Source organism: Sphingomonas sp. PP-F2F-A104-K0414 (assembly GCF_004340945.1).
Taxonomy (GTDB): Bacteria; Pseudomonadota; Alphaproteobacteria; order Sphingomonadales; family Sphingomonadaceae; genus Sphingomonas.
In genome coordinates, this window is record NZ_SLYD01000003.1 from 56,513 (window position 1) to 114,183 (window position 57,671).

A 57,671-nucleotide genomic window follows, 5' to 3' on the forward strand; every position below is an offset into this window, starting at 1 on the left:
CTGGCTCCACGCGTCGCCGGCATAGGCGGTGTCGAGCATATCGGCGGCAGTGATCGCGGCCATGACGTGGGGGTGGATCGTGGCGGCGTTGTCGGAGAAGAAGCGCATGGTCAGGACATGCTGCGATGCGGTGGTGGCGTCAACGGGGGCTTTCGTCACGCCGGACTTGTTCCGGCATCCACCATGCCGCGCGATCTCCCGCGGGGGTATTCGGTTAGGGTAAGTCGCGACTGAAGCGGCACGCGAGCCCTCAACACAAGCACCTCCCCGGCGGAGGCCGGGGTCCAGTTGGGAAACGTTGCTGACGACGGCCGCGCGCCGTTACTGCGACCTCTCCAACTGGGCCCCGGCCTCCGCCGGGGAGGTGTACTTGTTCGACCGAATAGGCCCCAACCGAGTTCGCGATTATGGAGTCCTACTGCCCCTCGTAAGCTCCCGGGTCTTCCTCCGGCGGCCGGCGATCGTCGCGCGGTGGCGGGCCCTCATCGCGGTCGCGGCGGGAGGGGCCGACGGAGATGGTGCCGTCTTCACCCATCTTCAGGTTGAAGCCGAGGCCTTCGATCTCGCCGCCGAGCGGCAGCACCGAATTGTCCTGGTCGTCCGCAGGGAGCGCATCCGGGTCGACCTCTTCCACCGCCGGAGCAGGGGCGGCGATCGGTGCGATCCCCAGCGCGCTCTGCATGAAGTCGCGCCAGATCCGCGCGGGGATACCGCCGCCCGACAAACCGGGGTTCGACGAATTGTCGTCGTTGCCGACCCACACGCCGACCACCAGGTCGCGCGCGAAGCCGACGAACAGCGCGTCCTTGTTGTCTGACGTCGTGCCGGTCTTGCCAAACGCGTCCACGGTCAGGTTCGCGCCGCGCCCGGTGCCGGTGCGGATCGAGGCCGCCAGCAGGTCGAGCATCTCGTCGTGGATCTTGCTCGGCATCTCGGTCGCGCCACCGGTCAGCGACTGGTACCAGCCCTTCTCGCGCACATCGGCGAGGCCGCGCGGCTGGACCGGATATTGCTCGCGCGCGATCGCGGCATAGGCGGCGGTCAGTTCGAGCAGCGACACCGTCGAGGTGCCGAGGCCGATCGTCGCCTCGCTCGGGATCGGCGTCGAGATGCCGAGGTCGCGCGCCGCCTTGATCACCGCCTTGACGCCGACCTGTTGCGTAAGCCGGGCGGCGGCGACGTTGGACGAGCGCGCGAACGCCTGGCGCAGCGTGATCGTCCCCTGATAGCGGCCATCGCTGTTCTTCGGCGTCCAGTCGCCGATCGTCACCGGGCGGTCCTCGATCGTCGAATCGGGCGTCATCCCCTGGCGCATCGCGGCGAGATAGACGAACAGCTTGAACGTCGAGCCGGGCTGGCGTCGTGCCTGCGTCGCGCGGTTGAACGGGCTCTTCGCGTAGTTCTTGCCGCCGACCATCGCGACGACCCGGCCATCGGGGCGCATCGCGACCAGCGCTACCTGTGCTTCACGGAGGCCGGCGCGCGCGACGGTACGTTCGGCTGCGCGCTGGAGGCGGGGATCGAGCGTCGTCTGGACGGTCGCTTCGGTCTTGATCTCGCCCGCCTGGTCGCGCGCTTCGGGGAGGATCCAGTCGGCGAAATAGGTGCCGTTGGGGAGCTGCGACGGGCGGCTGCCGAGCACGCGCTGTGGCTGGACCGCATCGCCCTCCGCCTTGGTGAGGAAGCCGGCATCGACCATCGCGCCGACCACGACGGCTTCCCGCTTGCGCGCGCCTTCCAGGTTCGACGTGGGGGCGAGGCGGGACGGCGCCTTGACCAGGCCAGCGAGCATCGCCGCCTGGCCGACGTTGAGCTTGTCGGGGGTGCGGCCGAAATAATGCTTGGCGGCCGCGCTGATCCCGTAGGTGTTGTCGCCGAAATAGACGTTGGAGAGATAGCGCGAGAGGATCTCGTTCTTCGACAGCCAAGCCTCCAGCCAGAAGGCGATCATCGCCTCGCGAATTTTCCGCGTCGCGGTGCGGTCCGAATCGAGGAACGCGTTCTTGGCGAGCTGTTGGGTGATCGTCGAGCCGCCCTGGCGGACGCCGCCCGAGCCCATGTTGGCCCACGCCGCACGCGCGATCCCGCGGGGATCGACGCCCCAGTGCGAATAGAAGCGCCGGTCCTCGATCGCGAGGAACGCCTGCGTGACATGCGGCGGAAGCTTGGCCGCGTCGACCGGCTTGCCGATGATCGCACCGCGTCGCGCGATCGGCGTGCCATCGTCTGCGGTCAGCGTGATCGAAGGCGGGGTGGGCGGCTGGAGCGACTTCGACAAGGGGGCAGTGATCGCCAGCCAGATGATCGCGATCACGAGCAGGACGATGCCGATCCCCAGCCCGCGCAGGATCCAGCGACCGATCGGGCGCTTGCGTCGCGGGGCGCGGGGCGTCGCGTAGGGCGGCAGTGCATCGCGATCGTCGTAGGGCTCCTCGCCATCGCGCTCGCGATCGTATTTCTGGCGCAGGCGTTCGCGTTCGGTGATCAGACGCTCGCGCTCATAGGCATAGGGCTCGCGGTCGCCGCTTGAGCTGGAACGGTTGGTGTCGAAGGGATCGGGGCGCATCGGTCGTTCCAGCGGGTCGGCCAAGCGGCGGACATCAGGTGTATTATCGTCATACGACAGCTCGGGCAAGCCTGTGACCGGCGTATGCACATGCTTAACGTGTACGGGGGCTTAGCGACAGCGTTCGTGGTGGTCGGGGAGCGAGAACCGACCCAAGCCCTGTTGTCATCGCGCAACGAAACGGGGAAGAGCGGGTGCATGACATTCGAACAGGATGAAACCGTGACCGCTCCCGATACTCTTCCCTTGGTCGTTGGCATTGGCGGCACGATCGGCGGGGTGTCGTCGACCGAGCGCGCGCTGCGGATCGCGCTCGATGCGGTCGAGAAGCAGGGTTTCCGCACGCAGATGTTCGGCGGCGCGGACATGGCGCGGCTGCCGCTGTACGATCCGAAGGCGACGACGCGGACCGCGGACGAACGCGCGTTCGTCGAGGCTGTCCGCGGCGCATCCGCGGTAATCATCGCCAGCCCGGGCTATCATGGCAGCATCTCCGGCGTGGTGAAGAACGCGCTCGACCTGCTCGAGGAGACGTCGCGCGACGAACGGCCGTATCTGGCGGACATGCCGGTCGGACTGATCGCCACCGCCTATGGCTGGCAGGCGACCGGCAGCACGATCGCGGCGCTGCGCTCGATCGTCCATGCGCTGCGGGGGTGGCCGACACCGTTTGCGGCGGCAATCAATACGCAGGTGACGAAGTTCGACGACGAGGGCGGCGCGAACGATCCTGCGGTGATCGAGCAGCTGCGGCTGGTCGGGCGTCAGGTGGCGAGGTTTGCGCCGTTGTCGGAGCCTGCGAACTAACAGGTTGGCGCTATCGTCCGTTCGTCCTGAGCGAAGTCGAAGGATACGCCCCAAGCGAGGGTGCTTCGACTTCGCTCAGCACGAACGGGGTCGGGGCGTTCTGAGGTGTCGTACCCTTTACCGTACCGCCGCGCGGAGGGTGGCTCTGACGCCGGTGTGCGTCGGGTCGTACTCCACGATCGTCTGCAGGCTTTGCGCCATCGCACGGATCAGTTTCGTGCCTAGACCGGTGCCGCGTGGGACGGCGTCTTCGGGGATGCCGCAGCCATCGTCTTCGACCGCCAGCAGGAAGATGTCGTCGTCGATCCGGCGCAGCGCGACGCGAACTTCGCCGCCGCCGGTGGGGTAGGCGTATTTGCAGGCGTTGGTGACGAGTTCGGTGACGATCACGCCGAGCGATACCGCGCGGTCGGTCGGCAGGCGGATCGGTTCGGCAGCAAGGCTGAGCGCGCGCGGGAGGGCGTCAGTCGACCAGGTCTCGGCAAGTTCGTCGACCAGTGCGCCCAGATATTCCTGCATGTCGACACTCTCGACATCGTTGCTGGTGTAGAGTCGGCGGTGGACCTGCGCGATCGCCTGGATGCGGCGCTGCGTATCCTCCAGCGCCTCGCGCGCGGACGGGTCGGTGAGCGCGGTCGCCTGGAGGCGGACCATCGCCGAGACGAGTTGCAGCGAGTTGGCGACGCGGTGGTTCACCTCGCCGAGCAACGCCTCGAGCCGGGCGTTGCTGGCGCGGAGATCGGCTTCGGCGGACGCCTTCTCCTGTTCGAGCAGGGCGCGCGCGCGGACCTGTGCAAAGGACGCTGCGAGCAGGTCGAAGAAATCCTCCCCGACGGTCTTTACGACGTAATCCGACGCACCGGCCTTCAGCGCGGCGACCGCGATGCGGCCTTCCTCGGAGCCGGTGACGTACACGATCGGCGGATGATCGGGCAGGCGGCGGAGCGCTTCGAGCGTCTCCAAGCCGTCCATGCCAGGCATATAGTGATCGACCGCGATCAGGTCGAAACGCTCGGCCGCCGCCTTGACGACGCCCTCCGCGCCGGTCTCGGCAACCGTCATGCGGTAGCCGCGGCGTTCGAGCGCGCGCGCCGCCAGCCGCCGGATACCGGCGTCGTCGTCGATGTACAGGACGCTAGGGGACAAAGGCACGGTCGTCGGCATCAGCTCTCGACGTCTGGAACCTGGATCACCGACAGGAACAGCCCGAGCTGGCGGATCGCCTGCGCGAAACTCTCATAATTGACCGGCTTGGTGATGTAGACGTTGCAGCCCAGATCGTAGCAGCGCTCGATCTCGACCTTGTCGTCGGTGGTGGTCAGCACGACGACGGGCGTACGGCGCAGCGGGCTGCCCTCCGCCTTGATCCGCGTGAGGATGTCGGTGCCGCTCATGTCGGGCAGGTTGAGATCGAGCAGGATCATCGCCGGGCCGCTTTTCGCAGGCCCGTCGGCGGCGTTGAACAGGAAGTCGAGCGCGCTGGTGCCGTCGGTGAAGTGCTTGATGTCGTTCAGGATCCCGGCGCGACGGATGTTCTTCTCGATCAGCCGTGCGTGGCCCTCGTCGTCCTCGATCATGACGATGCCGACGGTCTGGTGCTGGTTCATGCCGTGATATCCTGGATCGTCAGTGCGCTGGGAAGATTAAGGCGGAAGGTCGCGCCGTCGCCGAGCGTCGACTGCACGTCGATCGTGCCGTCGAGACGATAGGCGAGTGCGCGGACATGCGCGAGTCCGATGCCTTCGCCCGGCTGGTCCTGTGGGCCGGACCGGCGGAACAGATCGAACACGCGCTGGTGATCGCGCGGATCGATGCCGCGGCCGTTGTCGACCACCGACAGGATGACGCGGTTGCGTTCCTTGTGACCGCGCACGACGATCTCGCCGGGGCGGCCGGGTTTCAGATACTTGGTGGCGTTCTCGATCAGGTTCGACAGGATCTGTTCGAGCGCAAGGCGATCGGTGACGACCGCGGGGATCGGCCGCTCGACGCGGACGACCGCGCCGCGATCGTCGATGACGTGCTGCATCGATCCGATGATCGTGTCGACCAGTTGCGCGGGGTCGATATGCTCGGGCGCGATCGTGCGGCGGCCTTCGCGCGACAGCTTGAGGATGGCGTTGATCAGCCGGTCCATCTTCTGCGTCGAGGTGCGGATGAAGCCGATCGCCTCGGGCAGATCCTCGCGCGCCGCCAGCCGGGCGTCGGCGGTGAGGATGTGTGGCGCTTCGGCTTCGGCGCGGTCGACGAGGTCGGCGAGCGGTCCGGCCGCAGTCGCGAGTTCGGCGGTGAAGCCCATCACGTTGACCAGGGGCGAGCGCAGATCGTGGCTGACGATATAGGCGAAGCGCTGGATCTCCTCGTTCGCGCGGCTGAGATCGGCGGTGCGCGTCGCGACCTGATCCTCGAGCGATTCGTTGAGTTCGCGTAGGCTGTCGCGCGAGGCGGCGAGATCGGCGGTGTAGCGGCGGATCACCAGGATCGCGAGGATCGCCACGACTAGCAGCAGCGCGGCGGCGAGGCCCGCGACCGAGAGGAAAAGCGCGCTGCTGCGTTGCTGGCGTTGGGTACGGATCGCGAGCAGGCGGACCTCGTCGGCGGCCATCGCCTGGAGGCGGTAGCGGATGCCGCGCATCAGCGGCACGCTGGCATCGACTGCGAACCGGCGCTGTGCCTCGGCGATCTGGCCCGACGCGACCAGTGCCATCGATTGGGTCCTGAGTGCGCGCAACCGGACGAAGCGCGGCTCGATCCGATCGAGTCGCGTGATCTGTGCGGGGTTGTCGTGGGTCAGGCGGCGCAGCGTGGCGATCGAGGGGACGATGTTGCCCGCGGTCCGGGTGTAGGCGGTTGCGAACAGCGGGGTGCCGGCGAGGACATAGCCGCGCCGCGCCGTCTCGGACTGCTCCATCTGGATCTGGAGCGTGGCGATCGCCTGGCGGACGTCCTGCGTGTGGAGGATCTCGGCGGTGTAGGTGCGATTGCGGATCGTGATCCAGCCGATCGCGATCGCCGCAGCGGCAAGCGCGATGAAGCCGAGCGTCATGAACGCGACCAGCCAGCGGGCGACCCGCCCCTCCGACGAGGGCAATTTCAGACGGACGCTTACCATTGGGGGCGATCTACGTCAGGGCCGGTCGTTACGCCAGCGATACTGGCTAGACGTGAAGCAAGGGGCGCGACCGCTTCACGATCCTCACCCGCAAGGGGTAGGTGGCGCCGAAGGCGACGGAGGGGGAGGATACGGAACATCGGTTTCCCTTACCTCCCCCTTCGTCTAACAAGCGCCAACCACCTTCCCCTGGCGGGGGAGAATCATAGGGGTGCTACAGCAGCAGATCCTGCGCGCTGGCTTTGCCGACGCGGCCGCCGCCGCTGCGCCGGTCCATTTCGTGGTTGGCGGTGAAGCGGATGTCGGGGTCGCGGTCGGTCATGAACGCCATCAAGGTCTCGTGATCGAGCTCGGACCATTCCTTGCCGCGATCGGGGCCATAACGGACGCGCGGGATTAGGCCGGGGTCGCGCGACCATTCGAGCAGCTGCGCGAGACTCGCCTCGTTGAGCATGTCGCGGAGGTGGAACGCGGTGACGTACGCGTCGGGGAAGGCGCGGTGCGCCGGCAAACCGCGCTCGTGCTCCATGCCGTGGGGTTTGCGCCAATAGCGCAGCACCTGATTCGAGAAGCTCGGGCTGTCGGGCCAGAGCCGGAGCGCGCATTTCCAGGTGCAGATCCACTCGGCATCGCGGGTCAGCGCAGACGTGCAGAATTTTTGCTCGAAATCGGCGCGGTGCGCGGCGAGCGCGAGGCGGCGCGGCCAGGGATCGAGCACTTGCCGCGCGCAATCGTGCCAATAGGGCGCGTCGGCGACCTGTTCGTCGAGGATGTGGTGAATCGCCTGCGTGACCGGTGGGATCGGGCGGCCTGGGTTGACGAGGATGCTGCCGCCCTCTCCGTAGATTTCCCAGCGGCCGTCCTCGCCGAGCGCGACGTCCTGCCAGCCAATCTCACAGACGCCGTGCGCGGGCGGGGCGGAACCGGTGGTCTCCAGGTCGACGACTCGGATCATCTGCGGTTGCTGTTTGGGCTTGGGGTAGGGGGGCGCCATGCCCGCCATGTGGGGACAAAAGCGCGCTTAATCCAGCGCGTATGCATCCTCATGGTCGATATCCATCTCGCGGACGCCGCGCCGTTGGCGCGCGCGGTCGACCAGCTTGCGCAGGCCTTCGCGGCGGTCGCGCGCCATCGGGATATCGCGGAGGATGAATTCGCCGCCGCTCGTCGTGCGGTCGCTCGAGGTGAGCGTAATCGTGCCGATGTCGGTCATCTGATTGAGCAGCGAATAGCCAAGGCGGACGTCCTTGATCCGGTAGAGCTCGATCTCGTCGATCGTCTTGAACAGGATTCCGCGCCTGATGATCAGGCGCTGGTCGGTGATCTCGTAGCTGGCGCTGCGGTTCTTGAGCCAGCGGATGCCGATGATGACGAAGCCGATGCCGGCGAGGCAGGTGAGTAGCGTGCCCCAACCGGCAAAGCTGCCGAGCAGCCAGCGGCGCGTGCTGGAGCGGAATTCGTCGACTGGGCGCTCCACTTGGGGACTCCTTGGGGTGGTGGCGGGACGGTAGACTGGGGCGGTCGCGTGTCAATCGTCCTGCCGTTCTCCCGCGGAGGCGGGAGTCCAGGGTTCTGGGCGCCGGCATTCGTGGCTTCTGGACCCCCGCCTTTGCGGGGGAACGGTTAGAATCTGGCTATGCCACGCATTTCGATCATAGCGCCGCGTATTGGACTGCTACGTTGCGAGCGTCCTCCAACTGCACCACCCCGGCGGAGGCCGGGGCCCAATTGGGTGACGTTGCTAACGTTGGGTAGCCCCCCGTTATGTCCACCTTTCCAATTGGGCCCCGGCCTTCGCCGGGGTGGTATTCTATTGAGCCGAGGTGGTGCGGGTCACGCCACTCGCTGCTAGGTGCGTGTCTACCTCCGCGAGCAGCGCATCGAGCGCGGCCTGGTCCTTCGCCTCCGCACGCACCGTCAGCATTGCCTGCGTGTTCGAAGCGCGGAGGAGCCACCAGCCTTCAGGTGTCGTCACCCTGGCCCCATCGGTGAGGTCCATCTCCGCGCCATCCTCTTTCAACCGCGCGATCACCTCGTCGACCACCGCGAATTTGCGCGCATCCTCGACCGGAAAGCGCAGGTCGGGCGTCGCCACCAGCGCCGGCATCCCGTCGCGCAGTTCGGTGAGCGAGCGACCGGACAGATGCACCGCACGGATCAGCCGCACCGCCGCATACAGCGCGTCGTCGAAACCGTAATATTCACCGGCGAAGAACAAATGCCCGCTCAACTCTCCGCCGAGTGGCGCGCCGGTACGCGTCATCGCCGTCTTCATCAGGCTGTGGCCGGTCGGGGCCATCACCGCTTCGCCGCCCAGCGCGGTGATTCGGTCGAACAGCGCTTGCGAAGACTTCACGTCCGCAACGATCGGCGCGCCCGGATGCTCGCGCAGCGCAGGTTCGACCAATATGGAGAGGATCTGGTCGCCCCAGATTACCCGTCCCGACCCGTCGACCGCACCGATCCGGTCGCCGTCGCCATCGAAGGCCAGTCCGAAATCGAGGTTCTTCTCCGCGACCAGGCGCTTGAGATCGGCGAGGTTCGCCTCTTCGGTAGGATCGGGATGATGGTTGGGAAAATTTCCGTCGACTTCGGCGAAGATCACATGATGCTCACCCGGCAAGAGCTTCACGAGCTTCTCGATCACCGGGCCGGCGGCGCCGTTGCCGGTGTCCCAGCCGATCCGGTACGCGCCGCCTGCGTAGCCGAGCATCAGCCGCCCGACATAGGCGTCGAGCACGTTGGCGGTCGTGACTTCGCCCGCGCCTTCGCTCCAGGCGCCCGATGCGGCGAGCGCGGCGAGGTCCTGGATGTCGTCGCCGAAAAATGGCGCGTGCGCATGCACCATCTTGAAGCCGTTATACTCGGGGGGATTGTGGCTGCCGGTTACCTGGATGCCGCCATCCACTTCTAGAATGGCCTCGGCGTAGTAGAGCATCGGCGAGGTACTGAGGCCGATCCGGACGACGTCGACGCCGCCGGCGGTGAGGCCGGCGACAAGCGCGGCTTCGAGTTCGGGGGAGGAATTGCGGCCGTCATAGCCGACCGTGACGCGGGTGCCGCCGGCGGCGCGGATGCGGGTGGCGAAGCCTCGGCCGATCGCCACGGCGTCAGAGGGGCCTAGCGCTTTGCCGACGATCCCGCGGATGTCGTATTCGCGGAGCGAGGTCGGGTCGAACTGGTGGGTCATGGGCCTCTCTCCGATCTCGGTTGCGTGTGGGATTACCCTACCACCGTCACCCCGGACTTGTTCCGGGGGCCACGGTGCCGCGCTCTCACAACTATCGAGAGTGCGGAACGGTGGATGCCGGAACGAGCCCGGCATAACGGGGGTTACCGGGTCCGCTTCAGCAGGAGGTCGCGCGCGGCGTTTACCCGGCGGGTCAGGTCGGTGGAGCCACCGCGATCGGGGTGAACCGACGCGATCAGGCGGCGGTGCGCACTGCGGATCGCATCGGCGTCCGCGGTGCGATCGATGCCCAGGATCGAGCGCGCTTCCGCTTCATCCGTCACCTCACGCCGTTCAGATTTGGGTTTCGGCTTCGGGCGCAGGTAATGCCACGCCGCCCAGATAAACAGCGCGGCGACGATCCACTTCACGCAGCCACGTCCGGGGCACGCTCGGCGACCACCTCGGGCAACTGCAAAGCCGCCATCATCTCGCGCAGTTCCTGGCGCGCAGCGACGTGGCCAAGGCCCATGCTGCCGAACGCCTTCGAGTCGATCATCGTCAGGCCGGCGGGGAACATCTCGCGGTAGATCACGCGCTCGCCGAGCCCCGGAATGATCCGGAAGCCGACGCGCTTGGCCAGCTGCGCGAGCGCGTCCGATACGCGGCGCATGTTGCGCGCCTCGATGTGCTGGAGGCGGTTGCGCAGGACGACCCAGTCGATCGTGGTGCCGTCGGCGCGTGCGCGCTGCTTCCGCGCATCCCAGATGAGTTCGGAATAGAAGCTCGGGCGAGTCACCTGATACGTTTCGGGATCGACCTGGCCAATCAGGTCGAAGTCGACGAAGCTGTCGTTCATCGGCGTGACCAAGGTGTTGGCGAGCGCCGCCGCGGTGCGCGCGAACGGATCGTCGCGGCCGGGCGTGTCGACGACCAGGAAATCCGAGCCTTCGCACAGCGAGTGCCACAGGTCCTCGAACTGGTCCTCGCTCTGGTCGGACAGCGTCGCGTGGCGCGGCATCGGCAGCACCGAGCCATTGCGCTTCATCGTTTCGGCGCGGTTGTCGAGATAGCGGCCGACGGTGCGCTGGCGGTGATCGAGATCGAGACACGCGACGCGCGCACCCTTGGCAGCAAGTGCGATCGCGACGTGCACCGCGGTCGTCGACTTGCCGGTGCCGCCCTTCTCGTTGGCGAACACGATGACGTGCGGCGAAGCGGGGGTCTGTTCGGGGCCCGTGGCCAACGCGCGTTTCCTTATTGATCGAGACTGTCACCCTTCATAGAAGCCGCGACCGCACTTATCGAGTAGGAGTTTCACGTGGACACCGTCCGGGACCTTAATGCGTTGCGCGAAAGCGTCGCCGCCTTCCGTGCGGCGGGGCAGCGCGTCGCGCTCGTCCCGACGATGGGCGCGCTCCACGCCGGCCACGTCGCGCTGATCGAGGCGGCAAAGCGGCCGGGCACGAAGGTCGTCGCGTCGATCTTCGTCAATCCGACGCAGTTCGGGCCGAACGAGGATTTGTCGCGCTATCCGCGGCGCGAGATGGCCGATATCCGGATGCTGACCGAAGCGGGATGCGACCTGCTCTGGCTGCCGTCGGTCGAGACGATGTATCCCGAGGGTTTCGCGACGTCGGTACGCGTGTCGGGCGTCAGTGAGGGCTTCGATGGCGCCTCGCGGCCCGGTCATTTCGACGGCGTCGCGACGGTCGTGTCGAAGCTGTTCAACCAGGTCGGCCCCGATGCGGCGTATTTCGGCGAGAAGGATTACCAGCAGCTCGCCGTCGTGCGGCGGTTCGTCGCAGATCTCGATTTCGCGATCGATATCGTCGGCGTGCCGACGCAGCGCGACGACGATGGTTTGGCGATGTCGTCGCGGAACATCTATCTCGATGACGAGCAGCGCAAGCAGGCGATCGCCTTGCCACGCGCTCTGGGTGTTGCGGCGCGGGCAATCGCGAAGGGCGAGGACGTGGAGTCGGTGCTGGACGATGCGCGGACGACGTTGGTCGGGGCGGGGTTCACGATCGATTACGTCGCGCTGGCGGATGCCGAGACGCTGGCGGAGAACCCGGCGATAGATCGTCCGCGGCGGTTGCTGGCGGCTGCGCGGATGGGCGCGACGCGGCTGATCGATAACATCGCGATAGAGTTGTAAAAAACGCGCGTTAACCCATTAACCATTTCGTAGCCTGAATCACGGCACTCTGCCCTCACGAACATTGGGGGCAAGACCATGGGCAGCAGTCTCAAGAACGCGAATATTACGATCGAACGCCGTCTGGCGGATGCCGCGCGCGGCGACGACCGGGCGTGCTACGAACTGGGGATGGTGTATTCGACGGGGACGTCGGGTGTCGTTCTCGATCTGATCGAGGCGCATAAGTGGTTTAACCTGGCGGCGGTGTCGGGGAACATCGCCGCGCAGGAATGCCGGGCTGAGATCGCCGAGGACATGACCGCTCGGGAGATCTCGGTGGCGCAGCGCGCCGCGCGGGATTGGATGCAGCTGACGCAACGCCGGGCTGCTTAATTCTAGGGCTCCCCTCCCGCTTGCGGGAGGGGTTGGGGGAGGGGATGACCGCGAGCGTTGCGTTCGTGAGATATTTCGGTCCCTCCCCTAGCCCCTCCCGCAAGCGGGAGGGGAATTAGGCTTCGGCTTTCTTCTTTGGGGCGGCTTTCTTGGCGGGGGCCTTTTTAGCCGCGGGCTTCTTCGCCGGTGCCTTTGCCTCGGTCGCGTCCTTGGCCACTGCCGTCTTGGCCGGCGCCTTCTTTGCCGCCGGCTTCTTGGCGGGCGCTTTCTTCTTCTTTGTCGCCGGTGCCGCGGCGGCGCGTGCGTCTATCAGTGACGCGGCTTCCTCGAGCGTCAGCTGGTCTTTCTCGATCGACTTGGGCAGCGTCGCGTTGGTGGTGCCGTCGGTGACGTACGCGCCGTAGCGGCCTTCCATCAGCTTGATCTCGGCCTCGGTGCGCGGATGGTTGCCGAGCACCTTGAGCGGGGCCTGAGCCCCGCGTGCCGTGCGACCGCCGCCCGCCGCCGCTTCGGCGAGCTTCACCACCGCCGCGTTCATCCCCGTCTCGAACACGTCCGCTGTCGTCTGGAGCCGCGCGTATTTGCCCGCGTGCTTCAGGTACGGGCCGAACTTGCCGATCGTCGAGATGATCGGTTCGCCGGTCTCGGGGTGGTTGCCGACGGTGCGTGGCAACGACAGCAGCTTGACCGCCCATTCGAGGTTGAGCTCGCCGATGTCCTTCGGGATCGACGCCATCTTGCGGTCTTCGCCTTCGCCGATCTGCAGATACGGGCCGAACCGACCCGACTTGCGCTCGATCGGCTGGCCGGTGTCGGGATGCGTGCCGAGCGTCGACGGGCCGGCATCCGCCTCGGCGTCGCCGCCAGGCTGTGCGAACCGCCGCGTGTATTTGCACTCGGGGTAGTTCGAGCACGCGATGAACGCGCCGAACTTGCCGCCGCGCAGTGCCAGCTGGCCCTCGCCGCAATTCGGACAGAGCCGCGGATCGCCGCCGTCAGCCTTGGCCGGGAACAGGTACGGCGCGAGGAAGGTGTCGAGCTCCGCGGTGATTGCAGACGGCTGCTGCTCCATCACCTCGTTGGTGCGCGGCTTGAAATCGCGCCAGAACGCGTCGAGCACCGACTGCCACTGCGCACGGCCACCGGAGACGTCGTCGAGCTCTTCCTCCAGCTCGGCGGTGTAGTCGTAGCCGACGTATTTCTCGAAGAAGCGCTCTAGGAACGCCGTCACCAGCCGGCCGGACTCCTCGGCGAAGAAGCGGTTCTTCTCGATCCGGACGTAGGCGCGGTCCTTCAGCGTCTTGATGATCGACGCGTAGGTGGACGGGCGGCCGATGCCGAGCTCCTCCATCCGCTTGACCAGCGAGGCTTCGGAGAAGCGCGGCGGCGGCTGGGTGAAGTGCTGCTCGGCGTCGACCTTCTTCTTGGCGGGCGCATCGCCTTCTCGCATCCGCGGCAGGCGGCGGGCGTCCTCGTCGGCGGAATCGTCCGACCCTTCCTCGTACAAGGCGAGGTAGCCGGGGAAGAGCACGACCTGGCCGGTGGCGCGGAGGATGTTGCGGCCGGTGCCGTCGGCCAACTCGACCGTCGTGCGCTCCATGCGGGCGGACGCCATCTGGCTGGCAAGCGCGCGCTTGAAGATCAGGTCGTAGAGGCGCGCGTGATCGCCACCGCCGGCCTTGTCCTTGCCGAAATCGGTCGGGCGGATCGCTTCGTGCGCTTCCTGTGCGTTCTTCGCCTTCGACTGGTATTGGCGCGGCTTGTCGGGGACATAGCTCGCGTCGAAGCGGTTCGCGACGGCCAGGCGCGCGGCGCTGATCGCGCTCGAATCCATCTGCACGCCGTCGGTACGCATGTAAGTTATCGTGCCGTCCTCGTAGAGGCCCTGCGCGATCCGCATCGTGTGATCCGCCGAGAAACCCAGCTTGCGCGACGCTTCCTGCTGCAAGGTCGAGGTCGTGAACGGCGGCGGAGGGTTGCGACCGGCGGGCTTGGTCTCGACCGACTGGACCGAGAAATTGCCGTCGAGCACGGCCTGCTTGGCGCGCAGGGCATCGCCTTCGTTGCCGATCGAGAGGCGGTCGAGCTTGTTGCCCTCGAACTGCGTCAGCCGCGACGTGAAGGCGGTGCCGTCATGCTCCATCTCGGCCGTGACCGACCAATATTCCTGTGGCTTGAAGACGTCGATCTCGCGCTCGCGCTGGACGATCAGGCGAAGCGAGACGGATTGCACGCGGCCGGCGGACTTGGCGCCGGGCAGCTTGCGCCACAGCACCGGCGACAGCGTGAAGCCGACCAGATAATCGAGCGCGCGGCGGGCGCGGTACGCGTCGATCAGATCGTCGTCGAGCTCGCGCGGGTTCTTCATCGCCTCGGTCACCGTCGCCTTGGTGATCGCGTTGAAGGTGACGCGCTCGACCTCCTTGGGCAGCGCTTTTCGGGCGCGCAGCACCTCGCGGACGTGCCACGAGATCGCCTCGCCCTCGCGATCCGGATCGGTCGCGAGGATTAGGCGGTCGGCGAGCTTGGCGAGATCGGTGATCGCTTTCAGCTGCTTGGACTTGTCGGCGTAATTCTCCCACGTCATCGCGAAGGCATCGTCGGGATCGACCGAGCCGTCCTTGGGCGGCAGGTCGCGGACATGGCCGTAGCTGGCCAGGACGCGGTAATCGCTGCCCAGATACTTCTCGATGGTTTTGGCCTTGGCAGGCGATTCGACGATGACAAGCTGCATGGGGAAACCGGGGTCCTTACGTGTACGCGTACGAGGGTGACGGCGTCGGGGTGGCCGCGTCAACCCGGGGACGATCCGGAATGACGTGCATCAAGTGCCGTCGAGGCAGCCGGTTTTCCAGAGGGGGCGGGTAATCTCCGAGGCAAATTGGTCTTGAGCGACAGGATTCTGAGTCGAAACCGAACGATCCTCCCCCGCAAGGAGGAAGTGTCGCCGTAGGTGACGGATGGGGAGGACAGGACGCAGACGTTATCGCTTTCCTCCCCCTCCGTCTGGCAAGCGCCAGCCACCTCCCCCTGGCGGGGGAGGATCGTGGTAAGAGCTAGAAGCGGTAGCCGATCGTTGCCTGGACGGTGCGGCGGTTGCCGTACCAGCACCAGTTATAGTTGGCGAAGCACGACGTCAGATACTTCTTGTCGAAGATGTTGGCGCCGTTGACCGCCAGGCTGAGACCGCGCAGCGACGGTGCGAACTTTTCCAGGTCGTAGCGGATCAGCGCATCGTACACGGTGTAGGACGGGCTGTTGCGGCCCTCGGTCTCGCCGGGCGTGACGCCTGCATAGACCTGATCGACATGGCGCATCGCCCCGCCGATCGTCAGCCCCGCGAGCGCACCCTCGGGCGGGGTCCAGTCGAGCCCGAGCGTCGTGCCGCCACGGCCGACCGTCTCCAGGCCGCGGCCGACGCGTGTCGGATCATTGGCGTCCTGCGTGACCTTCACGCGCTGGCGGCTGAACGCGACGCGTGCGTTGAAGCCGTAAGGCAGCGGCGCGGTGCCTTCGAGCTCGACGCCCTGCGACCGCACCTTGCCGGTCTGCGTCGATAGCGAGAAGGTCGGGGTCGAGGTCAGGACGTTGGTCTGATCGATCCGGAACCACGCGCCCGAGAGCAGGATCTGCGTGCCCGGAACCGTGAATTTCGCACCGGCCTCGAGCTGTTTGCCGAGCGACGGATCGGCGATCCCGAGTGTCCCGTCGGGGCGAAGGACGGTGCCGCCCTGCTGCTCGAACGAGGTCGAATAGCTGACATACGGCGCCAACCCGAACGGCAGCGTGTAGAGCGCGGCGGCACGATAGGTGAACTTCTCGTCGTGCTTGACGCCGAGGCCAACCTGCTCTGCACGCGCCCAATCCTGACGGCCACTCACCACGACGCGGAAATCGCCGAGCGCCATCTGATCCTGGGCGTAGACGCCCTGCTGGCGCTGGCGGATCACGGTGTAGCCCGCAAACGGATCGGGCACTGCCGCCGGGGTCCGCGGGACCGTCACGGTGCCATAGACCGGGGCGTAGCCGTTCAGCGACGGTGCCGATCCGAATGCGAAATCCTCGATCGAATGTGCGACCTGGCGATCCACACCGAACAACAGCGTGTGCTTGATCGGGCCGGTCTGGACGGTGCCGCTCAGCTGGTTGTCGAACGTCCAGTTGTTGAGCTTTTCGCGCGTCGCGTAGGAGGCGCGGAGGAACGTCTGCCCGGTCGGGTCGCGCGTATCGAGCCCGCCTGCGGTGTAGATCAGCCCGAGGTTCGCCTTCACATACTGATACCGGCCCGACGAACGGAACGCCCAGCCGCCACCGAAATCATGGCGGAAGATGTACGTCAGCGCCGCCTGTTCGCGGCTGAACCGGTTGCCCGCCTCGCCCCCGTCGAAGCTGGTCGGCAGCTTGCCGTTGGGGTTCGCGAGCAGCGTGCCGCTGGCCGGGAACACGCCGTAATCGCCGTTGTATGGGTCGTGCGAATAGGCGCCGAGCAGCGTGAAGCTGGTCGAGCTGCCCGCGCCCGCGGTTACTGCGGCGGAGACCGTCTGGCGTTCGCGCTTGCCGAACTTCTGCTGCGTGTCGGCGCCGTTCGCGCTGCCGTTGATCCGCCACAGCACGCCGTCGCCCGCGCGCCCGCCGATATCGGCATCGACGCGGTAGAGATCGTAATTGCCGTAGGTCCCGCCGATCGCGCCGTACAGCGACTGGTCGAGCGGGAGCTTGCTCGATTCGGCGACGAGGCCGCCTGGGCTCGACTGGCCGTAGAGCACGGAGGCCGGACCCTTGATGACCTCGATCCGGTCGAGCCGCGAGACATCGACCTGTGGCACGGCGTAGCCGGATGGGCTGCCGAATTGCTTGAGGCCGTCGAGATAGACCGGCGCGTCGAACCCGCGCAGCTTGAATTGGTCGTAGACTTCGGCGCTCGCGCCGCGCGTCTCGGGGGTCACGCCCGCAACGAAGCGGAGCGCCTGGTTGAGGTTCTGCAGGCTGCGGCCGGTAATGTCGTCGCTGGTGATGACGCTGATCGACTGCGGCGTTTCGGCGAGCGGCGTGTCGGTCTTGGTGCCCGACGAGGCTTGGTTGCGCGGATGCTGGCCGGTGACGACGACGATCCCGGTATCGACGCCGTTGGCATCGGGTGCGGTCTGTGCATAGCTCGGGGCGGCGGCTGCCGAGGCCAGCAGGACGGCCAGGCCGAAACGTCGTGTCATGAGTTCCCTTTCGTAATGACGGCGCGCTACCGCTGATGATAACTATTATCAATAGCGGAGAGCGTCCTTCCATCATGCGAGCGCAAATTGTGGCATTTGCGCACCAGTTCGTAGCGACGGGCGTCCGCGAAGACTTGCATCCGCTGCGCTCCCGCAGCACCGCCTACCGCGAATGGCAGGATCGAAGACGACATGAACGGACGGGATTTGGCGATCGAAATCGCGACCGCGGGCGACGCAGCATGGTTCGCCAAGGCGGCGGACCGGCGGTTGCGGATCCGCAACATGGTGCCGGGAGAGTTTGCCGACGTCACGGGTGCGCCGCCGGTCGGGATGGCGTGGCGGACGATCGTGCTGGAGGCGCAGCCGGGCGCACGCAGCCGCCAGATCATTGCGTTGCCGATCGGCACCGCGCTGGGGTCGTTCGACGACGAGGCACTTTTTGCGCTGTTCCTACAGGCCGCGCCGGCGGGCGCTCGCGACGTGATCGCCCGTCTGCGAAAGCTGAAGATCCCCGATCCGACGGCCCCGCAGACGATCGCGGGCGACTGAAGATCAGCCGTTAACAAGGTCTTGGCGGCCAAAACGCGCGCCAATGGCCATGATTTGGACACATATCGGACCAAGCGAGCCGGACGCGTGACGGGCTGTGCTTCCGCTGTGAGAATCTGATGCTAGCTTATGGCCAGCGATGCGCGCCTCAAAGCGCTGCGTCCTTGGCGCCCCGCCCGGATACGAGAGTGTCGCACGGACGGGCGGGGCGCCATCGTTCACCAAAAATTCACCAAGTCCTTGCAAAGCGGCCGCAGAGGATTCGCTGAGTAACGCGTACCTTCTGCGCTCCGCCGGTTTCAGTCACACGGGCAGGCGGAGCGCAAAATCCTGTTCTGCCCGTGTCCCTGCTCTACCTGTGCTTACGCAAGCCCCTGTCGCGACAGGCGCGCATCGATCAGGTCGAGCTCGCGGCCGAGTTGCTCCGCCAGTGTCACGCCGATTTCACGCCGCCTTGCCAGATCGAAGATCGCATTACGTTCCGCGCGGACGGCGGCGAGCCGCATGTCGCGCTCGATCGGCGCATCCGCCTGCCCGGTGCGATCCTCGGGCAACGTCGCCAGGCTGTCGATCCGCTCGCGATACTGATCCATCAGCCGAGCGGCGATGTCGGTGAACCGGTCGGGATCGTCGCGGCCTTCCGCCATCTGGTGCTGGACGCGGTCGAGTTCGGCGATCGCCGCCTTGGCCGACACCAGCCGCGCCCGATCGCGCGCCGCCGCCACGCCCTCGTCGGGCGGCAGGTTCAGATTGCGCAACAGCAGCGGCAGCGCGACTGCGGCGATCACCAGCGACGACAGGATGACCCCTGAGGCAAGGAAGATCACCAGATCGCGTGCGGGAAACGGCGTGCCGTCGTTCAGCGTGAGCGGCAGCGTCAGCGCGCCGGCCAGCGTGATCGCGCCGCGCGCGCCCGCCGCCGACATCGCCGCGATGATCCGTCGCGGCGGACTGACCGCTTCGTCGTTGCGGCGGCGCGCGCGCAACAGCGTGAACTGCATCGACACCCACACCCAGCCGAACCGCAGCAGCGCGAGCCCCGCGACCACCGCCAGCACGTACACCGCCAGCCACCACGGGCTGACATGCCCGGTCGTCGTGACCGTATCGCGCGCGCGGACGAACACCTCGGGCAATTGCTCGCCGAGCAGCACGAAGATCACGCCGTTGAGCGTGAACTGGAGCATGTCCCACACCGCACGACGACGGATGCGCGTGCCCGCCGCGACGCTGGTGGTGGCGCCGGTGAAGGTCATCGCGATCCCGGCGGCGGCGGCGGCGAGCACGCCCGAGGCATGGACATGCTCGGCGGCCAAATAGGCGGCGAACGGGATCAGTAGGCTGACGAGGATGTTCGAGCCGGTCTCGTCGCCGAACTTCCGCGCGAACGCGGCCTTGCTCGCGACGATCGCCCAGGTAATGCCGACGCCGATCGCGACGCCCGCGAGCGCCATCCACGCGAACGTCAGCGTCGCCTCGCCGAGCGAGAAGCCGCCGGTCAGCACCGCGGCGATCGCGAACCGGACGCAGACCAGCCCCGACGCGTCGTTGAGCAGTGCCTCACCCTCGAGGATGTGCATCATCCGCTTCGGGATCGGCGCCTTCTGCGCGACCGCGGAGACCGCGATCGGATCGGTCGGCGAGACCACTGCCGCGAGGGCGAACGCGACGCCGAGCGGCATCGTCGGGATCAGCCAGTGGATGAACACGCCCATGCCGAGCACGGTCAGGAAAACGAGCCCGAGCGCCAACCCAAGCACCGCGCCGCGATCGCGGAACAGCTCGTCCTTGGGGATGCGCCAGCCATCGAGGAACAGCAGAGGCGGCACCAGCAGCAGGAAGAAGAGTTCGGGATCGAGCTCGACGCGGACATGCGCGACCATCCCGATCAAGGCGCCGAGCGCGATCTGAACGAGCGGCCGCGGCAACGCCGACGGCAACATCCGCGACGCCATCCCGCTGATGACGACCGCGAGCAACAGGAACAGGCACAAGGTAACGATCTGCAAAACGGCGGGCCCTCGGGTGATGTGGAGGCGTCCCTATACACGGATCGATGGCGGTTTGGGGATCGCATGGTGAGCGCTCCCGTCTGTTCTCACCCGGGGTCGGACGTTCGCCGCAACGATCCCATTTGCCACTAGCGGGCGTTCTTGGTCGTATCGATGTCCTGCAATGATCGACGGGAGTGGGTATAGATATGCCCTATGCAGTCGAACGGGCTAATGCAAAAATGGGGGTGTGCGGTGTAACGCGAGCGACGGGTGCATGGTTCGGCGCGCACCGGGACTGATGAATATAGAATGTTCCGCTGATCGCGTCTGCGCTTATCGGCACCTTACGGTGCCGGATGACTGCGCGCCATTAAAGCGTCGATCTTGCTCTTGGGTATATTGATCAAAAGCCCGTTCTTGTTCTTTGCGAAGGACGGAAAGTCTACTTCGACGCTACCAATCGTGCTCGTCACGGTCGCAAAGCCTGTACCGACGGTTCCGACTTTGCCGATGACAAGACCTTTTGCGTCATGGACCTCCAGCCCCTGCACGATGTCCCCCGGCGATACCGGGACAGGCCGCATGGTCAATCGATTGGAGTCGACAACGCCTACTTGGAAATCTCGGAAATTCTGCTGACGGTTGAATTCCCCGGGGCCGCTGTTGTTCGGCCCAGTTCCCTGCCCCGCTTGCCGAGCCAGTGCGCCGGTTGAAAATGCGAAAACAGACGCGACAAAAATAAGGAAAAATCCGCGCATGTCTTCACCTCCCTAATATTTATACCGTCATTTTATATTGATTGTGAACTATCTACAATACCGAGAAGTAATGTTACAAAAAGCAAATAATGAAACTCTTCAATTATTGATACAAGTTAGCTGTTGACCATGCCACAAGTTGCCCGTTTGCCCGCTTAGCCCCTGCACGAAGACTTGAGGATGCGTTGGCGCAGGCAGATGCTAGACCTACCACCGGTAGCTATGCAGATCGCGGAGGCACTGGAGAAGCTCGGGCCACGTGAGGACGGCAAGGAGCGGCAGCACGGCCAGCGCAAGCGAAGGTAGTGCGAACGTTCAACGCAGATTGGGTAGGTCTTGAACGAACGGCTACCCTGACAGACTGTCGCTTCAAAGCCGCCTGTCCGCTTTCCTTCCCACTCCGGACAGCCTGTGGAAGACCGGCTGACCCTATTGCTTGCCCGCTTCCGCATGGCGGACGATGTCTTCGCAGAGACCGTGGGTCGCGAGGATGTCTTCGGCGGCGGTGGGATGGGCTTCGCGGACGCCGGCGAGGAAGTTGGCGCACATCGCGTCGAAGCCGCGCTGGCGGGTGACCGGGGTCCAGTCGCCGCGACGTGCGCGGCTGTCGGTGCCGTTCTGGTCGCGGGTCTCGGACAGGTTGAGGACCGAGCGGCGGCGGTCGCCACCGATGATATCGACCCGCTCCTCGTCGAGCCCGGATTCGCGCTGCATCGTGCCGATCGCATGATGGCCATCACCGGCGAGTGTCAACGTGACGCCGCTCAGCAGACCGTCGCGGACGATCGTCTCGATCTGCGTCCGCTCGATCGGGCCGGGGGCGAGGAAGCGGAGCGTGTCGACGACGTGGATAAAGTCGTCGAACACGACTCGGCGCGGGGTGTCGGGCTGCGCGTGGCGGTGCTTCTGCATCAGCATGAACGCGCGGGGTTCGCTGCGCAGCGCGGCATAATCGGGGGCGAAGCGGCGGTTGAACCCGATGGCTAGCAGGCGGCCCTGGCGGTGCGCGAGATCGACCAGCCGTGCGGCCGCGTCGAACGTATCCGCGAGCGGCTTGTCGACCAGCACCGCGGCACCGTGGGCAAGCAGCGTCTCAACCATCGCGGGGTGCGCGGGCGTCGCCGAATGGACGAACGCGGCATCGAAGCGCGTCGCGGACAGCGCCGAGTCGAGGCTGTCGTGGCGATTCGCGATCCGGTAGGTCGCGCCGAGTGCGGCGAGCACATCGCGGTTGCGCGTGGCGAGGTGGAGCTCGATCCCCGGCATCGCGGCCAGCACCGGGAGATAGGCTTTGCGCGCGATGTCGCCGAGCCCCGCCATCACGACCCGCATCGTCCGCGCGCTCAGGCGGCGACGTCGACGGCGTGCGTCTGGATGATCACCGGGCGCGCGGCGGCGAGATCACGCGCGGCGAGGCCGAACGCCTTGAAATGATCGGACGCCATGTGGTGCTGGACCGCGGTGTCGTCGGCGTAGAGTTCGTTGAAGACGTAGCGGCGTTCGCCATCCGCTTCGCGCCACAGGTCGTAGTGCAGCACGCCCGGCTCGGCGCGCGACGCGGCGACGCAAACGCGGGCGGCCTCGACGAACGCATCCTCGCTGCCGGGCTTCACGGTGACGAAGGCGATGATCTTCACGGACATGGCAGCATCCTCTTTGAGTTTGCCCGCGTTCTGGCGGGATCGGGAGAGCGCGGCAAGCGCCGTGATTCCGACAGGCCGACTTCACGTCTGGCGACCTCCCGATCCTCCCCGTGGCGGGGGACGATCAATGCCCGTTAGAACTGCCCGCCGACGTTGAAGGTGATCAGCTTGCTGTCGTCGCCGGGCGCCTTGAGGAGCGCTTTCGCCAGATCGATCCGCAGCGGGCCGAACGGCGAAGTCCAGTTGACGCCGACGCCGACCGACAGGCGCGGGCTGGCGGTGTTGCCCGAATAAGTCTCCTTATAGGTGCCGAGCGAATAGGTGTAGGGCGTGCCGGTGTTGGTCGTGGTGCTGGCGCCGGCCGAATCGAGATACAGAAGGTCGCCCGCCGTGTTGGTATATTGGCGCGTGCCGGCAACGCACGCGACCGACGTCGCGTTGGCGGTCGCGCAGGTGTCGGTGAGAGTCGGGGTCTTGCCGCCGAACACCGCGCCGACGTCCATATAGATCGACGGACGAAGCCCCAGCTCGCGTGCGCCGGCGCCGAGCGGCAGTTCGAGCTCGAGGCGGGCCTGGTAATAGGCGGTGCCGCCGAGCGCAGTCTGTGTGTTCGAGCTGTTGGTGCTCGACAGTGTCGCTGGCACCGTCGACGTATCGTAGTAGGTCCGCGTCACGCGCGGGCCGACACCGCGGATGTCGAAGCCGCGCATCTGCGGGTCGCCTAGGTAGAAGCGGTCGGTCAGCCGGACGTCCTGCCCCAGTCCCTTGATATACCCGCCCTCGGCATGCGCCGACAGGATGAAGCTCGACCCGAGGTTCATGTACTTGGTGTAGTTGGCGGTGCTGCGGATGTACTTGGTGTCGCCACCGAGCCCGGCGAAGTCCTGGCTGACGCTGAACTTGCTGCCCTTGGTCGGGCGCAGGCGGCTGTTGGTGTTGTCGAACACCAGCGAATAGCCGATCGACGAGGTCCAGCGATTGCCGACCGCGTCGCACAGATACGCGCCGGCGATCGCCGGATCGCACGCGCCGTTGGTGTAATAGGTGTCCTCGTCGAGCGTGACCTGGTCGTAGGACAGCCCATAGCGCGCAGTGGCCGACCAATATTCGGTGAGCGGCACCGCGGCGCGGATCTGGAAGCCGGTCGAGACCTGTTCGTAGGTGGTGTCGTTGCTATCGCCGGTGGTGCTGTACGAGCTGTAGTCGCGGCGGAAGATGTCGCCGCCGAGCGCCACGTTGGTGTCGAACATATACGGCTCGGTAAAGCCCAGGCTGACCGATTTCGAGTAGCTCGACAGGCTGGCGTTCGCGCGCAGTTCCTGGCCCATGCCGCGGAAGTTGCGCTGCGTGATGCTGGCCGAGGCGATGAAGCTTTCGAGGCTCGAATACCCGGCTGAGAGTTGCAGCTCGCCGCTGGATTTTTCCTCGAGGTTGGTTTCCAGGATCACGCGGTCGGGCGCGGAGCCCGGCAGCTGCTTGATCGTCATCTTGTCCTGGAAATAACCGAGCGAATTGATCCGGTCCTCCGAGCGCTTGACCTGAAAGCTGTTGAAGGCGTCGCCCTCGGCGAGGCGGATCTCGCGGCGGACGACCTTGTCCTTGGTCTGCGTGTTGCCGTTGATCTCGACGCGCTCAACGTATGTCCGCTTGGCTTCGACAATATTGAAGTTGATCCCCATCGTCAGCGTGTCGGCGTCCTTCTGGAACTCCGGATTCACTTCGGAAAACGCGTAGCCGAACAGGCCTGCGGTCTGGCTGAGGTTGTCGACCGAATCCTCGACGAGCTTGGCATTGTACCAGTCGCCCTTCTTGAGCGGCAGCGTGGCGGCCAGCTTCTTGCTGTCGAAGTCGCGGATCTGGCTGTCGACGCTGACATCGCCGAATTTGTAGCGTTTCCCCTCCTCGACCACATAGGTGATGATGAAGTCCTTCTTGTCCGGCGTCAGTTCGGCCACCGCGGAGGTCACGCGGAAATCGGCATAGCCTTGCGTCAGATAGAATTGGCGGAGCTTCTGCTGGTCGTAGCTCAGGCGATCCTGATCGTAGCTGGTCGCCGACGACAGCAGCCGGCTGAAACGCGCCTGCTTGGTCGCCATCTGTGCGCGGATCTGTGCCTCGGAGAACACCACGTTGCCGAGGATGTTGATCTGGCGGACCTTCGACTTCGGGCCTTCGCTGACCACGAACACGACGTCGACGCGGTTCTGGTCGAGATTGACCATCTTCGGATCGATCACCGCGGCAAAGCGACCCTGGCGACGGTATAGTTCGAGGATCCGCGCGATATCCTGTCGGACTGCGGTGCGGGTGAAGATCTGGCGCGGCGCCAGCTTGATCTCCTTGGTGATCTTGTCGCTCTTCAGCGCTTTGTTGCCCTCGATCAGGATGCGGTTGACGATCGGGTTCTCGCGCACGCGCAACACGATGTTGCCGTCGGCGACGCCGGCGATCGAGTAATCGGCGAACAGGTCGCTGGCCTGCAGGTCCTTCAGCGCCTGGTCGAGCGTCTCGGCGCTATAGGGCTTGCCGACGCGCAGCTTGGTATAGCTCAGGACGGTTTCCGGCTCGATCCGCTGCGATCCTTCGACGCGCAGGGTCTTGATGATGCGGCCGACGGGCGCAGGTGCGGGCGTCATCTGGTCCGGTACGGCAGTCGGTGCGACAGTCGGTACGGCGGTCTGCGGGGCAGACTGCGCGGGTGCGACCGGCGTCGTCATCGTTCCAGCCATGGCCAAAGCCAGGGAACCGGCGCCTAAATCGAACATCATGCCTGCGTCTCCGGGAGTGAACCGCGGCGCTATGGGGGGCATGTTTCCCCGGAATGTTCCGATATGTCGCAAGTTCGCAGCCGTGCAACATCTCGCCTGGGGTGGACCCGGGACCCGGGACGCTCGCCGGGCGCCTGGGGCGATATGTCTCAGTCGTGTCACGGATCGCTGGTGGGGACATTTCGAGGACATTCGTGATCGGTAGCGACCGCGGTGCAGGCCAATGCTGCGCCTGTCTGAAGAAAGGCCGATCATGCGCGTTGCCATCAAGGGTGTTTCGGCACCCGAACCCATCCGCCCCGCCGCCTCGCCCCCGCTTGTCGACAATCCCTTTGCGCCCGAGATCTTCGCGACCGGGTTCGCCGGGTTGGCGAACCTGAGCGGCGTGATCGTGCTGACGCTGGAAAGTGCGCGCTGCGACCATACGCGCCAGCCGCCGAGCGTCGACCGCGTCGTCGTCGGCCGGATCGCGCTGACCAGCAGCGCCGCGCAGGATCTGGTCGCTGGGCTCAACCAGTTTCTCGAACAGCAGGGGCTGAGCCCGTCCAAGGCGATCGCCGCCGGGGCGACGTTCCAGTGAGCGCGGTTGGGTATCCCTCGATCCGCCGGACTGTCCGGTTCGACGACATCGTGCGTTCCGGCAGGGCGGCTGCGAAGCGCGTCGTCTGGAGCGCGCCGACCATGCCGGGCGTCCGGATCCGGCGTATCGTGTTTGCCAAGAGTATTTCGGGACCCGCGCTGCGTTACCAGCCTGTAACAACCGTCACGGTATGACAGTTTTATGAAAGGCGATGAATAGAACCGTGTTCGCAAGACGACACCTTGCGGCGTAATGAGGAGAGTACCGGAACACCGCTTGTCGAGCGGGAAATCGCACCGCAAACCTGAGTGGCGGACCTTATCCGTACCCCACAACATCTGCCGCGGCGGTCAAGGATCGCGGTTCAGGGAGTATATTCATGCGTCTCGATTTCCGCGCACGCCTTTTGGCGTCCTCTCTCCTGTTGGGTATCGCCGGTCCAGCCTGGGCCCAGACTGCAGAGCCTCTGCCCGCCGATCCTGCCCCCGCTGCGACACCTGCCGCCGGTCAGGCCGAGCCAGCGGACGGCGACACGATCGTCGTGACCGGTTCGCGCCTCGGTGGCGACAGCCTGAAGCAGGCCTCGCCGATTTCCGTCGTCAGCGCCAAGGAGATCGCGCTGTCGGGCCAGATCAACGTCGAGAGCGTCCTCAAGGACCTGCCGCAGTTGATCCCCAGCACGACGGGTGCCTCGAACAACCCAGGCGGCGGCGTCGCGACCGCGGATCTGCGCGGGCTTGGTTCGACGCGTACGCTCGTGCTCGTCAACAATCGCCGGTACGTCGCGTATGATTCGAACCAGGTCGTCGATCTGAACACCATCCCGGCGGCGCTGATCGAGCGGGTCGACATCGTCACCGGCGGTCGCTCGGCGGTCTATGGGTCGGATGCGATCTCGGGCGTCGTCAACTTCGTGATGAAAAAGGACTTCAGCGGCGTTCAGGCCAATGCGAACTACCGCATCAACGAGGCGGGCGACGGCGGCACCTTCAACGGCAACCTGCTGCTCGGCGGCAATTTCGAAGATGGCCGCGGCAACGCGACGATCTATTTCGATTACACCAAGCGCAACGGCATCCTTCAGTCGGCGCGCGACTATTCGAAGCAGGCGCTGGTCGACGACGGCGACGGCAACCTGATCGCGGGCGGCTCGGGCTCGATCGAAGGCACGCGCTTCGCGCTCGGCGGCGTCAACCGCAAGTTCGAGACCGACGGCAGCTACACGCCGTACAACGCATCGACCGACGCGTATAACTATGCCCCCGCAAACTATCTCCAGGTCCCGCAGGAGCGGTTCCTGATGAGCGCGCAGACGCATTACGAGGTCAGCCCGGCGCTGAACGTGTATGCCGAGGGCCAGTTCATCAACAACCGCGTGAAGAACCAGCTCGCGCCGACGCCGTTCACCGGATCGGTCGCCCTCGACGTGGACTCGTCGTTCCTGTCGGCCGGCTCGCAGTCGCTCCTTCGCGGTCTCGACACCGACGGCGACGGCTATGTTACCTCGACGATCTACCGTCGTCTCACCGAAGTCGGTTCGCGTGTGTCGAACCTCGACAACACCGCCTATCGCGCGGTGCTCGGCGCCAATGGCGATATCGGTGGCGGCTGGAACTACGACGCCTATTACAGCTACTCGCGCACCAAATCGACCGAGACCCAGTCGGGCAACGTCTCGCGCAGCCGCGTGCTGCAGGCACTGCGCACGACCTATGATGCCAGCGGCAATCTGGTCTGCTCGGATACCAGCAACGGGTGTGTACCGCTCAATATCTTCGGCACGGGCAACATCAGTGCGGCCGCCGCCGATTTCATCACCATCCCGGCGCAGAACACCAGCACGATCAGCGAGCAGGTCGCCAGCGCGTCGATCTCGAACCGCAACCTGTTCGATCTGGGCGCAGGCCCCGTCGGTATCGTGTTCGGCACCGAATATCGCCGCGAGCACGGCAGCTACAATCCCGACTTCGCGCTGTCGTCGGGCGACGTCGTCGGCTTCAACGCAGGCGAAGGCCTGAGCGGCGGCTATGACGTCAAGGAAGCCTATACCGAAGTCGCGGTGCCGCTGCTGGCGAACATCCCGCTGATCAAGAAGCTCGAGGTGAACGGCGCGTACCGCTATTCCTATTATTCGACCGCGGCGAAGTCGGTGAACACCTATTCGGGTGGCGTGGTGTGGTCGCTGATCGACGACCTCTCGCTGCGCGGCCAATATTCGCGCGCCGTCCGGGCACCGACCGTGTCCGATCTCTACAGCGGGTCGTCGCAGGATTTCCCGGCGGCAACCGATCCGTGCACGACCGCGGTAGCGGTGACGAACACCAACCTCAACGCCAGCTGCCTCTCGACGGGCGTCCCGGCCTCGCTGATCGGTACCGCCTATGACGGCGGCAGCACGCAGATCCAGACGGTCAACGGCGGCAACCCCGCGCTGCGCGAGGAAACCTCCGATACCTATACGGGCGGCATCGTGCTGCAGCCGCGCTTCCTGCCGCGCTTCTCGCTCACGGTGGATTACTACAAGATCAAGATCGCCAACTACATCTCGACGGTCGGCACCACGAACCTGATCCGTGCCTGCTACGGCGATGCGGACAACGGGTATACGCCGTACAACGCCAGCTATTGTGCGTCGCTACCGCGCGATTCCAACAGCTATGCGATCACCGATGCGGTCAACACGCTCGCCAATACCGGCGGCGTGACCACCCGCGGCGTCGATTTCGAGGCACGCTACGGCCTGCCGCTCGGTTTCGGTGCGTTCGGGGCTGATACGAGCAAGCTCGACTTCCGGCTCAGCGGGACGCGGTTGATCGCGTTCAACTACAACCCGCTCGCCGCCATTCCCGATCTGACGATCAACTGCGCGGGCAAGTTCGGCCAGACCTGCGGCAATCCCTATGCAAAGTGGCGGCTGTCGGGGCGGACGACCTATTCGACCGGTCCGGTGACCGTGTCGGTGCTCTATCGCTATCTGTCGCCGGTGAAGGACGACGACAGCGGCACGATCTACGCGGTCGAGCGGATCAAGGCGTATCACTATTTCGACCTGACCGCGGCGTTCGACATCAAGCCGGGCTTCACCTGGTCGGTTGGCGTCAACAACATCTTCAACAAGCAGCCGCCGATCATGGGTGACAACCAGCAGCAGGCGAACACCTACCCGTCGACCTACGACCCGTACGGCCGGGCGTTCTTCGTCAGCACGAACGTCAAGTTCTAGGAGACCCTGTCCCTCTCCCCCCGCAAGGGGAGGGGGCAGCGCTGATAGACACGAAAAAGGGGCGGGGTGGTCACCACCCCGCCCTTTTTCGTGCGCCGCCTGTTCGGCGACCCGATGCGAAGGCCGCCCCGCCATCCCGCAGGAGTCAGCCAGCAGGACGATGGGGCGGTGTGGGTCAGAACTCGAAGTGGACCGAACCGATCACGGTGCGCGGCGCGCCGAAGGTGTAGCGCGTGGTGCTCGCCGACGAGGTGCCGGTGCTCAGATTGCCGAAATAGCGTTCGTTGAACAGGTTCGAGACGTTCAGCTGGAAGAACGTCTTGTCGAGCCCGGCAAACGCCAGATCGAACCGCGCGTCGAGGTCGACCGTGGTGTAGCCCGCGGCGATCAGGTCGTTGACGTCGGTGACGTAACGCTGGCCGACATGCTTGACCTGGGCGCCGATCGACACCGGGTCGAACGATGCCTGGACGCGGCCGCCATATTGCCACTTGGGCGTCTCGACGACGAACTTGCCCGCGGTCGCCGCGGTGATCGCGCCGGTGGTCGGGTCGACCGCATCGTCCTGCAGCTTGGCGTCGATGTACGAGGCGAACCCGTAGAGCGAGATGTTGCGGATCGGGGTGATGCCGAGGCTCGCGTCGACGCCCTTGCTCTTGACCGTGCCGACGTTGCGATCGGTGGTCAGCGTGCCCCCGCCCTCGAGCGTCGTCAGCGTCGAGATGATGCGGTTGTCGTAGTGGATGTACCAGCCCGCCAGCTGCGCCTGGATCAGCCGCGACGAATAGCGCAGCCCGAGATCGAACGAGTCGGTCTTTTCGGGCTTCACCTCGGCCACGGGCGAGATCTTGACGTCGTCGAACGCGTACAGATTGTCGGTGCGCGGGGCCGAGAAGCCCTTGGCATAGCTGGCGAAGATGCTCGCATTCGGGGTGAAGGCATAGGTCATGCCGACGTTCGGCAGCACCGCGTTGTACGACTTGATGCGGTTCTTGTAGGGCGCGCCGTACGTGGCCGTGGTCGCATTGGCGGCAACCTGCTCGGCGGTTTGCGAGGTGCAATAGCCGTCACTCGAATTGCCCGGGATCGTGTAGCAATAATTGGTGAGGTTGCGGCGGAAGAACGGTGCGCGCAGGCCCAGCGTCAGCTTCAGCGCATCGCCGAAATACGACCCGCGATACTCGCCCGAAACCTGGTGGAGGATCGCGTAGGACAGGCGGTTGCGCTTGTTGACGACGTTGCCGGCGGCATCGAGAATCGCCGAACTGCCTTCGCCGTCGAGCGCGCTGAACACATCGTACGGATTGCCGTTTGCATCGAGCAGGCTGGCCTCGCCGGTCTGGCGATGGCGGGCGCGGTCCCACGTATAGGCGAAGCGGACCGCGTTGTCGGCGTCGATGTCATAGCGCAGCCCGGCGATCGCGGTGAAGCGCTGCGTGCGGGTGTTCGACGGGAAATACGCACGGACATAGTCGAGCGTGTCGCCATCGCCGCTGATGTCGACGCCCGCCGCGGTCCCTGCACCCAATCGCTGGAGCTGATAGGTGTAGACGCTGGTCGCCGCCGCCGTGCCCGCAGCATTGGTCGCGTTCGCATTGCTCTCGGCGAATACCGCCGACCCGCCGCCATTGGCGCGCGTAAAGCTGTAGGCACCGTCGAACGTGAAGACGAGCTTGTCGGTCAGCGTGTAGCGCGAGTTGACCCGGAAATTGCCGGTATTCGACGGGTTGATGGCGGTAGACGCCGCATTCCCGCACGACGACCGGTCGTTCTGGCTGGTGCCGTTGACGCCGCTCGCCGAGGGCAGCGAACAGCTGGCGTCGTAGAGATACGCGTTGGTCTTGTCGTCGAAGACCGTGTCGTATTGCGCATTGTTCAGGTCGAGCGTGTACGGCGTCGCAGCGCTGACCCCGGTCGTCGGCACGACCGTCGTGCCGAGCGTGGTGCGGATGTTGGCCAGCGTCGGGTTGCTGTACGAGCTGTTGCGGTTCTGGTTGTAGTTCGCGCCGAACGCGATGAAGTCGCCCTTGCTGCCGATCGGCTGGTACAGCTTGGCATTATATTGCTGCCGGTTGATCTCGCCCGAGCCGCGGAACTGGTCGTAGCGTTGCTCGCTGGCGGACACCCAGGCCTTGGTACCGAACGAGGTGAACACGCCGGTATCGATCTTGGCGAAGACGCGGTTCATGTCGTTGGTGCCGTGTGAATAGGCGACGGTCGCGCCCAGCTTGTCCTTCGGCATCACCGACCGGTAATTGACCGTGCCGCCCGACGCGCTGGCGGTCGGTGAATCGACGTCGGTCGCGCCGAAATTGACGTTGACCTGCTCGATCAGCTCGGGATCGAGCTGCTGGTTCGAATAGATCGCATAATTGCCCGAATCGTTGAGCGGAATACCGTCGAACGTCAGCGAGATGCGGTTGCCGTCGAACCCGCGGATCCGCAGCTGGCCACCCGAGCCGCCATAGGGATCGCTGTTGGTGAAGTTGACGCCGGGCACCAGGTTGATCGTGTCGAGGATCGTCTGGCCGGGCGTGCGACGCTCGATCAGTTCCTGCGTCAGGACCGCCTTCGCCTTTGGTGTATCGGGCGTCTGGATGCCGTTGACGTCGGGCTTGGCCCGCGATCCGCTGACGACGATGTCCGATTCCGCATCCACCGTGCCGGTCGACTGCGCCTGCGCCATCGCCGGCAGGACCAGCGTCGCGAGTGCCGCGCCGCAGAATAAAGTCTTACGCATCTAAACCCCTTTAAAGATCGATCGAGCTGCGACGCGATGATTGCGGTCGCAGTGCGATCGATCCGATATGGAGCGAAGATGACAGTATAGGGTCTATTGGCGGGCGCCGATGTTTTCGCGGCGTGCTGTTGTAGCGATATCCCGGTATGTGTCCGAACGTGTCACATATCTTGCAGTGGTGCTTTGATATCGTCGGACTTTGCTACGGATGCATCATGCAACGACCGTCGCGTGCGGGGTCGTCAGCAGATGCAGCAGCCCGGGAGCGGGGCGGGCGATCGCGTGAACGCCGAGGGCCTCGAGCGCCGGAGCCGAAGCGCGGTCGGCGTCCTTGAGGCGAATGCGCAGGCGCGTGCCGTGCTGCGTCGCCGCCTCGACATTGTCCGCGCCCCCGAGCGCTGCGAGCGTCGCCGGGGTCAAGCGGATGTCGGCGAGCTTGGCGGCGGGGGCGATCGCTGCCGGTGCCGTACCACCTGCTGCGATGGAATCGCGGATCTCGACCGCGACCGAATCGGCGATCGGGCCGAGCACGATCTGGAGTGCATTGGCCGATGGACGGATCAGGCCACGGGCGCCGAGCGCCTTGAGACGGGCTTCGTCGACCGCACCCTGGTCCGCGACGATCAGGCGCAGGCGGGTCGTGCACGCGCCGACGCTGGTAAGGTTGGCCGCGCCACCTAAGGCTTCGGCGAAGGCAGCACCGCGCTCGCTCTTGGCGACGGTCGCCGCAGCGACGGGCGCGTCGCGCTCGCGGCCGGGCGTGGGGAGGTCGAGGCGCTTGATGACGGTGCGGAACAGCACGTAGTAGATCGCGGCATAGGCGAGCCCGACCGGGATCAGCAGCAGCGGCTTGGTCGCCTTGCCGTAGTTCAGCACGTAATCGAACAGTCCGGCGGAGAAGCCGAAGCCGAGCTTGACGCCCAGCGCGTTCATCAGCGCCATCGACACGCCGGTCAGCACCGCGTGGATCGCGTAGAGCACGGGGGCGAGGAACATGAAGCTGAACTCGATCGGCTCGGTCACGCCGGTCAACGCCGAGGTCAGCGCAAGGCTCAGCAGCATGCCGCCGACCGCTTTGCGGCGCTCGGGCAGCGCGGCATGATACATCGCCAAGCAGGCGGCGGGCAGGCCGAACATCATCACGGGGAAGAACCCGGCCATGAACGCGCCGGCGTTGGGGTCGCCTGCAAAGAAGCGGCGGAGGTCACCCGTCGTGCCGTGATAATCACCGGCGACGAACCAGACGATATTGTTGAGGAGGTGGTGGAGCCCGGTGACGAGCAGCAGGCGGTTGAGCAGCCCGAACGCGAACAGGCCGAACCCACCGGCGCCGCTGATCCCGTAGCTGAGGCCGTCGATGCCCATGCTGAGTGCGCCGAAGCCGAGGCCGATGACCAGCCCAAGTGCGAGGCCTGCGACGCCGCTGACGATCGGCACGAACCGGCGGCCGCCGAAAAAGGCCAGGTATTCGGGCAATGCTATCGCGGAGAAGCGGTTGTAGAAACTGCCACCGATCAAGCCGGAGAGGATGCCGATCGGCACGTCGAGCCGGGTGATCGCCTTGGCCTTCCACGCCGCGGTGGCGAGTGCGATCGTGTCGCCGGTCAGGCCTTTCAGCGCGTCGGCGGGGACGGTCATCAGCGCTTGTGCGCCCTGTGTCGTGACGAGGTAGCAGACCACGCCGGCGAGACACGCGGCGCCATTGCCGTCGCGCGCGAACCCTGTGGCGACGCCGATCGCGAACAACAGGCCGAGATGCGAGAAGATCGCGTCACCGGCGGCGCTGAGCACCGCGATATCGAGCAGGTCGGGCTGGCCAAGGCGCAGCAGCAGCCCGGCGACGGGGAGCACCGCGATCGGTAGCATGAGCGCACGGCCGAGCGGCTGGAGGGCTTCGAGCACGGACTTCATGGGCGGAACTCCCGGGCGAGCGTTCGCACGTCCGCGGCTGAGATACAGTTCATGGCCGCGGCGGCATGCGCGCGGCAGGCGTCGATCGTGAGAGTCGCGACCAGCGCTTTGATCTCGGGGACAAGCGCGGGTGCGGACGAGAGTTCGGTGACGCCGAGGCCGATCAGGATCGGTACGGCGAGCGGATCGGAGGCGAGGCCACCGCACACGCCAGTCCATTTGCCGTGGACCGCGCCGCCTTCGCAGGTCCGCGCGATCAGGCGCAGAACGGCGGGATGAAGCCCGTCGAGGTCGCTCGCGACCGCCGGATTGCCGCGGTCCATCGCGAGCGCGTATTGCGTCAGGTCGTTGGTGCCGATCGACAGGAAGTCGGCTTCGCTGGCGAGCAGGTCAGCAGTGATCGCGGCGGCGGGTGTCTCGATCATGATGCCGAGCGCGACGTGCTCCGTGTGGCCGGTCGCGGCGGCGGCGGCGTCGAGCGCGGCGCGGACCGCGCGGAGTTCGGCGAGGCTCGCGATCATCGGCACCATGATCCGGCACTGGCCGGCGGGGCGGACCGCGAGGATTGCACGCAACTGGGCGTCGAGCATCTCGGGATGGGCCAAGCCAACGCGGATGCCGCGCAGTCCAAGTGCGGGATTTTCTTCTGCGGCGATCGGGAGGTAGGGCGCGGGCTTGTCGCCGCCGATGTCGAGCAGGCGGACGATCAGCGGGCGACCGTCGAGCGTGTCGGCGATGCGCTGGTAGTCGGCGGTCTGCTCTTCGACGCCGGGGGCGCTGTCGCGTTCGAGGAACAGGAATTCTGTGCGGAGTAGACCGCAGCCTTCGGCGCCGTTGCGGACCGCGGCTTCGGCATCGTCGGCCGAGCCGAGATTGGCGAAGGCTTCGATGCGGACGCCGTCCTGCGTGCGGCATTCGCGCGCGGCGTTGGCGAGCGCGACGCGGCGGCGTTCGGTTTGCGCGTCGAACGCGGTTTGGGCGGTCGCCAGCGTCTCGGCATCGGGGGCGACGTGGAGCAGCGCTGCGCCGGCGTCGAGGATCAGCGGCGTGTTAGCCGTGATCTCGGCGAGGGCTGGGCCCACGGCGACGAGGGCTGGGAGCCCCATCGTCGCGGCGAGAATCGCGACGTGCGAGGTGGGCCCGCCGCGCTCGACGCAGAAGCCGACGATCGACGCGGTGTCGAGGCCGAGCAAGTGCGAGGGGAGCAGGTCGTCGGCCAGCAGGATCGTGCCGGGCGGGAAGCTGAGGCGTTCGTCGATGTCTTCGCCGGCGAGTGCGCGGAGCACCTGGCGTTCGAGGTCGAGCATGTCGTCGGCGCGTTCGGCGAGGCGGGCGTCGCCGGTTGCTTTTAGCGCATCGGCCTGCGCGCGGATCGCGGTGCGCCATGCATAGGCGGCGCTGTCGCCTTGCGCGATCGATGCGTGGGCGGCGTCAGTGAGGGTCGGGTCGTCGAGCAGGGCCGAATGCGCCGCGAGGATCGCGCGTTCGGCGCCGGTCGCGGTTGCCGATTTGGTGGCGAGGCGCGTGGTGACGGTGGCGAGTGCGGCATCGAGCGCGGCGCGTTCGGTGGTCGGGTCGGCGCCTTCGCGAACAACAGCGATTTCCGCGAGGCGGAAGAGCCCGGCCTGGCCGATCGCGATGCCGGGGGAGGCGGTGACGCCGGGCAGGCGGCCGTCAGCGGGGAGGGTTGTGGCTTTAGCGGCATCGCCCTTCTGTTCCCCCGCGGAGGCGGGGGGCCAGGAGCCAAGGGCGCCATCGTTTGTGATTCCTGGGCCGCCGCCTTCGCGGGGGAACGCGGCGGCGGCGGGGGCCGCAACGGATCCGGCCTTTTCGTCCATGCCGCCGAGGATCAGGTCGCCGATCGCGGCGAGCGCTTCCGCGGCATCAGGACCGGTGGCGGCGAGCGTGATTTCGTCGCCGAGCTTTACGCCAAGCGCCATCAGCGCGACCGGGCTGCGGACGTTACCGTCGCGCTCATCCTTTGTAATTTTGACTTCGGACACGAACTTCCGCGCGATCTCGCCGATCCGGGCGGCCGGGCGCGCGTGGATGCCGTGGACCAGCGGCACGACGATCGTGCGGCGGACCGTGTCGCCTTCGATTATAGCGACGTCGGCAGCATCGACGCGGGGTTCGAGCGTCATCATCGCCTCGCCGACACCGACCAGCTTGTCCGTCTCGCGGCGGACGATCGTGAAGCGTTCGGGGTTGGTGACGATCACCGCCGTGATGACCGCCCGCGCTTCGCAGACCAGCAGGTCGAGGTCGAAGCGGATCAGCGGGTCGCCGCGCTGGACGGTCGCGCCCTCCCTCACGCAAGGGCTGAACCCGCGCCCACCAAGCGCCACCGTGTCGAGCCCGATATGCATCAGGATCTCGGCGCCCTCGGGCGTGCGCAGCGTGATCGCGTGGCCGCTCGCATGGACGCTCAGCACGACCGCGTCGCACGGCGCGTGCAGGCAGTCGCCGGTCGGGTCAACGGCGATCCCGTCGCCCATCATCCGTTCGGCGAAGACCGGGTCGGGAACCGCCTCGAGAGGCGATGCCCAGCCCTGAAGGGGCGACGTCAGGATGATAGGTTTCATGGCTTTACGTCCTGCCCGCGACCAGTTGGCCGCCGATCCATGTGCCCGCGGGCATCAGGTCGGCGGTGAGCGCGACCCAGTCGGCGCGCAGCCCTGGGGCAAGGGCGCCGCGTTCGTGCGCGAGGCCGAGGAAGGCGGCGGGGTTGGTCGCCGCCATCGCCGCTGCGGTGGCGACATCGGTATGAGTCCGCGCGACGAAATTGCGGACCGCGCCGGCCATGTCGAGATCGGAGCCGGCGAGCGTCCCGTCCTCGCCGAAGCACTTGCCATCCTCGACATGGATCAGGCGCCCTTGCAGGCGGAAATCCTTGTCGACCGCGCCGACCGACGGCATCGCGTCGCTGACCAGCATCAACCGGTCGTTGGGCCGGGCGTTGAGCGCGAGCCGGAGCGCTGCGTCGTGGACGTGGAGACCGTCGGCGATCAGCCCGCAATAAACTTTGCGATCGTCGAGCGCGGCGCCGACCACGCCCGGCGCGCGGTGGAGCAGCGGCGACATCGCGTTGAACAGATGCGTGATGCCGCTGAGGCCCGCCCCGACCGCGTCGATGATCGTCTCGTAACCCGCATCGGTATGACCTGCGCTGACGATCACGCCGCCTGCGACCAGCCGCGCGATCGACGCCGCGTCTGTCAGTTCGGGTGCCAGCGTCACCATCACGCGACCCTTGCGCGGACGGATCAGCAGCGCGATCATCGCGTCGTCGAGCAGCCGGAACTTGGCGGGGTCGTGGATGCCCTTGCGCGACGGGTTGATCCACGGGCCTTCGATGTGCGCACCGACCACGCCGGGCACGCCAGCCAGAATCGCGGCGTCCATCGCGTCGAGCGTCGCTGCGATCACGTCGGGCGTGTCGCTGATCAGCGTCGGCATGAACGCGGTCGTGCCGTAGGGCCTATGCGCGGCGCCGATCGCGGCGATGCCTTCGACGGTCGGCTGGTCGTTGAGCAGCACGCCGCCGCCGCCATTCACCTGCGTGTCGACGAAGCCGGGGACGAGCCAGCCACCGTCCAGGTCGATCGCCTCGGACGCGACCCGCTCGAGCGGGGTAATCAAGGCGATCCGGTCGCCGACGACGCGGATCGTCGCGCCGTTCAATAGTCCGTCGCGGGTAACGACGGTGCCGTTGACGACGTGGAACCGGGACTCGTTCATGTCATGCGCACTCATACCGTTCCCGCTCATACCGTCTTCGTCACCTTGCTAAGATGCAGAGGCGCATCGGGATTGAGGCCGCGACGCAGCGACAGGGCATTGGCCATGCGGTAAAAGCTCTGGATCATGAGGATCGGTTCGATCGCGGGATGCGCGGTGTAGGCGGCGGGGGCGGTGTCGCCATTCGCCTTCGCATCGGCGAGGCAGACGCGCGCGCCACGTGCGCCGAACTCGGCGGCGGCCTCGCGCACGCCGTCGCCGGCGGTGTCGGAGGTGGCGAACGCGATCACCGGGAAGCCGTCATTGACGATCGCCATCGGTCCGTGGCGGACTTCGGCGGCGCTGAACGCCTCGGCATGGAGCGCGCAGGTTTCCTTAAGCTTCAACGCCGCTTCCTGCGCGATGCCGTAGCCATAGCCGCGACCGATCACGAACAGGTTGTTGGCGTCGGCCAGCGCATCGACCACCGACGTCCAGTTCGCACCGAATGCGAGCGTCAGCATGTCGGGGAGCGTGTCGATCGCCTTGGTCAGCGCGTCGTTCTGCGACCATGCCGCGGTCAGGGCTGCGAACGCCGCGAGCGCGCAGATATAGGATTTGGTCGCCGCGACCGAGCGCTCCGGGCCGGCCTTCAGCGCGATCATCGTGTCGGCCATCTCGGCGAGCGGCGAGGTCTCGTCGTTGACGAACGCGACGACATGCGCGCCGGCAGCCTGATAGGCGGACACGGTCGAAAGCAAGTCGGGGCTGCGACCGCTCTGCGATACCGCGATGACCAGCGCGGTGCCCGGCGCCATCGGTGCGGCATAGACCGACGACACCGACGGCGCCGCCGAGGCGACGGGAACGCCGAGCAGCGTCTCGATCAGGTATTTGCCATAGGTTGCGGCATGATCCGACGAGCCGCGCGCGCAGGTCACGACCACCGCTGGCGGTGCGGCGCGGAGGCGCTTACCGAGTGCGGCCAACGCCTCACGGTTGGCGGCGAGCAGCCGCGCGACCGCGTCGGCGGCCTCGGCGGCCTCGCTGTACATCAGCGTCTGCGGCGACGCGGTGGTCGCGGTGATAGTCTCGGTCACGGTATGCCCCCCGGCCGGCGCCCGTGCGCCAGCGTCAGATGTCGTTGAGTTCGGCGACGAGATCGTACGCGTCGCCACGGTAATAGGATTGGGTGAATTCGGCGGCCCGCCCATCGCGCAGGAAACCGCGGCGTTCGATGAACAGGCCGGCATGGCCTGCATCGACGCCGAGCATCTTGGCATGCTCCGGGCTGAAATGGACCGCGCGCAGGCGTTGCAGCGCGCGGACCGGACGGTTGCCCGCCGTCTCGAGCGCTTCGTACAACGAGTCCTGGACGGCATCGATCGTCGGCAGGCAGTAGCCGGCGATCGTCGAGTATTCGAGCGCCATCGGCGTGTCGTCGGCGTAGCGGATGCGCTGGAACCGGTACACCGCCGAGCCAGGCGACAGTCCGAGCGACAGCGATTCTTCAGGCGTCACCATGCCGATCGTCCGGCTGACCCACGCGCTGCTCGGCGTCCGGCCGCGCGACTGCATGTCTTCCGAGAAGGACGACAGCTTCGAAAAGCTCTTCTCGACGCGCGTGGCGACGAACGTCCCCGCGCCGCGGCGGCGGGTGAGCAACCCCTCCTCGACCAGCCCGCCGATCGCTTTGCGGACGGTGATGCGCGACACGTCGTATTCTATCGCAAGATCGCGTTCGGCCGGCAGCGCGTCGTCCTTGGCCAGCACGTTGCGGTTGATCGCATCGCGGATCAGTTGCTGGAGCTGAACGTACAACGGCGCGGGATTGCCATCCCGGAACCTGCCAATGCTTGTCGAAAAGGACATGGACGCGACTTTCAATGGTGTCGGCACGAGCTTTGCGAAGCGCGGACCAACAGCAGGGGAATGGGATACGTTATATATTGGTATTGTTCAAGCGGGTTGCGGATCGAAGGAATCGAGTACCATCTTCAGGTCGCGGACACGGTGTGCATCGGTGACCCTTCGATGGGGCGCGGAGAACCCGAATTGGCGTTCGCGGGTATCGTCATGCGTTTCGGTCGGCGAGAGCGTGGCGCCGCACGACGCATGAACCTCGCGCAGGCCGACATCGAGGAAGCAGGTCGCATTGCCCGCATCGATGCCGCTGCCGGGCAGAATGACGATCCGTCCGGCGGCGGCGCGGTGGAGCGCCTCCAGCATCCGCACGCCGTCGATCGCCTTGGGCGCGCCGCCGGAGGTCAGGATCCGATCGAAGCCGAGCGCGATCGCGGTCTCGAGCGCTGCGGGAAGGTCCGGGCAAAGGTCGAATGCGCGGTGCAGCGTCAGCGAGAGCGGCGACCCGCGCGCCGCACCGCAGGTTCGCGCATGGTCGACGAGGTGCGTCAGAAGGGAGATATCGAGACTATGATCCGCCGCGCTGGCGCCGATCACGACTCCCGCCAGTCCTGCGTCAGCCGCCGTGGCGATGTCCGCGGCGATCAATGCCGCCTCGCGTGCGCTGTACCGGAAGCCCCCTTCACGCGGGCGCACGAGCATATGGACAGGGATAGGCAGGTCGCGTGCTGCGGCGATCAGCGAGGGCGTCGGGGTCAATCCGCCGAGCGCCAGCGCCGCGCAGAGCTCGAGGCGATCGGCGCCCCCCGAAACTGCCGAATCGACGCCGGTGATGTCGTCGACGCAGATTTCGAGGGTCATTCGCCGGCTTTCGATTGGTCGTAATTTTATTACGTCTGGCCGATCGAGTCGGTGTGTTCAACGACAAAGTGGCAATCACAAAGCAAGAAAAGGTATTGCGACCATGACCGATCCTCGACGGCCGCCAGTCCGTCCCCAACGGGTACGTCGCATATAAATCGCTATTAAACAGCAACTTAACCGATCGTCGCAAAAGTTCCGCCGCATGGTAACCAAACTGTAATTACCGATGGATTTCGTAATCAAATTGGTTATACGATATCCGTACCAGACCGCACATATAGCGACCAAAATAGTACCAGCGGTAAGGGTGGATGTGGCGCGGAGTTTCCGGGTCGGGATGACGCCGCGGCGTCGATTGGGAAGGGGCTTTGACGATGGTTTTCCGTAAGCAGGTTTTGTTGGCGTCGAGCGCGATCACGTTCAGTCTTGCAGGCTCTCTTTTCGCCCCATCGGCGATGGCGCAGGTCGCGACCACCTCCCCGACAACGACGCCCCCGACAACCACGCCTGCGGGTTCGGATACGCAGAACGGTGCACCCGCCACCGTCGATGCCGACCAGGACATCGTCGTCACCGGTATCCGCGGCAGCCTGCGCAGCGCGATTGCGGTTAAGCGTAACGCCAACGCTGTCGTCGACGTGATCTCGGCCGAGGATATCGGCAAGTTCCCCGATCGCAACGTCGCTGAGTCGCTGTCGCACATCCCCGGCGTCAGCATCGATCGTCGTTTCGGCGAGGGCGAGAAGGTCGCGATCCTCGGCACCGATCCCGCGCTCAACCGCATGCTGCTCGACGGCCACGCGCTCGCCTCGGCCGACTGGGGTGGCAACGACAACGACCCGTCGAGCCGCACCTTCAACTATTCGCTGCTGGCGCCCGAGCTGGTCGATCGCCTCGAGGTCTACAAGTCGCCCGAGCCGCGGATCGAGGAAGGCAGCCTCGGCGGTACGGTCATCGTCCGCACCCGTCGTCCGCTCGACCTGAAGGCCAACGCGATCTTCGCCTCGGGCGGCTATTCGTACAATGACCGTTCGGACAAGGGCAACGTCCGCGGCTCGGGTCTGTACAGCTGGAAGAACAAGGACGAGACGTTCGGTGTCCTCGTCGCCGCGACTTACGACAAGCAGAGCCTGACGCGCTCGGGTGTCGAGTTCTTTGGCTATGACAACGTTGCGGCGAATGCGGACGGCACGCGCAACAGCCCGTTCGTCAACCGTGCACAGGACGGTACGCTGAGCCTGAAGAGCCCGGGCGCGACCATCACCGGCGGGACGATCGCCGATCTCTACAACGCGGCCTCGCCGTTCGGGATCAACTACGCGTATTTTCAGCAGACGCGCGAGCGCAAGAGCGTGTCGGGAACGGTGCAATATCGTCCGTCGTCCGATCTGACATTCACGCTCAACGGCCTGCACATCGACGGCAACTACAACAACTACAGCCAGTCGATGTACACGATCCCCGGCGCCTGGACCGGCGACGTGCTGCAGTCGGCGACGATCAGCAACGGCGTCGTCACCGGCGCATCGTTCGGTGCCGCGAACAGCCAGTCCGCACAGCTCGACACGCTGGTACGCAAGACCAAGCTGAAGACCGACAACCTCAATTTCTTCACCGATTGGGAAGGCGATGGCGGCGCAAAGGTCTCGTTCGCGGGCGGCTGGAGCAAGGCGACCGGCGGGCGTAACCCGGAATATCTGTTCAACGTCCAGACCAAGCTGCCGTACAGCTATGCGTTCACCGACACGACCGCGACGGTGAATTTCGTCGGCGACCAGACCAACCCGGCGAACTATTTCACCAACCCCAACAACAACCCTGCGCAGATCGAAGGCCGTCCGGTCGTCGTCAAGGGCACGCAGCTGAACGCCGCGCAGATCGGTGGACTTGACTACAGCGTCACCACCGACCGCGACATCTTCGGCGGCTATGACGCGACGATCCCGGTCTCGTTCGGGCCGTTCACCGAAATCCTGCTCGGCAGCCGCGTGACCGACCATGTCAATAAGATCGATGCGCGCGGCATCAATACGTACCTGACCAGCTCGCAGACGATCGCGCAGCTCGGCGTGCCGGTGCTGATTACGCCGAGCGGCACGTTCGACGGCAGCGGCGGCATGGGCAACGCGACCAGCTATCTGAACCTGCCCGAGCAGTCGGTGATCGACATCCTCGCCGGTGCGATCAACAGCCCGCTGGTGAACAAGATCGGCGCCTCGACCAAGGTCAAGGAGACAGTCATCGCCTCCTATGCGCAGGCCAATTTCGACCAGGGCGGGTTCCGCGGCAACATCGGTGGCCGTCTGGTCTATACGCGCGATATCTCGAACTTCGCGACGACGCCGAGCGGTGTGGTGAACCCACAGCCGGTGCCGACGCGGACCTCGACCGACTATATGAAGTTCCTGCCGAGCCTCAACATCGCCTATTCGGTCAACCCGCAGGTGATCATCCGCGGTGCGGTGGCGCGCGTGATCTCGCGGCCACGGTATCAGGATCTGGCGGCGGCGACCTCGCTCAACGACACCACGCTGGATGGCGGCGGCGGCAACCCGAACCTGAAGCCGTATGAGTCGACCAACTACGAACTGACCGCGGAATGGTATCCGCGCGCCGGTACGCTGCTCGCGGTCGAGCTGTTCCGTCGCGATATCGAGAACTACATCATCAGCTCGCGCCAGAACGTCGATTACTTCAACGCGCTGCAGAACCGGATCACGACCTATAACGTCAGCCAGCCGATCAACGGCGCCAAGGCCAAGGTCAACGGCGCGCTCGTCTCGGGCCAGGCGGAAATCTGGGGCGGCTTCGGTCTCCAGGCGAACTATTCGTACCAGGACAGCAGCACCTCGTCGATCGACGTGACCGGCGCCGAGCTCAACCTGCCGTATCTGTCGAAGCACACGGTCAACATCATCCCGTATTTTGAGAGTGGGCCGTTCCAGGCACGGCTGAGCTACAACTATCGCACCGCGTATTTCCGGACGATCGGTCGTCTGGGATCGCGCGAGATGGTGGCACCGTACAACCAGCTCGATTTCTCGGCCGGGTTCAACATCACGCCGGCGATCACGCTGTCGGTCAACGCGCAGAACCTGCTCGACGCGACCTATCTCCAGTACAATACTACGCGCGATCGTCCGACCGCGTTCTACAAGAACGGTCGCACCTTTGCGGCATCGGTATCGTTCCGGATGTGACGTCTCGGCGCGCCGAAAACGGCGCGCCACCCTCCTCGACGGAAGTACGACGGAACGCATGATATCGGGATGTATCAGGGCAGGGTTGCGGCGGATCGGGCATTACGGTGTCGGGTTCGCCTCGGCCGTCCTGATGCTGGTGCCGCTATTGGAGCCGCTGCCCGCTGCGGCGGAACAGATCGGTCTCGATGCGGGGTGGAGCTTTTGGTTGGCGAAGGATGCGCCAGCTGATCCCGCGTGGCTGAAGGCTGATCCGGCGGGGGTGGAGAGCGTCGTTGTCCCGCATAGCTGGCCGCTGTCGCGCGGCGCTGGTGCGGAGGGTGTCGGCTGGTATGCGCGGACGCTGGTGGTGCCCGAGGCGATCGTCGGCAAGCATCTCGAACTCCACTTCGACGCGGTGTTCTATGCCGCGCGCGTCTGGGTGAACGGGACGCTCGTCGGCACCCATGAGGGCGGGCATACCGCGTTCGATATCGACGTCTCGAAGGTGCTGAAGCCCGGCGCGAATCGGATCGTCGTTGCCGCCGACGACCGGCCGGGGTTCGTGACGATCCCGGGGTATGCGATGCGGCTCCAGGCGTCGGGCAACGTCTGGTACGATTGGTGGCATAGCGGCGGGATCACGCGCGACGTGTCGCTGCGGATCGCCGAGCGCGGGCTGATCCGCCGCCAGCGTATCCGGCAGGCTCTGAAAGCCGACAGCGCGATTGTCACGAGCGGCGTCGGAATCGAGAATGTCGATTCCAAACCACATGATTATTCTCTTACGACGATCGCGATCGATCCCGACGGCCGCGTGGTTGCACGGGCTTTCACAGGGGTGACGGTGGCCGCGTCGTCCGCCGCGACGCCCGACGCCGCGCTGACGATCGCCAAGCCGCAACTGTGGCAGATCGGTGCGGGCAAGCTCTACCGGATCGTCGCCGAATTGCGCGACGAGAAAGGCGTCGTGCTCGATCGGCGCGAGGACACGGTAGGTCTGCGCACGCTCGCGCTCCGTGACCGGAAACTCTACGTCAACGGTGTCGCGGTGCGGCTGACCGGGGTGACGCGGCACGAGGATTCGCCGTGGGAAGGTGCCGCGGAAACGCGTGGCACGATCCTCCATGACATGCGCGATCTGAACGCATTGCACGTCACGCTGACGCGGCCGGTGCATTATCCGCAGCCGCAGAGCGTGTTCGACGCCGCCGACCGCGCGGGGATGCTCCTGATCCCCGAAATTCCGATCTGGCAGATGACCGCGGCGCAGCTGGGCGATCCCCGGCTGCTGGTACGTGCCAAGGCGATGATCGCCGAAATGATCGCCGAAAGCGGCAACCATCCGAGCGTGCTCGCGTGGAGCGTGATGAACGAGAGCGAGGCCGCGACGCCGCAGGGGCTTGCGTTCGTCAAGGCGATGAAGGCGCATATCAACGCGATCGATCCGGGCCGGTTCGTGACGTTCGCGGATTCGCAGATCGCGGAGCGTGCCGTACGCGTGCCCGCCCTGGTCGAGGCGGATTTCGTCATGGCCAACGCCTATTTCGGCACCTGGAGTGGCGCCGCGGACAAAGTAGGGCCGTGGCTCGACGCGTTCGACAAGGCGTATCCGGACCGGATGCTGGTGATCTCCGAATTCGGCTGGCCGGGGCCGTTCTCGCACGATTCTGCGAGCGCGGACGTCGCGCGCACCGAAAACCTCAAGGACCAACTCGCGGCGTTCGCGACGCGGCCCTGGGTCGGTGGCGCGATCTTCTGGAGCTATGCGGACTATCGCTCGAACAAGAACCTCTTCGCCGGCATGGCCGATGGCTATGTCGATCACGGTCTCGTCGATGCCGATCGCCAGCGCCGCCCGAGCTATTTCGCGTGGGAAGCCGCCAACCGCGACGTTTCCGCGAAGGTCGATCTGACGATGGCGGGCGAGACGCCGACCGGCTTCACTGCCACCGTGATGGGCGCCGCGAAGGCTGCGTTGCCCTCCTATCCGCTGGTCGGCGCGCGGCTGCACTGGCGGGCGATCGGCGGCGATCGCGTCGTGCTCGGCGAGGGCGAACAGGCGCTTCCGGTCATCGCACCCGGCGGCACCGCGACGGTGTCCGCGGCCTGGACCGGTCGTCTTACACCCGTCACCGTGACCGTCGATATCCTCACTGCGGAGGGTGCGCGCGCCGGCGGCGTCGTCCGCGACTACGAACCGTTCAAGGCCGGCTCCGCCGTCTACCCACCCGATCCAGCGCAATTGCCGAAGGACCCTAAATGATCCGTTTCCGCCCTCTGGTGCTCGCGCTGCTGATGTCCTCGACCGCGGCGGTGGCCGAAGGGCCGAAGCTCATCCCGATGCCCGCGTCGAGCGAGACGCATGCCGGCACGCTGACGATCGGCGAAGGTGCCGGGATTGTCGCGAGCGACGCAGGCGCGAAGACCGCGGCCAAGCTGCTCGCGCAACAGGTCAAGGTCGTGCGCGGGCTCTCGCTCGCGAGCGACGCCGGCACCGGCCCGATCCGGTTCGTGCGCGACGCGAGCGTGGCGGGTGACGAGGCCTACACGCTGACCGTCGATGCGAAGGGCGTAACGATCGCAGCGAGCGGCGATGCGGGGCTCGTCCACGGCGCGATGACGCTGGCGCAGTTGCTCAGCCCCGATGCGGCGGTCGGCAAGCCCGTGACGCTCGCGGCGATGACGATCCGCGATGCGCCGCGGTTCAAATGGCGCGGACTGATGATCGATCCGGCGCGGCATTTCGTGCCGATGCCGACCTTGTACGCGATGGTCGATCAGCTCGCGGCGCAGAAGATGAACGTGCTGCATCTCCACCTGACCGACGATCAGGGCTGGCGCGTCGAGATCAAGCGTTATCCCGACCTGACCCGGATCGGCGCGTGGCGGACGCCGCCGTCTGCGGGTGGCGCGCCGGGCGAGAAGGTCGGCGGGTTCTACACGCAGGCCGAGCTCAAGGCGCTGGTCGCGTATGCGCAGGAGCGCGCGATCACGATCATGCCGGAGATCGACCTGCCCGGCCATGCGCAGGCCGCGGTCGCGTCGTATCCGGCCGAAGTCGGCGTGCTCGGCGATCGGCCCGCGGTCGGTCACGACTGGGGCGTGAACCCGTGGCTGTTCAGCCCCGAGGATCGCAGCATGACCTTCATCAAGCACGTGCTCGACGAGCTGATGGACGTGTTTCCGTCGCAGTTCATTCATCTCGGCGGCGACGAGGCGGTCAAGGACCAGTGGGAGCGTTCGCCCGCGGTGCAGGCCAAGATGAAGGCGCTCGGGCTGAAGACCGAGATGCAGATGCAGAGCTGGATGATCGACCAGCTCGGCGAGTATCTCGCCAAGCACGGCCGCCGGCTGATCGGCTGGGACGAAATCCTCGAGGGTGGCTTGCCGCCATCGGCCTCGGTGATGTCGTGGCGCGGCGAGAAGGGGGCCGTCGATGCGGCGAACCAGGGGCATGACGTCGTGCTGAGCCCCGCGCCGATCCTGTATCTCGACAGCTTGCAGAGCATGCGGAGCGACGAGCCGCCGGGCCGTATCTCGAACGGCGATGCGATCGTGCCGCTCGCCCGGCTCTACGCATATGAGCCAGAGCCGGCGGGGCTCGCGCCCGACAAGGCGAAGCATGTGCTGGGGGCGCAGATCAACGCGTTCAGCGAGTATTTCGTGACGCCCGAACAGCTTCAGCACGCGACGTTCCCGCGGCTGTCGGCGCTGGCCGAGCGGACCTGGTCGCCGAAGTCGACGCAGGATTTCGCGAACTTCGTGGCGCGGCTCGAGCCGCAGATGGGCCGCTATGCCCGCGCCGGTATCGCCGCGGCGGACAGCGCGTTCGCGGTCGACTTCGCGGTGCGGGGCACGCGCGGCGATGCGCTGCGTCGGGGCAAGGTGGCGGTGACGCTGGCTACGCAGACGGGTTATGGTACGATCCGTTATACGCTCGACGGCAAGGCGCCGACCGCGCGGTCGAAGGCCTATGCCACGCCGTTGTCGGTGAAACCCGGTGTCACCATCCGTGCCGCCGCCTTTGCCAGCGACGGTCGTCCGACCGCGGAGCCGCGGCTGTTCGAGACGAGCCGGGTCGCGCTGCTGCGCCGGTCGAGTTCGGAGCTGGTCGCGTGCCCCGATGGCGCGATCGGCCTGCGCGTGCCGCTGACGTCGGAGGCGACCGCAAATACGCCGGTATTCAACGTCAACATCTTCGACACGTGCACGATGTATCCGGCTGCCCCGCTGGATGTGGCGCGGAGCTTCACCGTGAATGTCGCGCGGTTGCCGCGGCATTACGGGCTAGCGCATGACGAGAAGGCGTTGCGGCGGCATTATGCGGTGACGACGTATGGCGAACTGGTGGTGCGGACCGGCGGCTGCACCGGTACGATCGCGGCGACCTTCCCGCTGCCGAACCCGGCGACGAGCCCGAACCGCATGAGCTTCCGTGGCACGCTGCCCGAGGGGAAGGGCGATGCGGATATCTGCCTGTTGTTCACGGCGTCGATGGAGTCGCCGTTCTACGCGGTCGAATCGATGCAGCTGTCGGAGAAGAAGTGATGCGGCGTACGGCTGTTCTGCTGCTCGCCGCGATCGTTGCGACGCCCGCCTGGGCGGCACCCCGCACGAGCGTCATGCTCGACAAGGGCTGGTCGATGCGGATTGATCCGGCCGATACCGCTGCGGCGAAGGCGCACCCGAAGGCGGCACGCTGGTTGCGCGCGACCGTGCCGGGGAGCGCGCAGACCGACCTGATGGCCGCGAAGATCGTCCCCGATCCGTACAAGGGCCTGAACGAGGCGAAGATCCAGTGGGTGGGTCTGACCGACTGGCAATATCACACCGTCGTGCGCGCGACGCCCGAACTGCTGGCGCGCGATCATATCGACCTGGTGTTCGACGGGCTCGACACCTTCGCCGAGGTGCGGCTGAACGGCACGCGGTTGCTGGCGGCGGATAACGCGCATCGACGCTGGCGCGTGCCGGTCAAGGCGGTGCTGAAGCCCGGCGCGAACGAGCTGCTCGTCACATTCCGCTCGCCGATCCGTACGTTGCAGCCGATGGTGCTGAAGACCGCGCACCCGCTGCCCGGCGAATATGATTCGATCTATGGCGACGAGCCGATGGGCAAGCAGACCTCGCCCTATATCCGCAAGCCGAAATACCAGTACGGCTGGGACTGGGGTCCGCGGATCGTCACGCAGGGGATCTGGCGTCCGGCGCGGATCGAGGCGTGGGACGACGCGCGGATCGAGGCGTTTCGGGTTACGCAGGAAGGGCTGACCAAGTCCGAAGCGCGGCTTTCGGCCGAACTCGACGTGGCGGCGGGCCAGGAGCGGCCGGTTAATGTGCAGGTCGCGGTCACGGGGCCAGACGGTCGCGTGACGCAGGCGGCGCGGACCGTCACCGTCGCCGCGGGCGCGAGCCATGTGGCGGTGCCGGTGAGCGTCGCCAATCCGCAGCGCTGGTTTCCCGCGGGCTATGGTGCGCAACCGCTCTACACCGTGAAGGCGACGCTGACCGACGGAACCACGACGATCGACACCGCGCAGCGCCGCACCGGCTTGCGCACCGTCGAGTTGCGCCGCGACAAGGACGCCGCAGGGCGCGGGTTCGCGTTCGTTGTCAACGGCATCCCGGTGTTCGCCAAGGGCGCGAACCTGATCCCGTTCGATATGTTTCCCGCGCGTGTGCCCGAGAGCCAGCTCCGCACCGTCATTGCCGGCGCGCGCGACGCCAACATGAACATGATCCGCGTGTGGGGCGGCGGCTATTATCTCGACGACGCGTTCTACGACCTTGCCGACCAGATGGGCTTGATGGTGTGGCAGGACTTCATGTTCGGCGGCGCCGTCACGCCCCCCGACCGCGAGTTCCGCGAGACCGTCCGGATCGAGGCGGAGGAACAGGTCGACCGGCTCCAGGCGCATCCCTCGATCGTGCTGTGGTCGGGCAATAACGAGGTGCTCAGCGGCTGGGCCAACTGGTCCGACCGGATCGCGTTCAAGAAGGCGGTCGGCGCGGATGAGCAGGAGCGGATCGGCGTCGGCATGGCGGTGATCTTCGACCGCGTGCTGCGCGATGCCGCCGAACGCCGCGATCCCGATGCCGTCTATTGGCCGGGCTCGCCGAGCAACAATTACGAGGACAAGCCCGACATCGATGGCGATGGCGACCGGCATTACTGGGACGTCTGGGGCGGCAAGAAACCGGTCGAGGCGTATCTCGACAGCTGCCCGCGGTTCATGTCCGAATACGGGCTGCAGTCGATGCCCGAGATGAAGACAATCCGGACGTTTGCGACCGACGCCGACTTCTCCCCGACCTCGCCGGTGATGAAGGCGCACCAGAAGTTCCTCAAGGGTGAGGGCAACGACCGGCTGCTGTTCTACATCCGCGAGAAATACCGCGAGCCGCGCGACTTCGCCGAGTTCGTGTATCTGAGCCAGGTGATGCAGGCGGAGGGGATCGAGCTCGCCGCGCTGCATCACCGTGCATGCCGGCCGGTGACGATGGGGTCGCTGTTCTGGCAGATCAACGACGTCTGGCCGGGCGCGTCATGGGCCAGCATCGATTATTATGGCCGCTGGAAGGCGCTGCAATTCCGCGCACGGCATTTCTACGCGCCGCTGGCGATCGCCGCGGAGCGCAAGGACGGGTCGACCAAGGTGAGCCTGATCTCAGACGCGACGGTGCCGACCGAGGCGAAGTGGCGCGTGCGGACGTTAGACGTCGACGGCAAGGTTCTCGCGACGACCGAGACGCCGGCGAAGCTGGCGCCGTTGTCAGCAACGGCAGTCGCGACGCTGCCCGATGCGACCCTGTTCGCGGGTGGCGATCCGGCGCGGACGATCGCGGTGGCAGAGTTACTTGTGGATGGCCGCGTGACGTCGCACGTGCTGGTCTCGGCGGCACCCAAGACGATGACGCTCCCCGATCCGGGACTGACCGCGGCCTGGGAGACCAATCGCCTAACACTGACCGCGACCAAGCTCGCGCGCGCGGTCTGGATCGATTTCGGCAAGGTCGAGGCGACGCCGTCGGACAATGCGTTCGATCTGCTGCCGGGGGAGAGTATTACGGTGACTGTTGCTTCGAAGGCGTCCGCGGCGGCGCTGCGGCGTGCCTTGTCGGTCCGCACTCTGGCCGGTGTCGCGGCGGTGAAGTCGTGATGCGCGGTTACGCCCCCGCAGCCTCGTCGGCCCAGAAAGTGCGCGAGCATACCACCCCGCCGTCATCCCAGCGAACGCTGGGATCCAGAGTTACGGACGCCGCCGCCCTTGGCTCTGGATCCTGGGTCGAGCCCAGGATGACGGAGGGGGGGAGAGGGCGCCTCTCGACCAGGTTTGCCCGGCTCGCCTTCGTGCCCGGCCTGTTGCTCGCGTCGTCGGCGCTTGCGCAGACGGTCGATCCGGCGGTGCGGAGCATGACGCTCGACGAGAAGGCGGCGCAGTTGCAGAGCGTCGCGCCGGCGATCCCGCGGCTGAACCTGCCCGCGTATGATTACTGGAACGAGGGGCTGCACGGGCTCGCGCGCAACGGCGTGGCGACGGTGTTTCCGCAGGCGATCGGCCTCGCCGCGACGTGGGACGAGGCGCTGCTCAGGCGGGTTGGCGATGTCGTGTCGACCGAGGCGCGCGCGAAGTCGAACGCGCTGCCGACGGGCGATCGCGAACGCTATCAGGGGCTGACGATCTGGTCGCCCAACATCAACATCTTCCGCGATCCGCGCTGGGGTCGTGGGCAGGAGACGTATGGCGAGGATCCGTATCTGACGGGGCGGCTCGGCGTCGCGTTCATCGGCGGGTTGCAGGGGCCGGACCTCGCGCACCCGAAGGTCATCGCCACACCCAAGCATCTTGCCGCGCATAGCGGGCCGGAGGCGGGGCGCGACGGGTTCGATGTCGATATCTCGCCGCATGATCGCGAGGCGACGTTCCTGCCTGCGTTCCGGCTTGCGCTGACCGAGGGCAAGGCGCTGTCGACGATGTGCGCGTACAACGCGATCCACGGCGTGCCGGTTTGCGCGTCGGAGCCGTTGCTGACCGAGACGGTGCGGAAGCAATGGGGCTTCAAGGGGCTGATCGTGTCCGACTGCGATGCGGTGGGGAATATCTCGAACTACCATTATTATCGGCCCGATACTGCGAGCGGATCGGCGGCGGCGATTGCCGCTGGGATGGATTTCAACTGTGGGAAGACCTACGCGGCGCTCGGCGATGCGGTGCGGCGGGGGCTGGTGCCCGAGGCGACGCTCGACGCGAGCCTGACGCGGACGTTCGCGGTGCGGCGGATGCTCGGCGGCGCGTTCGGGACCACGAGCCCTTGGGACAGGATCAAGCCGACCGAGTTCGACACGCCGGCGCACCGCGCGCTGGCGCTGGAGGCGGCGCGGAAGGCGATGGTGCTGGTCCAGAACAACGGCGTGCTGCCGCTGAAACCGTCGGCGAAGATTGCGGTGATCGGGCCGAATGCCGACAGCGTCGACGTACTGGAGGCGAATTATCACGGTACCGCCGCGGCGCCGATCACGCCGCTGGCGGCGCTGCGCACATCGTTTGCGGGCGTGCGGTACGCACAAGGGTCGAGCATCGCCGAGGGCGTACCCGTGCCGGTGCCCGACACAGCGCTGTCGCTGCGCGGCGAGTATTTCCGGGGGAGCGATTTCACCGGCACATCGGTGGTGCGCGCCGACCGGACGATCGACTTCGACTGGGACCGCACCGCGCCTGCGCCGGGGATCGATCCTGCCGCGTTCTCGGTGCGCTGGACCGGCACGATCACCGCGCCGGCGGCGGGCGAGTATGTGTTCCGGCTCGACGTGCCGCGCTGCTTCGACTGCAAGGGGCATGATCCTGCGCGGTTGTGGATCGACGACAAGCCTGTCGCTGACGACGATGGCAGCGGCAAGAACGTCGAGGCACCGGTCACCCTGACCGCGGGCCCGCATTTGATCCGTGTGGAGCTTGCGCATAGCGGCGAGGATCAGGGGCTGCGTTTGACCTGGACTGCGCCGGCCGACGCACAGGTTGGGGAGGCGGTTGCGGCCGCCAAGGATGCCGATGCGATCGTCGCGTTCGTCGGGCTGTCGCCCGCGGTCGAGGGTGAGGCGTTGCAGATCGAGGTGGCCGGGTTCTCGGGCGGCGATCGGACCGATATCGGGTTGCCTGCCGCGCAGGTGCGGTTGCTCGAAGCCGCCAAGGCGACGGGCAAGCCGCTGGTCGTCGTGCTGATGACCGGCAGCGCGGTCGCGATGACCTGGGCGAAGGCGCATGCCGATGCGATCCTGGTTGGCTGGTATCCGGGGCAGGCTGGCGGGCAGGCAATCGCCGATACGCTGGTTGGCAGGAGCAATCCGGGCGGGCGACTGCCGGTGACGTTCTACGCGAAGACGCGCGATCTGCCCGCGTTCATCGACTACAACATGCGTGAGCGGACGTATCGCTACTTCACGGGCACGCCGCTCTGGGGCTTCGGGCATGGTCTGAGCTATACGCAGTTCGCTTATGCGGCGCCGAAACCCGCGCGCAGCACGATCGCGGCGGGGGAGAGCTTCACCGTCGAGGTGCCGGTGCGCAATACCGGCAAGGTTGCGGGCGACGAAGTGGTGCAGGCGTATCTCGTGCCGCCTGAGCCGGCGGTGAAGCCGCGCTTCAACGATCCCGTGCTGCAACGCCAGCTCGTCGGGTTCAGGCGCCAGACAGTGAAGCCGGGGCAGACGGCACGCGTGGCATTTACGATCGATCCTCGCGGCATGAGCAGCGTCGATGCGGCGGGAACGCGTCGTGTCGTCCCAGGCGAATACCGGCTGCATATCGGCGGCGGCCAGCCCGGCGACGGGCCGGGTGTCGATACCGTCTTCACCGTGACGGGAACGCAGGATTTGCCGAAATGATCGACCGCCGGATGCTTATCGCGGGTGCTGCGGCACTCGGGCTCGCGGGACCGCTGCGGGCGGCCGCGCCGTCGTTCGTCAGCAAGCGTCCGAAGCTTGGCGATCGCCGCTATACCAGCCGCGCGGTCGAGGCGGAGATCGCGCGCGTGTCGGCGAAGATCGGCGATCCCGAACTCGGCTGGATGTTCGGCAATTGCTATCCGAACACGCTCGACACGACGGTGTTCATGGGGAGCGTCGACGGCAAGCCCGACGCGTTCGTCATCACCGGCGACATCGACTGCATGTGGCTGCGCGACAGCTCGGCGCAGGTCCATCCGTACCTTCCGCTGGCCAAGCGCGATCCGGCGTTGCGGATGCTGTTCCGCGGGCTGATCGCGCGGCAGGCGCGGTGCATCCTGATCGATCCGTACGCCAACGCGTTCATGCATGACCCCTCGGCGAAGACCAACCTGAGCTGGTCGCTTGGCGACGACACGGTGATGAAGCCGGGCGTCGGCGAGCGGAAATGGGAGGTGGATTCGCTCTGCTACCCGATGTGGATCGCGCACGCCTATTGGCAGGCGACCGGCGACACCGTGCCGTTCGACGCGCTGTGGGCGGACGGTGCGCGCGCATCGATCCGGACGTTCCGCGAACAGCAGCGCAAGGACGGGCCGGGGCCGTATCGCTTCCGCCGCTCGTCGCCGATCGTCGGGGAAAGCATGCCGCTCGACGGGTTTGGGCCGCCGTCGCGACCGGTCGGCCTGATCCATTGCGGGTTCCGGCCCTCGGACGATGCATGCGTGCTCCCGTTCCTGATCCCATCGAACATCTTCGCGGTCCGCGCGCTGCGCCAGTTGGCGGAACTCGCGACGCGCGCCCGGCCCGACGCGGCGCTGGCGGCGGATGCGACCGCGCTGGCGGACGAGGTCGAGGCGGCGTTGCGGCTGCACGGCATGACCAGGGGTGCGGACGGCCAGCCGGTCTGGGCGTATGAGGTAGACGGCTATGGCAACGCGATCTTCATGGACGACGCCAATGTGCCGAGCCTGTCGGGGCTGGCGTATCTGGGGGCCGTGAAGCCCGACGATCCGCTCTGGCGGCGCACCGCGGCGCGCGCGTGGAGCAAGGACAACGCGTATTTCTTCACCGGCAAGGCGGCGGAGGGGATCGGCAGTCCGCATACCGGCCTGCGCGAGATCTGGCCGATGTCGATCGTGATGCACGCGCTGAACGCACTCGAGACCGGCGACGATGCGACCGTGGCGCGGTCGCTGGCCGCGTTGAAGGCGACGCATGGCGGCACCGGGTTCATGCATGAATCCTTCAACCAGGACGACGGCGCGAAATTTACCCGCGCCTGGTTCGCCTGGGCCAACGGGCTGTTCGGCGAACTGATCGTCGACATCGCCGGCAAACGTCCCGCCCTTCTCGGAGTCCGCGCATGATCTCCCGCCGTATGCTCCTCGCCGGTAGCGGTGCGCTCGCGTTGACCGCGCGCACGACCTTCGCCGCCACTCCTCGCACGACCACCGCGCCCGATCTGTTCGTCGGGACCGGCGGCCACGGCCACACCTATCCGGGGGCGACGCTCCCATTCGGGATGGTGCAGCTCAGCCCCGATACCGATGTCGAGCGCTGGGATGCGTGCTCGGGCTATCACCGCACCGATACGTCGATCATCGGGTTCAGTCACACGCATCTGTCGGGCACCGGGATCGGCGACATGCTCGACGTGCTGGTGGTGCCAACGCGCGGTCCGGTCCAGCTGACTCCCGGCACGCTCGAAGATCCCGGTGCGGGCTATCGCCAGCGGTTTTCCGATGAGCATGCGGAGCCCGGTTACTACCGTGTGGCGCTGGAAACGGGTGTCCGCGCGGAGCTCACCGTGACCGAGCGGACGGGCATTCAGCGCCATGTCTTCCCGCGCGGTGCGGGGCATGTCCTGATCGATATGTCGCACCTGATCCTCGACGAGTCCGACCGGGGCGTGCTGATCGACGAGGCGTCGCTGGCGATCGACGACAGCGGTACGCTGACCGGCAGCCGCCGCGTGTTCCGCTGGGCCAAGGGGCGCCGCATTCACTTCGCGATGCAGGTGTCGCGCAAGCCCGACCGCATCGTCTTCTACGGCGATGGCGACGTCGCGCAGGCGGACGGCGCACGCGGCGTCGCGGGCAAGCGGGTGAAGGCGGTACTGCACTATGACGACGCCGGTGCCGCGCCGATCATGATCCGCACCGGCATCTCCGGGGTCGACGTCGCCGGCGCGCGCGCGAACCTCGCCGCCGAGGCCCGGCACTGGGACTTCGACCGGTACCATGCGCAGGCCGCCAAGCGCTGGGCCCCGGCGCTCTCCGCGGTCACCGTCGAGGGCGGGACGCCCGCGCAGCGCACGATCATGGCGAGCGCGCTGTACCATGCGCAGCTTGCGCCGACCCTGTTCTCCGATGTCGACGGGCGGTATCTCGGCCTCGACAAACAGGTCCACAGGCTGTCGGGCAAGGATCGCGCGTACAGCACCTATTCGATGTGGGACACGTACCGGGCGCTGCATCCGCTGCTGACGCTGATCGAGCCCAAGCGGACCGCCGAGCTGGTCGGCGATCTGATCCGCCAGACGCAGCAAAGCCGCTATGGCCCGCCCGTCTGGCCGCTCCAGGGGATCGAGACCGGGTGCATGATCGGCTGGCATTCGGTGTCGGTGATGGCCGAGGCCCGCGCGAAGGGCGTGCGCGCCGATTATGCGGCGGCGTGGCCGAACGTCCGTCGTCGTTCGTTCGATTTCACGATGCCGGATCTCGACAACAGCCTCGGGATCGAACCCTATGATACGATCGGCTATGTTCCCGCCGACAAGGTGTTCGAGGGGGTCTCGCGTACGCTCGAATATGCGTATGATGATTACGCCTCGGCGCACCTGGCCGATGCGGCGGGAGCGACCGCCGATGCCGCACGACTGCGCAAGCGCAGCGGCAATTGGCGGAACGTGTTCGACAGCACGATCAACTTCGCACGACCCAAGCGCGAAGACGGGACATGGATCGAACCTTACGATCCCGTCGCGCTCGGCCATTCCGCGACGTGGCGTGACTATACCGAGAGCAATAGCTGGCAGGCGACGTTCCTCAACCAGCACGACGTCTACGGCCTGATCGCGGCGATGGGCGGCGATGCGAAGTTCGAGGCCAAGCTCGACGCGTTGTTCACCGCGTCGTCGGTTCTGCCGAAGGATGCGCCGCCCGACATCAGCGGGCTGGTCGGGCAGTATGCCCACGGCAACGAGCCGAGCCATCACGTCGCGTATATGTACGCGTATTGCGGTGCGGCGTGGAAGACGCAGGCCATGGTCCGGCGGCTGCTGACCGAGATGTACAAGGACGCGCCCGACGGTATCATCGGCAACGACGATTGCGGGCAGATGAGCGCGTGGTTCGTCCTGAGCGCGCTCGGGCTGTACCCGGTCGATCCGGTGAGCGCGAACTATGTGCTGGGCTCGCCGCTGTTCGATCGGGCCGAGATGCGCGTCGGCAACGGCAGGACGCTGGTCGTCGAGGCACGCGGCAATGCGCCCGACCGCCCGTACGTCCAGTCGGTGACGTGGAACCGCAAGCCGTGGACGAAGAGCTGGATCGCACATGCCGATATCGTCCGCGGCGGGCGGCTCGTGTTCGAGATGAGCGACAAGCCCAACCGTAATTTTGGCCGCGCGACTGCCGATCGGCCGCCAGCAACCACCGGAGTTTCGCGATGACCTTCGACTTGAACCGCCGCGCGTTGATCGCCGGTACGCTCGCTACCGCCGCGGCAGGCCGCGTGAACGCCGCCGGCCCGGTCGGTGCACCCGCCCCGTGGGGCGCGACGCCCAGCGTCCGCCAGCTCGCTTGGCACAAACGCGAGCGCTACGGCTTCGTCCACTTCACGCTGAACACCTGGACCGACAAGGAATGGGGCTATGGCGACGAAGACCCCAAGCTGTTCGACCCGACCGCGTTCGACCCGGATCAAATCGTCGCGGCGGCGAAAAGCGCCGGGCTGACCGGGCTCGTCCTGACCGCCAAGCATCATGACGGCTTCTGCCTCTGGCCGACCAAACTCACTGAGCATTGCATTCGCAACAGCCCGTACAAGGGCGGCAAGGGCGATATCGTCCGCGAACTGGGCGATGCGTGCCGACGTGGCGGGATATCCTACGGGCTGTATCTGTCGCCGTGGGACCGCAATCGCGCCGACTACGGCACGCCTGCGTACGTCGAGTATTTCCGTGCGCAGCTGACCGATCTCTGTACCAATTACGGCGAGCTGTTCGAAGTGTGGTTCGACGGCGCGAACGGCGGCGACGGCTATTATGGCGGCGCGCGCGAGGCGCGGAAGATCGATGCGCCGAAATATTACAACTGGCCGTCGATCATCGCATTGGTCCACAAATTGCAGCCGATGGCGTGCACCTTCGATCCGCTCGGCGCGGATATCCGTTGGGTCGGCAACGAGGACGGCCACGCGGGCGATCCGTGCTGGCCGACGATGCCGAACCATCCGTATGTCCAGTCGGAGGGCAATTCGGGCGTGCGCGGTGCGCCGCTCTGGTGGCCGGCGGAGACGAATACG

38 protein-coding genes (2 of these 38 running past the window's edge) are annotated in these 57,671 nt (G+C 66.3%); 14 read left to right on the top strand and 24 right to left on the bottom strand.

All coding sequences use genetic code 11. The features are described 5' to 3' along the window. Together C8J46_RS07475 and C8J46_RS07480 are read right to left on the bottom strand one after the other, a co-directional pair. Positions 1-108, bottom strand: the beginning of a protein-coding gene (locus C8J46_RS07475) for a beta-eliminating lyase-related protein (protein ID WP_132738184.1). The gene continues 900 nt to the left of window position 1, outside the view; 108 of the gene's 1,008 nt are visible here — the first part of the coding sequence; it begins with the start codon at positions 106-108; the stop codon falls past the left edge of the window. Positions 109-415: 307 nt separating this feature from the next. After that, on the bottom strand, positions 416-2,566 hold the full coding sequence (locus C8J46_RS07480; protein WP_165886487.1) for a transglycosylase domain-containing protein: 2,151 nt from the start codon (positions 2,564-2,566) through the stop codon (positions 416-418). Positions 2,567-2,764: 198 nt separating this feature from the next. On the opposite strand from C8J46_RS07480, the gene C8J46_RS07485 reads away from it, so the two are divergent. Next, entirely contained in the window at positions 2,765-3,373 is a 609-nt protein-coding gene (locus C8J46_RS07485; RefSeq protein WP_132737065.1) for an NADPH-dependent FMN reductase, read from the top strand. A 117-nt stretch (positions 3,374-3,490) separates the two neighbouring features. Here C8J46_RS07485 and C8J46_RS07490 read toward each other — a convergent pair whose 3' ends face one another. The 8 genes from C8J46_RS07490 to C8J46_RS07525 all read right to left on the bottom strand — a co-directional run bounded on the left by C8J46_RS07490 (position 3,491) and on the right by C8J46_RS07525 (position 10,900). After that, a complete protein-coding gene (locus C8J46_RS07490; RefSeq protein WP_132737068.1) occupies positions 3,491-4,537 on the bottom strand; it encodes a histidine kinase dimerization/phosphoacceptor domain -containing protein in 1,047 nt (348 codons plus the stop codon). After that, entirely contained in the window at positions 4,537-4,980 is a 444-nt protein-coding gene (locus tag C8J46_RS07495; RefSeq protein WP_132737071.1) for a response regulator, read from the bottom strand. The genes C8J46_RS07490 and C8J46_RS07495 overlap by 1 nt, the downstream gene beginning before the upstream one ends. Next, positions 4,977-6,485, bottom strand: a complete 1,509-nt coding sequence (locus C8J46_RS07500) for a sensor histidine kinase (RefSeq protein ID WP_132737074.1) — start codon at positions 6,483-6,485, stop codon at positions 4,977-4,979. Before C8J46_RS07500 ends, C8J46_RS07495 begins: the two co-directional genes overlap by 4 nt. A gap of 214 nt (positions 6,486-6,699) precedes the next feature. Then, entirely contained in the window at positions 6,700-7,479 is a 780-nt protein-coding gene (locus C8J46_RS07505; RefSeq protein WP_132737077.1) for an exonuclease domain-containing protein, read from the bottom strand. A gap of 27 nt (positions 7,480-7,506) precedes the next feature. Beyond that, the gene (locus tag C8J46_RS07510; RefSeq protein ID WP_132737080.1) at positions 7,507-7,962 is read right to left on the bottom strand and encodes a PH domain-containing protein; all 456 of its coding nucleotides are present in this window, start codon (positions 7,960-7,962) and stop codon (positions 7,507-7,509) included. Between the two features lie 333 nt (positions 7,963-8,295). Beyond that, the gene (locus C8J46_RS07515; RefSeq protein ID WP_132737083.1) at positions 8,296-9,675 is read right to left on the bottom strand and encodes a phosphomannomutase/phosphoglucomutase; all 1,380 of its coding nucleotides are present in this window, start codon (positions 9,673-9,675) and stop codon (positions 8,296-8,298) included. A 143-nt stretch (positions 9,676-9,818) separates the two neighbouring features. Continuing rightward, positions 9,819-10,085, bottom strand: coding sequence for a DnaJ domain-containing protein (locus C8J46_RS07520; protein ID WP_132737085.1), 267 nt, complete (start codon positions 10,083-10,085; stop codon positions 9,819-9,821). Beyond that, positions 10,082-10,900, bottom strand: coding sequence for a division plane positioning ATPase MipZ (locus tag C8J46_RS07525; protein ID WP_132737088.1), 819 nt, complete (start codon positions 10,898-10,900; stop codon positions 10,082-10,084). Before C8J46_RS07525 ends, C8J46_RS07520 begins: the two co-directional genes overlap by 4 nt. Before the next feature lie 75 nt (positions 10,901-10,975). Between C8J46_RS07525 and panC the strand changes: the two genes are divergently transcribed. Further along, a complete protein-coding gene (gene panC / locus C8J46_RS07530) occupies positions 10,976-11,815 on the top strand; it encodes a pantoate--beta-alanine ligase (RefSeq protein ID WP_132737091.1) in 840 nt (279 codons plus the stop codon). Between the two features lie 78 nt (positions 11,816-11,893). Continuing rightward, entirely contained in the window at positions 11,894-12,190 is a 297-nt protein-coding gene (locus C8J46_RS07535) for a sel1 repeat family protein (protein WP_132737094.1), read from the top strand. A 115-nt stretch (positions 12,191-12,305) separates the two neighbouring features. Here C8J46_RS07535 and topA read toward each other — a convergent pair whose 3' ends face one another. Together topA and C8J46_RS07545 are read right to left on the bottom strand one after the other, a co-directional pair. Further along, entirely contained in the window at positions 12,306-14,924 is a 2,619-nt protein-coding gene (gene topA / locus C8J46_RS07540; protein ID WP_132737097.1) for a type I DNA topoisomerase, read from the bottom strand. 322 nt (positions 14,925-15,246) lie between these two features. Next, on the bottom strand, positions 15,247-17,400 hold the full coding sequence (locus C8J46_RS07545) for a TonB-dependent siderophore receptor (protein WP_132737100.1): 2,154 nt from the start codon (positions 17,398-17,400) through the stop codon (positions 15,247-15,249). Positions 17,401-17,592: 192 nt separating this feature from the next. Between C8J46_RS07545 and C8J46_RS07550 the strand changes: the two genes are divergently transcribed. Next, on the top strand, positions 17,593-17,952 hold the full coding sequence (locus C8J46_RS07550; RefSeq protein ID WP_132737103.1) for a hypothetical protein: 360 nt from the start codon (positions 17,593-17,595) through the stop codon (positions 17,950-17,952). Positions 17,953-18,314: 362 nt separating this feature from the next. On the opposite strand, the gene C8J46_RS07555 is transcribed toward C8J46_RS07550, so the two are convergent. The 5 genes from C8J46_RS07555 to bamA all read right to left on the bottom strand — a co-directional run bounded on the left by C8J46_RS07555 (position 18,315) and on the right by bamA (position 25,064). Further along, the gene (locus tag C8J46_RS07555) at positions 18,315-19,961 is read right to left on the bottom strand and encodes a Na+/H+ antiporter (protein WP_207894136.1); all 1,647 of its coding nucleotides are present in this window, start codon (positions 19,959-19,961) and stop codon (positions 18,315-18,317) included. Between the two features lie 329 nt (positions 19,962-20,290). After that, positions 20,291-20,704: a hypothetical protein gene (locus C8J46_RS07560; RefSeq protein WP_132737106.1), complete on the bottom strand. Its 414-nt coding sequence runs from the start codon at positions 20,702-20,704 to the stop codon at positions 20,291-20,293. A 429-nt stretch (positions 20,705-21,133) separates the two neighbouring features. After that, on the bottom strand, positions 21,134-22,036 hold the full coding sequence (locus C8J46_RS07565; protein WP_132737109.1) for a Gfo/Idh/MocA family oxidoreductase: 903 nt from the start codon (positions 22,034-22,036) through the stop codon (positions 21,134-21,136). Positions 22,037-22,047: 11 nt separating this feature from the next. Then, positions 22,048-22,347, bottom strand: a complete 300-nt coding sequence (locus tag C8J46_RS07570) for a putative quinol monooxygenase (RefSeq protein WP_132737112.1) — start codon at positions 22,345-22,347, stop codon at positions 22,048-22,050. A gap of 134 nt (positions 22,348-22,481) precedes the next feature. Further along, positions 22,482-25,064, bottom strand: coding sequence for an outer membrane protein assembly factor BamA (gene bamA / locus C8J46_RS07575; RefSeq protein ID WP_243643273.1), 2,583 nt, complete (start codon positions 25,062-25,064; stop codon positions 22,482-22,484). Positions 25,065-25,368: 304 nt separating this feature from the next. Here bamA and C8J46_RS07580 point away from each other — a divergent pair, with 304 nt between their 5' ends. After that, positions 25,369-25,695 (top strand): hypothetical protein, encoded by a 327-nt coding sequence (locus C8J46_RS07580; RefSeq protein WP_132737118.1) that lies wholly within the window; start codon positions 25,369-25,371, stop codon positions 25,693-25,695. A 379-nt stretch (positions 25,696-26,074) separates the two neighbouring features. Further along, positions 26,075-28,918 (top strand): TonB-dependent receptor, encoded by a 2,844-nt coding sequence (locus C8J46_RS07585; protein ID WP_132737121.1) that lies wholly within the window; start codon positions 26,075-26,077, stop codon positions 28,916-28,918. Between the two features lie 175 nt (positions 28,919-29,093). Here the strand turns inward: C8J46_RS07585 and C8J46_RS07590 are convergent, their stop codons facing one another. From C8J46_RS07590 to C8J46_RS07620, 7 genes are all read right to left on the bottom strand, one after another. Next, entirely contained in the window at positions 29,094-31,658 is a 2,565-nt protein-coding gene (locus C8J46_RS07590) for a TonB-dependent receptor (protein ID WP_132737124.1), read from the bottom strand. Between the two features lie 213 nt (positions 31,659-31,871). Further along, positions 31,872-33,569, bottom strand: a complete 1,698-nt coding sequence (gene nagE, locus C8J46_RS07595) for an N-acetylglucosamine-specific PTS transporter subunit IIBC (RefSeq protein WP_132737127.1) — start codon at positions 33,567-33,569, stop codon at positions 31,872-31,874. Then, positions 33,566-36,154 carry a phosphoenolpyruvate--protein phosphotransferase gene (ptsP, locus tag C8J46_RS07600; RefSeq protein WP_132737130.1) on the bottom strand — a complete coding sequence of 863 codons (2,589 nt, stop codon included), beginning with the start codon at positions 36,152-36,154 and terminating at the stop codon, positions 33,566-33,568. The genes nagE and ptsP overlap by 4 nt, the downstream gene beginning before the upstream one ends. 4 nt (positions 36,155-36,158) lie before the next feature. Then, positions 36,159-37,310, bottom strand: coding sequence for an N-acetylglucosamine-6-phosphate deacetylase (nagA, locus tag C8J46_RS07605; RefSeq protein WP_132737133.1), 1,152 nt, complete (start codon positions 37,308-37,310; stop codon positions 36,159-36,161). 26 nt (positions 37,311-37,336) lie between these two features. After that, complete coding sequence (locus C8J46_RS07610; RefSeq protein ID WP_132738190.1) at positions 37,337-38,344, bottom strand: SIS domain-containing protein; 1,008 nt, start codon at positions 38,342-38,344, stop codon at positions 37,337-37,339. A gap of 79 nt (positions 38,345-38,423) precedes the next feature. After that, positions 38,424-39,161 (bottom strand): GntR family transcriptional regulator, encoded by a 738-nt coding sequence (locus C8J46_RS07615; RefSeq protein ID WP_132737137.1) that lies wholly within the window; start codon positions 39,159-39,161, stop codon positions 38,424-38,426. An 87-nt stretch (positions 39,162-39,248) separates the two neighbouring features. After that, on the bottom strand, positions 39,249-40,013 hold the full coding sequence (locus C8J46_RS07620; RefSeq protein WP_132737139.1) for a copper homeostasis protein CutC: 765 nt from the start codon (positions 40,011-40,013) through the stop codon (positions 39,249-39,251). Between the two features lie 377 nt (positions 40,014-40,390). Here C8J46_RS07620 and C8J46_RS07625 point away from each other — a divergent pair, with 377 nt between their 5' ends. From C8J46_RS07625 to C8J46_RS07660, 8 genes are all read left to right on the top strand, one after another. Then, positions 40,391-43,216, top strand: coding sequence for a TonB-dependent receptor (locus C8J46_RS07625; RefSeq protein ID WP_132737142.1), 2,826 nt, complete (start codon positions 40,391-40,393; stop codon positions 43,214-43,216). A 58-nt stretch (positions 43,217-43,274) separates the two neighbouring features. Next, positions 43,275-45,461, top strand: a complete 2,187-nt coding sequence (locus tag C8J46_RS07630) for a glycoside hydrolase family 2 TIM barrel-domain containing protein (protein WP_132737144.1) — start codon at positions 43,275-43,277, stop codon at positions 45,459-45,461. Then, entirely contained in the window at positions 45,458-47,746 is a 2,289-nt protein-coding gene (locus C8J46_RS07635) for a family 20 glycosylhydrolase (protein WP_132737147.1), read from the top strand. Before C8J46_RS07630 ends, C8J46_RS07635 begins: the two co-directional genes overlap by 4 nt. Next, a complete protein-coding gene (locus C8J46_RS07640; protein WP_132737149.1) occupies positions 47,746-50,358 on the top strand; it encodes a glycoside hydrolase family 2 protein in 2,613 nt (870 codons plus the stop codon). The genes C8J46_RS07635 and C8J46_RS07640 overlap by 1 nt, the downstream gene beginning before the upstream one ends. A 191-nt stretch (positions 50,359-50,549) precedes the next feature. Next, positions 50,550-53,081: a glycoside hydrolase family 3 C-terminal domain-containing protein gene (locus tag C8J46_RS07645; protein WP_347812372.1), complete on the top strand. Its 2,532-nt coding sequence runs from the start codon at positions 50,550-50,552 to the stop codon at positions 53,079-53,081. Beyond that, positions 53,078-54,511 (top strand): glycoside hydrolase family 125 protein, encoded by a 1,434-nt coding sequence (locus C8J46_RS07650; protein ID WP_132737154.1) that lies wholly within the window; start codon positions 53,078-53,080, stop codon positions 54,509-54,511. The genes C8J46_RS07645 and C8J46_RS07650 overlap by 4 nt, the downstream gene beginning before the upstream one ends. Then, on the top strand, positions 54,508-56,817 hold the full coding sequence (locus C8J46_RS07655) for a GH92 family glycosyl hydrolase (RefSeq protein WP_132737157.1): 2,310 nt from the start codon (positions 54,508-54,510) through the stop codon (positions 56,815-56,817). The genes C8J46_RS07650 and C8J46_RS07655 overlap by 4 nt, the downstream gene beginning before the upstream one ends. Continuing rightward, on the top strand, positions 56,814-57,671 hold the 5' portion of the coding sequence (locus tag C8J46_RS07660) for an alpha-L-fucosidase (protein WP_132737159.1). Its footprint extends 1,134 nt past the window's final position; only the first 858 of its 1,992 coding nucleotides appear in the window; it begins with the start codon at positions 56,814-56,816; its stop codon lies beyond the right edge, outside the window. The genes C8J46_RS07655 and C8J46_RS07660 overlap by 4 nt, the downstream gene beginning before the upstream one ends.

Coding starts and splice junctions, on each gene's coding strand:
- C8J46_RS07550 (WP_132737103.1), top strand. CDS start 17,593: ATGAACGGACGGGATTTGGCGATCGAAATCGCGACCGCGGGCGACGCA.
- C8J46_RS07635 (WP_132737147.1), top strand. CDS start 45,458: ATGATCCGTTTCCGCCCTCTGGTGCTCGCGCTGCTGATGTCCTCGACC.
- ptsP (WP_132737130.1), bottom strand. CDS start 36,154: ATGAAACCTATCATCCTGACGTCGCCCCTTCAGGGCTGGGCATCGCCT.
- nagA (WP_132737133.1), bottom strand. CDS start 37,310: ATGAACGAGTCCCGGTTCCACGTCGTCAACGGCACCGTCGTTACCCGC.
- C8J46_RS07490 (WP_132737068.1), bottom strand. CDS start 4,537: ATGCCGACGACCGTGCCTTTGTCCCCTAGCGTCCTGTACATCGACGAC.
- C8J46_RS07640 (WP_132737149.1), top strand. CDS start 47,746: ATGCGGCGTACGGCTGTTCTGCTGCTCGCCGCGATCGTTGCGACGCCC.
- bamA (WP_243643273.1), bottom strand. CDS start 25,064: ATGACGACGCCGGTCGCACCCGCGCAGTCTGCCCCGCAGACCGCCGTA.
- C8J46_RS07515 (WP_132737083.1), bottom strand. CDS start 9,675: ATGACCCACCAGTTCGACCCGACCTCGCTCCGCGAATACGACATCCGC.
- C8J46_RS07650 (WP_132737154.1), top strand. CDS start 53,078: ATGATCGACCGCCGGATGCTTATCGCGGGTGCTGCGGCACTCGGGCTC.
- C8J46_RS07620 (WP_132737139.1), bottom strand. CDS start 40,013: ATGACCCTCGAAATCTGCGTCGACGACATCACCGGCGTCGATTCGGCA.
- C8J46_RS07615 (WP_132737137.1), bottom strand. CDS start 39,161: ATGTCCTTTTCGACAAGCATTGGCAGGTTCCGGGATGGCAATCCCGCG.
- C8J46_RS07480 (WP_165886487.1), bottom strand. CDS start 2,566: ATGCGCCCCGATCCCTTCGACACCAACCGTTCCAGCTCAAGCGGCGAC.
- C8J46_RS07630 (WP_132737144.1), top strand. CDS start 43,275: ATGATATCGGGATGTATCAGGGCAGGGTTGCGGCGGATCGGGCATTAC.
- C8J46_RS07625 (WP_132737142.1), top strand. CDS start 40,391: ATGGTTTTCCGTAAGCAGGTTTTGTTGGCGTCGAGCGCGATCACGTTC.
- C8J46_RS07590 (WP_132737124.1), bottom strand. CDS start 31,658: ATGCGTAAGACTTTATTCTGCGGCGCGGCACTCGCGACGCTGGTCCTG.
- C8J46_RS07585 (WP_132737121.1), top strand. CDS start 26,075: ATGCGTCTCGATTTCCGCGCACGCCTTTTGGCGTCCTCTCTCCTGTTG.
- C8J46_RS07565 (WP_132737109.1), bottom strand. CDS start 22,036: ATGCGGGTCGTGATGGCGGGGCTCGGCGACATCGCGCGCAAAGCCTAT.
- nagE (WP_132737127.1), bottom strand. CDS start 33,569: ATGAAGTCCGTGCTCGAAGCCCTCCAGCCGCTCGGCCGTGCGCTCATG.
- C8J46_RS07545 (WP_132737100.1), bottom strand. CDS start 17,400: ATGACACGACGTTTCGGCCTGGCCGTCCTGCTGGCCTCGGCAGCCGCC.
- C8J46_RS07610 (WP_132738190.1), bottom strand. CDS start 38,344: ATGTACAGCGAGGCCGCCGAGGCCGCCGACGCGGTCGCGCGGCTGCTC.
- C8J46_RS07505 (WP_132737077.1), bottom strand. CDS start 7,479: ATGGCGCCCCCCTACCCCAAGCCCAAACAGCAACCGCAGATGATCCGA.
- C8J46_RS07570 (WP_132737112.1), bottom strand. CDS start 22,347: ATGTCCGTGAAGATCATCGCCTTCGTCACCGTGAAGCCCGGCAGCGAG.
- C8J46_RS07655 (WP_132737157.1), top strand. CDS start 54,508: ATGATCTCCCGCCGTATGCTCCTCGCCGGTAGCGGTGCGCTCGCGTTG.
- C8J46_RS07535 (WP_132737094.1), top strand. CDS start 11,894: ATGGGCAGCAGTCTCAAGAACGCGAATATTACGATCGAACGCCGTCTG.
- C8J46_RS07560 (WP_132737106.1), bottom strand. CDS start 20,704: ATGCGCGGATTTTTCCTTATTTTTGTCGCGTCTGTTTTCGCATTTTCA.
- C8J46_RS07580 (WP_132737118.1), top strand. CDS start 25,369: ATGCGCGTTGCCATCAAGGGTGTTTCGGCACCCGAACCCATCCGCCCC.
- topA (WP_132737097.1), bottom strand. CDS start 14,924: ATGCAGCTTGTCATCGTCGAATCGCCTGCCAAGGCCAAAACCATCGAG.
- C8J46_RS07485 (WP_132737065.1), top strand. CDS start 2,765: ATGACATTCGAACAGGATGAAACCGTGACCGCTCCCGATACTCTTCCC.
- C8J46_RS07495 (WP_132737071.1), bottom strand. CDS start 4,980: ATGAACCAGCACCAGACCGTCGGCATCGTCATGATCGAGGACGACGAG.
- C8J46_RS07500 (WP_132737074.1), bottom strand. CDS start 6,485: ATGGTAAGCGTCCGTCTGAAATTGCCCTCGTCGGAGGGGCGGGTCGCC.